At 59.7% G+C, this 57,671-nt stretch carries 46 protein-coding genes (1 of these 46 running past the window's edge); 23 read left to right on the top strand and 23 right to left on the bottom strand.

What is annotated here, in order from left to right; genetic code table 11:
- The 8 genes from EIY72_RS19600 to acnA form a co-directional block, all read right to left on the bottom strand.
- Positions 1-325 carry the beginning of a nitroreductase family protein gene (locus tag EIY72_RS19600; RefSeq protein ID WP_093217677.1) on the bottom strand. The gene continues 665 nt to the left of window position 1, outside the view, so the window shows 325 of its 990 coding nt (coding positions 1-325); the start codon lies at positions 323-325; its stop codon lies beyond the left edge, outside the window.
- Positions 326-379: 54 nt separating this feature from the next.
- Positions 380-1,918 (bottom strand): MATE family efflux transporter, encoded by a 1,539-nt coding sequence (locus EIY72_RS19595; RefSeq protein ID WP_093217680.1) that lies wholly within the window; start codon positions 1,916-1,918, stop codon positions 380-382.
- 167 nt (positions 1,919-2,085) lie between these two features.
- The gene (locus EIY72_RS19590; protein ID WP_093217683.1) at positions 2,086-3,477 is read right to left on the bottom strand and encodes an undecaprenyl-phosphate glucose phosphotransferase; all 1,392 of its coding nucleotides are present in this window, start codon (positions 3,475-3,477) and stop codon (positions 2,086-2,088) included.
- 631 nt (positions 3,478-4,108) lie between these two features.
- Entirely contained in the window at positions 4,109-4,615 is a 507-nt protein-coding gene (rfaH, locus tag EIY72_RS19585) for a transcription/translation regulatory transformer protein RfaH (protein ID WP_093217686.1), read from the bottom strand.
- Between the two features lie 53 nt (positions 4,616-4,668).
- A complete protein-coding gene (locus EIY72_RS19580; RefSeq protein WP_093217690.1) occupies positions 4,669-6,906 on the bottom strand; it encodes a polysaccharide biosynthesis tyrosine autokinase in 2,238 nt (745 codons plus the stop codon).
- A 24-nt stretch (positions 6,907-6,930) separates the two neighbouring features.
- Positions 6,931-7,365, bottom strand: a complete 435-nt coding sequence (locus EIY72_RS19575; protein ID WP_093217693.1) for a low molecular weight protein-tyrosine-phosphatase — start codon at positions 7,363-7,365, stop codon at positions 6,931-6,933.
- A gap of 216 nt (positions 7,366-7,581) precedes the next feature.
- On the bottom strand, positions 7,582-8,370 hold the full coding sequence (locus EIY72_RS19570) for a CPBP family intramembrane glutamic endopeptidase (protein WP_093217696.1): 789 nt from the start codon (positions 8,368-8,370) through the stop codon (positions 7,582-7,584).
- Positions 8,371-8,549: 179 nt separating this feature from the next.
- Positions 8,550-11,291, bottom strand: coding sequence for an aconitate hydratase AcnA (gene acnA / locus EIY72_RS19565; RefSeq protein ID WP_093217699.1), 2,742 nt, complete (start codon positions 11,289-11,291; stop codon positions 8,550-8,552).
- A gap of 364 nt (positions 11,292-11,655) precedes the next feature.
- Between acnA and rlmM the strand changes: the two genes are divergently transcribed.
- Positions 11,656-12,729 (top strand): 23S rRNA (cytidine(2498)-2'-O)-methyltransferase RlmM, encoded by a 1,074-nt coding sequence (gene rlmM / locus EIY72_RS19560; protein ID WP_093217702.1) that lies wholly within the window; start codon positions 11,656-11,658, stop codon positions 12,727-12,729.
- 202 nt (positions 12,730-12,931) lie between these two features.
- Positions 12,932-13,183 carry a sulfurtransferase TusA gene (gene tusA / locus EIY72_RS19555; protein WP_093230375.1) on the top strand — a complete coding sequence of 84 codons (252 nt, stop codon included), beginning with the start codon at positions 12,932-12,934 and terminating at the stop codon, positions 13,181-13,183.
- A gap of 41 nt (positions 13,184-13,224) precedes the next feature.
- On the opposite strand, the gene EIY72_RS19550 is transcribed toward tusA, so the two are convergent.
- Positions 13,225-14,634, bottom strand: a complete 1,410-nt coding sequence (locus EIY72_RS19550) for an MATE family efflux transporter (protein ID WP_093217705.1) — start codon at positions 14,632-14,634, stop codon at positions 13,225-13,227.
- Positions 14,635-14,813: 179 nt separating this feature from the next.
- Here EIY72_RS19550 and pdxB point away from each other — a divergent pair, with 179 nt between their 5' ends.
- Positions 14,814-15,956 carry a 4-phosphoerythronate dehydrogenase PdxB gene (gene pdxB, locus EIY72_RS19545; protein ID WP_093217708.1) on the top strand — a complete coding sequence of 381 codons (1,143 nt, stop codon included), beginning with the start codon at positions 14,814-14,816 and terminating at the stop codon, positions 15,954-15,956.
- Positions 15,957-16,129: 173 nt separating this feature from the next.
- Here the strand turns inward: pdxB and EIY72_RS19540 are convergent, their stop codons facing one another.
- Positions 16,130-16,309: a PA1571 family protein gene (locus EIY72_RS19540; RefSeq protein WP_093217711.1), complete on the bottom strand. Its 180-nt coding sequence runs from the start codon at positions 16,307-16,309 to the stop codon at positions 16,130-16,132.
- A gap of 250 nt (positions 16,310-16,559) precedes the next feature.
- On the opposite strand from EIY72_RS19540, the gene EIY72_RS19535 reads away from it, so the two are divergent.
- Positions 16,560-18,353, top strand: coding sequence for an ABC transporter transmembrane domain-containing protein (locus tag EIY72_RS19535; RefSeq protein ID WP_162276437.1), 1,794 nt, complete (start codon positions 16,560-16,562; stop codon positions 18,351-18,353).
- A 97-nt stretch (positions 18,354-18,450) separates the two neighbouring features.
- Here EIY72_RS19535 and EIY72_RS19530 read toward each other — a convergent pair whose 3' ends face one another.
- Positions 18,451-20,379 (bottom strand): transglycosylase SLT domain-containing protein, encoded by a 1,929-nt coding sequence (locus tag EIY72_RS19530; RefSeq protein WP_093217717.1) that lies wholly within the window; start codon positions 20,377-20,379, stop codon positions 18,451-18,453.
- A gap of 213 nt (positions 20,380-20,592) precedes the next feature.
- On the opposite strand from EIY72_RS19530, the gene EIY72_RS19525 reads away from it, so the two are divergent.
- Positions 20,593-22,509, top strand: coding sequence for an ATP-binding cassette domain-containing protein (locus tag EIY72_RS19525; RefSeq protein WP_093217720.1), 1,917 nt, complete (start codon positions 20,593-20,595; stop codon positions 22,507-22,509).
- 190 nt (positions 22,510-22,699) lie between these two features.
- Here EIY72_RS19525 and EIY72_RS19520 read toward each other — a convergent pair whose 3' ends face one another.
- A complete protein-coding gene (locus EIY72_RS19520; RefSeq protein WP_093217723.1) occupies positions 22,700-23,140 on the bottom strand; it encodes a universal stress protein in 441 nt (146 codons plus the stop codon).
- A gap of 104 nt (positions 23,141-23,244) precedes the next feature.
- Between EIY72_RS19520 and EIY72_RS19515 the strand changes: the two genes are divergently transcribed.
- The 7 genes from EIY72_RS19515 to EIY72_RS19485 all read left to right on the top strand — a co-directional run bounded on the left by EIY72_RS19515 (position 23,245) and on the right by EIY72_RS19485 (position 31,763).
- Positions 23,245-23,682: a hypothetical protein gene (locus EIY72_RS19515; RefSeq protein ID WP_093217725.1), complete on the top strand. Its 438-nt coding sequence runs from the start codon at positions 23,245-23,247 to the stop codon at positions 23,680-23,682.
- A gap of 644 nt (positions 23,683-24,326) precedes the next feature.
- Positions 24,327-26,474: a fatty acid oxidation complex subunit alpha FadB gene (fadB, locus tag EIY72_RS19510; protein ID WP_093217728.1), complete on the top strand. Its 2,148-nt coding sequence runs from the start codon at positions 24,327-24,329 to the stop codon at positions 26,472-26,474.
- 29 nt (positions 26,475-26,503) lie between these two features.
- Entirely contained in the window at positions 26,504-27,679 is a 1,176-nt protein-coding gene (gene fadA / locus EIY72_RS19505; RefSeq protein WP_093217731.1) for an acetyl-CoA C-acyltransferase FadA, read from the top strand.
- A 99-nt stretch (positions 27,680-27,778) separates the two neighbouring features.
- Complete coding sequence (locus EIY72_RS19500; RefSeq protein WP_093217734.1) at positions 27,779-28,015, top strand: DUF1653 domain-containing protein; 237 nt, start codon at positions 27,779-27,781, stop codon at positions 28,013-28,015.
- Positions 28,016-28,129: 114 nt separating this feature from the next.
- On the top strand, positions 28,130-30,757 hold the full coding sequence (gene topA, locus EIY72_RS19495) for a type I DNA topoisomerase (RefSeq protein WP_093217737.1): 2,628 nt from the start codon (positions 28,130-28,132) through the stop codon (positions 30,755-30,757).
- A gap of 153 nt (positions 30,758-30,910) precedes the next feature.
- Positions 30,911-31,435 (top strand): DUF6586 family protein, encoded by a 525-nt coding sequence (locus tag EIY72_RS19490; RefSeq protein WP_093217740.1) that lies wholly within the window; start codon positions 30,911-30,913, stop codon positions 31,433-31,435.
- A gap of 94 nt (positions 31,436-31,529) precedes the next feature.
- Positions 31,530-31,763 (top strand): hypothetical protein, encoded by a 234-nt coding sequence (locus tag EIY72_RS19485; RefSeq protein WP_093217743.1) that lies wholly within the window; start codon positions 31,530-31,532, stop codon positions 31,761-31,763.
- Positions 31,764-31,856: 93 nt separating this feature from the next.
- Here EIY72_RS19485 and sulA read toward each other — a convergent pair whose 3' ends face one another.
- Positions 31,857-32,333: an SOS-induced cell division inhibitor SulA gene (sulA, locus tag EIY72_RS19480; RefSeq protein WP_093217746.1), complete on the bottom strand. Its 477-nt coding sequence runs from the start codon at positions 32,331-32,333 to the stop codon at positions 31,857-31,859.
- A 10-nt stretch (positions 32,334-32,343) separates the two neighbouring features.
- Complete coding sequence (gene lexA, locus EIY72_RS19475) at positions 32,344-32,952, bottom strand: transcriptional repressor LexA (protein WP_093217749.1); 609 nt, start codon at positions 32,950-32,952, stop codon at positions 32,344-32,346.
- Positions 32,953-33,182: 230 nt separating this feature from the next.
- Here lexA and EIY72_RS19470 point away from each other — a divergent pair, with 230 nt between their 5' ends.
- The 3 genes from EIY72_RS19470 to EIY72_RS19460 all read left to right on the top strand — a co-directional run bounded on the left by EIY72_RS19470 (position 33,183) and on the right by EIY72_RS19460 (position 35,809).
- The gene (locus EIY72_RS19470) at positions 33,183-33,890 is read left to right on the top strand and encodes a TetR/AcrR family transcriptional regulator (protein ID WP_093217752.1); all 708 of its coding nucleotides are present in this window, start codon (positions 33,183-33,185) and stop codon (positions 33,888-33,890) included.
- A gap of 170 nt (positions 33,891-34,060) precedes the next feature.
- Positions 34,061-35,059, top strand: a complete 999-nt coding sequence (gene nagZ / locus EIY72_RS19465) for a beta-N-acetylhexosaminidase (protein WP_197678852.1) — start codon at positions 34,061-34,063, stop codon at positions 35,057-35,059.
- Between the two features lie 12 nt (positions 35,060-35,071).
- Positions 35,072-35,809, top strand: a complete 738-nt coding sequence (locus EIY72_RS19460) for an S-methyl-5'-thioinosine phosphorylase (protein ID WP_093217758.1) — start codon at positions 35,072-35,074, stop codon at positions 35,807-35,809.
- Between the two features lie 126 nt (positions 35,810-35,935).
- Here EIY72_RS19460 and EIY72_RS19455 read toward each other — a convergent pair whose 3' ends face one another.
- The 3 genes from EIY72_RS19455 to mfd are packed head-to-tail and all read right to left on the bottom strand — an operon-like array spanning position 35,936 to position 42,673.
- Positions 35,936-38,629: a DEAD/DEAH box helicase gene (locus EIY72_RS19455; RefSeq protein WP_093217761.1), complete on the bottom strand. Its 2,694-nt coding sequence runs from the start codon at positions 38,627-38,629 to the stop codon at positions 35,936-35,938.
- A 5-nt stretch (positions 38,630-38,634) separates the two neighbouring features.
- On the bottom strand, positions 38,635-39,213 hold the full coding sequence (locus tag EIY72_RS19450) for a CsiV family protein (RefSeq protein ID WP_093217764.1): 579 nt from the start codon (positions 39,211-39,213) through the stop codon (positions 38,635-38,637).
- Positions 39,214-39,223: 10 nt separating this feature from the next.
- On the bottom strand, positions 39,224-42,673 hold the full coding sequence (mfd, locus tag EIY72_RS19445) for a transcription-repair coupling factor (RefSeq protein WP_093217767.1): 3,450 nt from the start codon (positions 42,671-42,673) through the stop codon (positions 39,224-39,226).
- A 363-nt stretch (positions 42,674-43,036) separates the two neighbouring features.
- Here mfd and EIY72_RS19440 point away from each other — a divergent pair, with 363 nt between their 5' ends.
- On the top strand, positions 43,037-44,500 hold the full coding sequence (locus EIY72_RS19440; protein WP_093217770.1) for a glyceraldehyde-3-phosphate dehydrogenase: 1,464 nt from the start codon (positions 43,037-43,039) through the stop codon (positions 44,498-44,500).
- Between the two features lie 76 nt (positions 44,501-44,576).
- On the opposite strand, the gene tcuC is transcribed toward EIY72_RS19440, so the two are convergent.
- Positions 44,577-45,875 carry an MFS transporter gene (gene tcuC, locus EIY72_RS19435; RefSeq protein WP_093217772.1) on the bottom strand — a complete coding sequence of 433 codons (1,299 nt, stop codon included), beginning with the start codon at positions 45,873-45,875 and terminating at the stop codon, positions 44,577-44,579.
- Positions 45,876-46,222: 347 nt separating this feature from the next.
- Between tcuC and EIY72_RS19430 the strand changes: the two genes are divergently transcribed.
- Positions 46,223-47,233, top strand: a complete 1,011-nt coding sequence (locus tag EIY72_RS19430) for an FAD:protein FMN transferase (protein ID WP_231985535.1) — start codon at positions 46,223-46,225, stop codon at positions 47,231-47,233.
- A 207-nt stretch (positions 47,234-47,440) separates the two neighbouring features.
- Complete coding sequence (sthA, locus tag EIY72_RS19425; RefSeq protein WP_007984277.1) at positions 47,441-48,835, top strand: Si-specific NAD(P)(+) transhydrogenase; 1,395 nt, start codon at positions 47,441-47,443, stop codon at positions 48,833-48,835.
- Positions 48,836-48,877: 42 nt separating this feature from the next.
- Here the strand turns inward: sthA and EIY72_RS19420 are convergent, their stop codons facing one another.
- Together EIY72_RS19420 and EIY72_RS19415 are read right to left on the bottom strand one after the other, a co-directional pair.
- Positions 48,878-49,600, bottom strand: a complete 723-nt coding sequence (locus tag EIY72_RS19420; RefSeq protein ID WP_093217777.1) for a glycerophosphodiester phosphodiesterase — start codon at positions 49,598-49,600, stop codon at positions 48,878-48,880.
- Positions 49,601-49,616: 16 nt separating this feature from the next.
- Complete coding sequence (locus tag EIY72_RS19415; protein ID WP_093217780.1) at positions 49,617-50,198, bottom strand: PilZ domain-containing protein; 582 nt, start codon at positions 50,196-50,198, stop codon at positions 49,617-49,619.
- Positions 50,199-50,292: 94 nt separating this feature from the next.
- On the opposite strand from EIY72_RS19415, the gene EIY72_RS19410 reads away from it, so the two are divergent.
- The 3 genes from EIY72_RS19410 (at position 50,293) to EIY72_RS19400 (ending at position 53,540) form a co-directional block, all read left to right on the top strand.
- Positions 50,293-51,543 (top strand): lipoprotein-releasing ABC transporter permease subunit, encoded by a 1,251-nt coding sequence (locus tag EIY72_RS19410; protein WP_093217783.1) that lies wholly within the window; start codon positions 50,293-50,295, stop codon positions 51,541-51,543.
- 7 nt (positions 51,544-51,550) lie between these two features.
- Positions 51,551-52,234: a lipoprotein-releasing ABC transporter ATP-binding protein LolD gene (gene lolD / locus EIY72_RS19405; RefSeq protein WP_165939612.1), complete on the top strand. Its 684-nt coding sequence runs from the start codon at positions 51,551-51,553 to the stop codon at positions 52,232-52,234.
- 61 nt (positions 52,235-52,295) lie between these two features.
- Positions 52,296-53,540 (top strand): lipoprotein-releasing ABC transporter permease subunit, encoded by a 1,245-nt coding sequence (locus EIY72_RS19400; protein ID WP_093217789.1) that lies wholly within the window; start codon positions 52,296-52,298, stop codon positions 53,538-53,540.
- A gap of 65 nt (positions 53,541-53,605) precedes the next feature.
- Here EIY72_RS19400 and EIY72_RS19395 read toward each other — a convergent pair whose 3' ends face one another.
- Complete coding sequence (locus tag EIY72_RS19395) at positions 53,606-54,955, bottom strand: heavy metal sensor histidine kinase (RefSeq protein WP_093217792.1); 1,350 nt, start codon at positions 54,953-54,955, stop codon at positions 53,606-53,608.
- Positions 54,955-55,635, bottom strand: coding sequence for a heavy metal response regulator transcription factor (locus tag EIY72_RS19390; RefSeq protein WP_093217796.1), 681 nt, complete (start codon positions 55,633-55,635; stop codon positions 54,955-54,957). Before EIY72_RS19390 ends, EIY72_RS19395 begins: the two co-directional genes overlap by 1 nt.
- 155 nt (positions 55,636-55,790) lie before the next feature.
- On the opposite strand from EIY72_RS19390, the gene copI reads away from it, so the two are divergent.
- Positions 55,791-56,327 (top strand): copper-resistant cuproprotein CopI, encoded by a 537-nt coding sequence (gene copI / locus EIY72_RS19385; protein ID WP_093217798.1) that lies wholly within the window; start codon positions 55,791-55,793, stop codon positions 56,325-56,327.
- 61 nt (positions 56,328-56,388) lie between these two features.
- Positions 56,389-57,219, top strand: a complete 831-nt coding sequence (queF, locus tag EIY72_RS19380) for an NADPH-dependent 7-cyano-7-deazaguanine reductase QueF (RefSeq protein WP_093217801.1) — start codon at positions 56,389-56,391, stop codon at positions 57,217-57,219.
- Positions 57,220-57,405: 186 nt separating this feature from the next.
- Here the strand turns inward: queF and EIY72_RS19375 are convergent, their stop codons facing one another.
- Positions 57,406-57,669 carry a DUF4404 family protein gene (locus EIY72_RS19375; protein ID WP_093217804.1) on the bottom strand — a complete coding sequence of 88 codons (264 nt, stop codon included), beginning with the start codon at positions 57,667-57,669 and terminating at the stop codon, positions 57,406-57,408.
- Between the last annotated feature and the right edge of the window lie 2 nt (positions 57,670-57,671).

The following is a 57,671-nucleotide window of genomic DNA, read 5'->3' as shown; positions in this document are numbered from 1 at the left end:
CTAAATATTCGATGATTGTCTTTTTTATCGAGTCTATTATTTTATCGTGGCCATATTTTTTTACGTATGATTCTGATTTTTCGATCAGGTTAATTATCTTCGGTTGCCCAAAACAAAGATTTGGCTTTGGAAGCGCTAAGCCTTTTTCTATGATGTGATGATACTTAAATAAATAAAACTTCAAGCGCTGCTTATCTTTCTCGGGGGTTCGTTCGCTAAATGAATAATAAAAGTGATGGCAGAAGTCGCCTATTTTGGAGGCGGCCTCTCCTAGGCGTGTTCTTGATATTGCATACCGCGTTGCCCTTGTTAAGAAAGCGCTCATGATCACCTGATGCGTAAATTAATCTTTGCGTATTACTGGGAGGTCGTTGAATACTTATGGATTTTTTATTTGCACGCGTAGGGTGTTGAGGCGTCGCGCGAGCTTGAATAGTTGATGTCGTTCTTCTTTGGCTAATCCGACGAAATAAATGCAGAGTGTCGTTGATATGATGGACAAGGATATTATGCAGAAATTGTTTGTGCTCTCTTGCAGCGTGTATTTAATTAGAAATGCTATTGTCGAAGCGCTCAAGCCAACACTGGCAGTGCGTACCAGTACAAACGATATAAAACGCTCCGTGGATAAATTTATGAGTGATTTTAGAATGATAAGCCTAGCAATGAGGCTGGCAATCGAAAGTGCGATGCTCACGAAAAATACAACGCGTGGAGAACTGCCTGCATCCAGTAGTATGTATGATGCTGGCAGATTTAAAAGCAGTATTCCGCCTACCACGGTTTGATATAATTTTATTTTTCCTGTCGCTTGAGCTGCGGTTATGAGAGGTGCGGAAATGCTATCGATCATAATTGCAGTCAATGCTAGCTGAACAAATATTCCAGTATGCTCAGGCACAGATGTTAGCCAGGTGTTTAAAAACAAATCTATTTCAATGATTACAGGTAGTGCGAAGAATAAGAGCAGGAAGAAGTTGTATTTTGATCCGTAGTAAATAAGCTTATGCATGTAATCAAAATCGCCGACCGCATAGGACTTTATGATTTGTGGGTTTGCGGCGATTTGAAGGTTTTGTACAAGACTATTCATGGCATTGCTGATTTGAAATGTTATTGCTCTTGCGGCGTTAACGGCGGGGCCAAAAAATATATTGAGGATAACGTTTACACCTTGATTTCCCAATACGGCAGCTGCATTGCCCCACATATTCCAGCCGGAGTAGGAGAGCATGGTTTTGAAAAGCGAGGGGTTCCAATATAATTGAAATCTAGAATCGGGAAATGCTTTGGTGCAGTATAGTTTGTATGCTGTTGTAGTCAAGCTGACTACTAATAGGGTCATCGCTGCATAAGTAATTAAATAATCAGAACCAAACCAGGCCAGCGTGAGGGCGATTAATAGTTTGAGCAGCGCGTCTACAATGCTGACCCATGCAAATGCGCTCATTCGCTCATGGGCAATGATGATTGCGTTATATGGCACGCTAATCACTGTTACTAGAAATGCGAGCAATGAAAGCTGATAAACCCATTGGGCAGCGTCCATGCGCTCAGCAGAGATTGTCAGTTGGGTGCTTACAAACCAAAGGCCTATTGTTTCGCCCGCTATGAAGATTGTTGCTGCTATGAGCAGATGAATATTCATGCTCATACTGAACACTTTTGAAGTGTCTAATGCACCTGGTTTTCCAACTTCAAATGATAGGAATCGTTGTGTTGCTGAGGACATTGCTCCATGTAGAAATCCCAGCATCGTAACGAAACCGCCTACCAAATGGTAAATTCCAAAATCCTCCACACCTAGCGTATTGAGTACTACACGTGAGGTGTATAGCGTGACCGCCATGGTCAGTAGCATTCTGAAGTATAGAAAGACGGCGTTCTTTAAAATTCGCTTATAGTTATTGGCTTGCATCTAACCTCTCAGAAAGCTGCCTGTGAGGTCGGCACGCATCTATTTTTTTTGAATACGTTGATATGTCCGGCATTCGAGGTGCTGGTTTCGCTTCCATGTTGTTGGATGTCTCTTTTTTATATCAACCGCGTTGCTAGGCATTGAGCTTCCACTGAGGCATTGTTGGCTCAGTAAATCTCTTTGGATAACAGCGTAAAAGGCGTCTTGATCAAAATCTTGATATCCAGCCACAGCGACCAGTTATTGATGTACGCAAGATCCAGCTCTACCCGCTTTTCCATCTTGTCGATCGTCTCCGTCTCCCCACGATAACCACTGATCTGAGCCAATCCAGTGATCCCCGGTTTGATCCGGTGTCGAGCCATATAGGCGTCGATCTTGCCGGTGTAGTAATCGTTATGCGCGAGAGCATGAGGGCGGGGCCCCACTAAGGACATGCGACCTTGCAAGGCGTTGAACAACTGAGGCAGTTCGTCCAGAGATGTGCGGCGAATGAACTGGCCGACCCGAGTAATGCGAGGGTCGTCGCGACTGGCTTGTTTGACTTCGGCGTCGTCGTGTACGCGCATGGAGCGGAACTTCCAGACCTTGATGATCTTGCCGTTCCAGCCATGGCGTTTCTGTTTGAACAGGATCGGGCCTGGGGATGAGCACTTCACGGCAATAGCGGTGGCCAGCAGCACGGGGCAGAGCAGGATGATTGCCAGCAGCGCAACAGTTCGATCCAGTACGGCTTTGGAAAAAGCCGCGGTTGGGTAGGAGGTCAGCGGGCTTTCATTCAAGTGAATAGCCGGCAGGCCTTCGATATCGGAGACCGAGTGGTTGAGCAGGATCAGGCTTTGCAGGTCGGGGGTCCAGATGACATCGACACTGGAGTCCAGCAGGTCGATATAGAGGCCTTCGATCTGTTCGGCTTCGGTCAGCGGCAGGGCGATGTAGAGCCGCCGGATCTTATGAGTGGCGATCAGGTCGCGCAAGTGGGCGAGGTTGCCGATGACCGGGTAGAGACCATTGCTGGGGGCAGGGTGGTCGTTTGCAGCGACCAGGCCCAGTAACGGCTCGTTGCGTTTGCGCACCAGTTTGTCGGCGAGTTCGAGAGCGAAGTCGCCGGTGCCGATAATCAGGGAGGTGCGAGCAGCTTGCAGCTTCTGCTGATAGCGACGGGAAAGGTTGTGCAGCGGCACGTAGAGACAGGCTTGAAGCGCGAAACCGGCGAAGGCAAGGGTGATGATGACTTCCCGGGAAAACAGCTCGCTGGTCTTGGTGACGAAGGCGACGACGGTCAGGCCGCAGAGCAGCGCGAGCCAGCCGGCCAAAAGGCGGCCGAGTCCTACCAGGTAACCGTGTTGCTTGTGGTAAACCTTCATCATCGAGTAGGAGGGCACCGAACCCAGCAGCATGAACGCGGCCAGTATTCGGTAGTGGGCCTCGACTTCCCCGGTTTTCATTGTTGCCAGTGCGCAGAGGAGAAGGATGAGCACTGAGATCGCTGCCAGCCATTGGGCCCAGAACGTCAGGCCGCGAGCTGCTGGTAGCGTGTTGTTGCGCTTGCGAATCACAATAATGTCCCTTGCATCGATTTGGACATGGCCTTCCTGGCCATGCCCGCTGCCCGAAGCGTTTGCCCCGGGCCGCTTAAGTTACTGTTTGAGCCTCAGGCACAAACCGGTCTGTGTCGTGGCGTTCCCCATGTCCGTGGTGGGGAAGCACTCGCCTTGGCCAATATCAAGGTTTTGGGCACGCTACCGCCCCAGGATTGACAGTCAATTTCCTGAGAACGTGCGCCGTGGGTGCGACGTATGAGCCGTATGCGCGAGCGATGGCTATTTGCTAGTTTGGGGGATGAGGGTCAATCAGGCAGGCCGAGCAATAGCTCGGTAAGGGCAAGCAGAGGGCTAGGCGTCTGTTCCTTGACTGCTGCACAGCGGGGGCTGGGCAAGGCATCCTGCCGGAATGAGGGTGTGAGCCTCAGCCGAGGGCGCATTCTACTGAGTTTGTGGGAAAAGATGAAGGTAGATTTGTAGGATGGATCCAATTTTTGATGCTCTGCGACCGGCCGGTCACAGCTGTTTGCCGTTGGATTGGAAGTGATTCGGGCACAGCTGAACTTTGCAAGTGGTATTACCGCTTGCGGGCCAAAAAAGGGGTGTTTGTTTTTATTATTTTAGGTGAGCAAAACTGGGCGCGAAGTCAGGTTTTTTCTATCGCGTCGATGGGGACGCTGAGGGTGTGTTCCCGGTGCAGCAACTGGAGCAGGATGAGTATGCGTTCGGTGCCGTCTCGGGCGAGGAAAATGGCCTCCAGTTCCTTGTAGCTGCCGCTGTTGATGCGCACCCGGTCGCCAGGTTCGAAGGCGGTTGACTCGACAGGGTTTTCGCAAAGCTGCTGTTGCAATTGTTCGATCAGGTCATCGGCTACGGCGATCGGTTGTTTGCCGAAAGTCACCAGTTGGTTGACGCCGCGGGTGGAGCGGATCGGCAGCCAGTTGTCGTTGAGCTGGTCGAGTTGGATGAACAGGTAGCCGGGGAACAGTGATTCTATCGTGACGCTGCGGCGACCGCGTTGCAGGCGTTCGACTTGCTGGGTGGGGCGGTAGCAGGTGAATCCCTGGCGCATCAGGTTTTCTTCGGCGCGAGCATCCTGCCGGGGTTTGCACTGGATCAGGTACCAGCGTGGGGGCGGGTGTGGACGAGGCATGTCGAGGGCTCTCATGGGTGATCAGGGCAGCGGCGCTGCCCTGATGTCCGGTGTCACTTTTTGTCTGAAGCGTATTCGTACTGGTAGTAGCTGTAGCTGCCGTATCCGTAGGCCGATGCCTTGCGCTCAACGGCGTTGAAGATCGCACCTTTGACCATGATGCCATTCTGTTCGAAACGGCGTTTGGTCACGGCGATTTCCTTGGCGGCGTTGACGCCAAAGCGGGTCACGATCAGGCTGGTGCCGGCTTGACGGCCAACCAGTGCGGCGTCGGTTACTGCCAGGATCGGTGGGGTGTCGATGATCACCACGTCGTACTGGCTGCTGGTTTGTTCCAGGAACTGGGTGAAGTTGCTGTGCATCAGCAGCTCCGACGGGTTCGGTGGAATCTGTCCGCGGGTGATGACGTGCAGGTTGTCCACTTCGGTGGTGCGGGTGGCCTTGTTCAGGTCAATCTTGCCCGCCAGCAGATCGGACAAACCGTTGTTGACGTCCATGCGGAACATCTTGTTCAGGTAGCCTTTGCGCATGTCGGCGTCGACCAGCAGGACCTTCTGCCCGGTCTGGGCAATGATGGCGGCCAGGTTGCTCGAAACGAAGGATTTACCTACGGCCGGGCTTGGGCCGGAGATCATCAGGATGTTGTTTTTCGCTTCCAAGGTGGCGAAGTGCAGGCTGGTACGCAGGCTGCGCAACGATTCCACGGCGAGGTCGGCGGGGTTGTTGACGGCCAGGAGCAGGGAGCCGCTCACTTCACGTCCCTTGCCTTTCAGCGTGCCTTCAATCAGGGATTGGCCCTTGCTGAGAGGGATCGAGGCGTATACCGGAATACCGAGCTGTTCGATGACTTCAGGGTCTTCGACGCCGCGATTCATCGCCTTGCGGACCAGTACGAAAGCCACGGCAAGCAGCCCGCCGAGCAGGGTGGCGATCAGTACGATCAGCGCTTTTTTCGGTTTGACCGGTTTCTCGATGTTGGCGTCCGAGGAATCGATGATGCGTACGTTGCCGACGGTGCCGGCACGGACGATGTCCAGTTCCTGGGTCTTGTTCAGCAATTGCGTGTAGATGTCGGTGGTGACTTGCATGTCGCGAGTCAGACGCAACAGTTCCTGCTGGGTTTCCGGCAGGTTCTTGACCTTTTTCTCCAGACCGCGTTTTTGCGCATCCAGTTGACCCATCTGGGTCATCAGCGCCTGGTAGGACGGGTGTTCACGAGTGAAGCGATGCTCCATTTCGGCTTGTTTGAGCTTTAGTTCCGAAATGGCAGTTTCCAGGGCTACGATCTGATCGAGCACGGCTTTGGTTTCGATGGTGATGTCCACCGATCGAGCGCTGCTCTGATACTGGTTGAACTGACCCTCGGCTTTCTCCAGCTGCTTGCGTACATCCGGGAGCTGGGTGCGCAGGAATTCAAGGCTCTGTGCGGCTTCGGCAGAGTTGCGCTGTACGTTCTGCAGGACATACAAGCGGTTGATCTCGTCCAGCACTTTGTTTGCCAGATCGGGATCTTCGTTTTCCAGCGAAAGGGCAATGATGCCGGACTCTTTGCCGCGTTCTGCTGCGGTTACGTCATCCTGATACTGCAAAATAGTATTCAGGCGACGTTGCTTGGTTACATTGAACAGTGCGCCTGCATTGGCATTGAGCGTGGATACTTGCAGCTTGAACCCATTCTGCTCGAGTTTCTCACCCGCCTGGCCATGCAGCAGCACTTCATCTTCATCATTGAGCAGGGTGAAAGCGTTATTGCCTTCGGCACGTAGCGTCAGTTTTTTACCCAGGTAGGCATCCGGCACTTCCAGCTGGAAAATATCCAGTTTTTCCCCGCCCCAGGTGAAGCTGTTCATGCCGAGCATTGGCGAGGCCACTTCGTTCTCGCTGACAGGTTCAAAGCGTCGGCTCAGAAAGTGACCAATCACTGGGAAGTAATTCGGCTCGATAATAATGTCGAGCTTGAGATTCTCCACAGCCTTGCCCAGCACCGCCCGGGATTTCAGCAGCTCGATCTCGGTCACCGCCGGAGAAGTGCCCCCGAACATCTCGCTCATCTCGGCCATACCGCCAAGCGCCGCCATCCCACCCTTCTTCTGCTCCACCTGCACCAACGCATTCGCCTGGTAAACCGGCGTCGACAACACGGCATACGCAACACCCACCGCGCAAAAGAACGCGGTGATGCCGACGATGATCCACTTGCTATCGATCAAGGTGCCGAAAAGAGCGAGCAGATCGATGTCGTCATCGTCGTCGCGGTGTTCCTGGATGGGGAGGCTGTTTGGGCTTTGCATGCGGGGTACTTTTACAAGGGGTGATTATAGTTTTTGCGACCAGCTGTCGACGCCTTGCGTCATCAGTTGGTAGACGTGTTCGAAGGCGACCTTCTGTTGGCGATACGGGTCGGGAATTTCCTGATTGTTCTGCCATTTGCCCAGCAGGAACGTCTTGCCGCGCACTTCCGGGGCCATGCGCGCGATAGCGTCGATGTGGCGCTGTTCCATGGTCAGGACTACATCGGCCTGTTGCAGCATTTCTCGAGTCAATTGTCGGGCTTTGTGGTCCGGATGGTCGCCGCCATGCTCGCGCAGTACTTCCAGCGCGGTGCTGTCCATGGGTTTGTCGACCAGGGCGCCGAGGCCCGCGGAACTCACGTCGATGCCACGCGCGGCCACTTTGCTTTTGAGCAAGGCTTCAACGGTGGGGCTGCGGCAGATGTTGCCGATGCATACGACCAGGATTTTATTGAACATAGGGGGCTGCGCTGGTTGCGATATCTGTGATGACCGCACAGGCAGCAGGAAGGGAGGGGGGTGTGGATTCCGTTCCAGCGCAACAGTACGGCACTCTCCGGAGCATCATTGCCGCCGGGGCCATTTTTAAAAGCGTGCACTCTAGTGGCGTAGGGGGGGAGGGTCAAGGCTCGGTCGTCACTTTCTGTCATACGCCTGTTTACCTTGACCCGCTGGTCAGGCGGCCATGGGATAAGTGAATAGCCCGAAGTGCAGCAGGTTCAAACCGAAGTGCGTCGCCACCGCCGCAGCCAGCCCGCCGTAGCGGTAGGCCAGGCCGTAACCGATGCCGGCGAGCGTGGCCAGCAGCACCCACTGCCCGCCGGCGCCGACATGCGCCAGGCCGAAAATCAGTGATGCCAGCAACAGGGCGAGGTTCTCGCTGTGGGGCAGGTTTTTCAGCAGTCGGGCCAGGCCACCCTGGATGTAACCGCGAAACAGTGCTTCTTCGACCAGGGTCACCAGCAGCAGATTGTTCAGCAACCACAACCAGGCTTGATCCGGCCATTTCGGTGCCCAGGCGATCACGCCCAGGATCAGCGCACCACCCAGCGCGAGCACGGCGCTTAGGGGCAACGCTAAAGCAGTTGCGGACAAGGACTGGCGAAGTGAGCGGCGGCCAACGATCCACGGGCAAACCAGCAATAGCCAAAAGCCGATCAGCGGCTTGTCCAGGTTCAGGTGCATGGAATACGCCAGGGCGTTGGCGCTGAAACGTTGCATTTCGATGCCGCGACCGTTGTAGAAGCCGGGTAACCAATGCAAGGCCAGGGACAAGGCAAGGAAGATGAACAAGGCGTGCCCGAGATAGCGCACGACAGGGATGCAGGTTTGCCGGACTGCGACCCCGGCAACAGCTAGTAACAAAATAGACAGCGCGGCGAGCCAGCCGAGATGGCCGTGCGTCAGTGCCAAACCGTAGCCGAGAGAGAGCAGCGCCAGAAACGTCCATGGCAGGGCGAACATTGCAAATCCTTGAGTTTGAAAGGTGCGGGCAGGAAGGACTCCTGCCGACAATAGCTTACCGACTACCGGTCACAATATTGAAACTTATGTCTTTATTGCGAACAAGGTAGCGCGTTGCGGGGGATTGGCAAGCCAGACAAAAACACCGCCCGAAGGCGGTGTCTCTGTGTCCTTTTCTGTCAGGACGCAATCAATTGTCGCAACACGTAATGCAGGATCCCTCCGGATTTGAAGTACTCGACTTCATTGAGTGTATCGATCCGGCACAGCACTTCGATTTTCTCGCGGCTGCCGTCCTCGCGGGTAATGACCAGTGTCAGGTTCATTCGCGGTGTCAGCTCGACGCCACTCAGGCCGAGGATGTCGATACTTTCCGTGCCCTTGAGGTTGAGGCTCTTGCGGTTCTGGTCCAGCTTGAACTGCAACGGCAAAACACCCATGCCGACGAGGTTGGAGCGGTGAATCCGCTCGAAACTCTCGGCGATCACCGCTTTGACGCCGAGCAGGTTGGTGCCCTTGGCGGCCCAGTCGCGGCTGGAGCCGGTGCCGTATTCCTGGCCGGCAATCACCACCAGCGGCGTCCCCGATGCCTGGTAGCGCATGGCCGCGTCGTAGATCGGCATTTTTTCCATGGTCGGGATGTAGTAAGTGTTGCCGCCTTCTTCGCCGCCAAGCATTTCGTTGCGAATGCGGATGTTGGCGAAGGTGCCACGCATCATCACTTCATGGTTGCCGCGCCGCGAGCCGTAGGAGTTGAAGTCTTTTGGTTCCACGCCTTTGTCGCGCAGGTACTGGCCTGCCGGGCTGTCGGCCTTGATGTTGCCGGCCGGGGAGATGTGGTCGGTGGTCACCGAGTCGCCGAGCAGTGCGAGGACCCGCGCGCCGGCAACGTCCTTGACCACCGGTGGTGGCCCGTCGATGTCGTCGAAGAACGGTGGGTGCTGGATGTAAGTCGAGTCATCCTGCCAGACATAAGTCGCCGCTTGCGGCACCTCGATGGCTTGCCATTGTTCGTCACCGGCAAAGACTTCGGCGTATTCCTTGTGGAACATAGACGTGTTGACCTGATTCACCGCATCGGCGATTTCCTGGCTGCTGGGCCAGATGTCCCGCAGGTAGACCGGTTTGCCGTGTGGGTCCTCGCCCAGCGGTTCGCGGCTGAGGTCGGTGCGTACCGTGCCGGCCAGCGCATAGGCGACCACCAGCGGCGGCGAGGCCAGCCAGTTGGTTTTCACCAGCGGGTGCACCCGGCCTTCGAAGTTGCGGTTGCCCGACAGCACCGAGGCGACAGTGAGGTCGGCGGCCTGGATGGCTTTTTCGATCGGTTCCGGCAGCGGACCCGAGTTGCCGATGCAGGTGGTGCAGCCATACCCGACCAGGGCGAAGCCCAATTCATCGAGGTACTTCGTCAGGCCGGCCGCCTTGTAGTAGTCGGTGACCACTTTCGAACCGGGCGCCAGTGAACTCTTCACCCAGGGCTTGCGCTTGAGGCCTTTTTCCACGGCTTTTTTCGCCACCAGCCCGGCGGCCATCATCACGCTGGGGTTGGAGGTGTTGGTGCAGGAGGTGATCGCGGCGATGACCACCGCACCATGTTTCAAAGGATGAGACTGACCTTCATGCTCGTAGCTGGCTTCACCGGCGAGGTCGGCATTGCCGACCGCGACACCGCCGCCGCCTTCACTTTCCAGACGACCTTCTTCCTTGCTGGTCGGTTTGAATTGCAGATCGATGAAATCGCTGAAGGCCTGGGCGACGCTGGGCAATGCCACCCGGTCTTGCGGGCGTTTAGGTCCGGCAAGGCTGGCTTCGACGCTGCCCATGTCCAGCGCGAGGCTGTCGGTGAACACCGGCTCCTGGCCGGGCAGGCGCCACAGGCCTTGGGCCTTGCTGTAGGCCTCGACCAGTTTTACGGTGTCGCTGGGGCGGCCGGACAGGCGCAGGTATTCCAGGGTCACCTCGTCCACCGGGAAAAAGCCGCAGGTTGCGCCGTATTCCGGGGCCATGTTGGCAATGGTCGCGCGGTCGGCCAGTGGCAGGTCGGCGAGGCCGTCGCCATAGAACTCGACGAATTTGCCCACCACGCCTTTCTTGCGCAGCATTTGAGTGACCGTCAACACCAGGTCGGTGGCGGTGATACCTTCCTTGAGCTTGCCGGTGAGTTTGAAGCCGATCACTTCCGGAATCAGCATCGACACCGGTTGCCCGAGCATGGCCGCTTCCGCCTCGATACCGCCAACGCCCCAGCCGAGTACGCCGAGGCCGTTGATCATGGTGGTGTGGGAATCGGTGCCGACCAGTGTGTCGGGGAAGGCGTAGGTGCGGCCATCCTCATCCTTGGTCCAAACGGTACGACCGAGGTATTCCAGGTTTACCTGGTGGCAGATGCCGGTCCCCGGTGGCACCACGCTGAAGTTGTCGAAAGCACTCTGGCCCCAGCGCAGGAACGCATAGCGCTCACCGTTGCGCTGCATTTCGATGTCGACGTTCTGTTCGAAGGCGCTGCTGCTGGCGAACTTGTCGACCATCACCGAGTGGTCGATCACCAGGTCCACTGGAGACAGCGGATTGATCCGCTGCGGATCGCCACCGGCCTTGGCCATCGCCGCACGCATGGCGGCCAGGTCGACCACCGCCGGCACGCCGGTGAAATCCTGCATCAGCACCCGCGCCGGGCGGTACTGGATTTCGCGGTCGGAGCGACGCTCCTTGAGCCACGCGGCCAGCGCCTTGAGGTCGGCGCCGGTGACGGTTTTTTCATCTTCCCAGCGCAGCAGGTTTTCCAGCAGGACTTTCAGCGACATCGGCAGCTTGTCCAGCTCGCCAAGACTCTTGGCGGCATCGGGCAGACTGAAGTAGTGATAGGTCTTGTCGCCGACTTGCAGAGTTTTAAGGGTATTCAGACTATTGACGGATGGCATTACGATCACTCCTTGCAGGCTGTTTGAAAACTACTGCGCTCAGCAATCCTTCGTTAAAAACAGGCTCGGAATGCTCATTTACAACCCGTAAACTCCGCTTCCTCGCCTGTTTTTGCCTTGTCTTGCTTTCGCTCGCTACGTTTTCAAACAGCCTGGTCAAGTCCGCACGGCTACGGACTGAGGGGACAGGCAGAGCATTTAAACTAGCCCTGTTTTAGGTAGCTGGCTAATAACTGGACTCTATCGGCAAGTCCAAGGTTCCGAAGTCGGCTATCATGCGCGGGTTTTCGTGACAGGCTTTGCTTCAGCGCAAGCCTTCGCATCGCGCAATGGCTGAATTCCTCGCCCTTGCCCAGGAGTAAGAATGAACACCCTTTTTATGCATTGCCGGCCGGGCTTCGAAGGCGAAGTCTGTTCCGAGATTTCCGACCTGGCGGCGCAGTTGAACGTGGCTGGTTATGCCAAGGCCAAGGCCGCGACTGCCTGCGCCGAATTTGTCTGCACCGAAGAAGACGGCGCCGAGCGCCTGATGCGTGGGCAGCGTTTTGCCGAACTGATTTTTCCGCGCCAGTGGGCTCGGGGCTTTTTCATCGATCTGCCTGAGACCGATCGCATCAGCGTGATCCTCGCCAACATGGCGGACTTCCCGCTGTGTGGCAGCCTGTGGCTGGAAATGGTCGACACCAACGATGGCAAGGAACTGTCGAACTTCTGCAAGAAATTCGAAGTGCACCTGCGCAAGGCGCTGATGGCTGCCGGCAAGCTGGTGGACGACGCCAGCAAGCCACGCTTGCTGCTGACCTTCAAAAGCGGTCGCGAAGTGTTCCTCGGGCTGGCGGAGTCGAACAACTCGGCAATGTGGCCAATGGGCATCCCGCGCCTGAAGTTTCCCCGCGAGGCGCCGAGCCGCTCGACCCTCAAGCTCGAAGAGGCCTGGCACCACTTTATCCCGCGTGATCAGTGGGACGAGCGTTTGCACAGCGACATGACCGGTGTCGATCTGGGCGCTGCGCCCGGCGGTTGGACCTGGCAACTGGTCAACCGCGGCATGCTGGTCACCGCCATCGACAACGGCCCGATGGCCGAAAGCCTGATGGACACCGGTCTGGTCCAGCACTTGATGGCTGACGGCTTTACCTTCAAGCCCAAGCAGCCGGTGGACTGGATGGTCTGCGACATCGTCGAGAAACCGGCACGCAACGCGGCAATGCTCGAGGAGTGGATCGGCGAGGGGCATTGCCGCGAGGCGGTGGTCAATCTGAAGTTGCCGATGAAGCAGCGTTATGCCGAAGTGAAACGCCTGCTGGAACGCATCGCCGACGGCTTCAAGGCGCGGGGTATTCGGGTCGAGATCGGTTGCAAGCAGCTGTATCACGACCGCGAGGAAGTGACCTGCCATCTGCGTCGCCTGGACGTGAAGAAGCCCAAGTCCCGCTGATACCCATCCATGGCTTTTTGTGGCGAGGGAGCTTGCTCCCGCTGGGCTGCGAAGCGGCCCTAACGTCAGCGTATAGCTATGGCTTGTGTCTGACACACCCGATACACAGGTTTTGCGACGGCTTCGCCGCCGAGCGGGAGCAAGCTCCCTCGCCACAAACCCGGCAATGCGCGACAATGCCGGTCAGTTTCAGGAGTCCATCATGAGTGAAATGCTAGATACGCCGGTAGACGGCACCCTCGACGCCACCGGCCTCAACTGCCCGGAGCCGGTGATGATGTTGCACCAGCACATCCGTGACCTGGTGCCCGGCGGCTTGCTCAAGGTGATCGCCACCGACCCGTCGACCCGTCGCGACATCCCCAAGTTCTGTGTATTCCTTGATCATGAACTGGTCGGGCAGCACGAAGAGGCGGGCACCTACCTCTACTGGATTCGCAAGAAGTCCGGTTAAACAAAAAGACCTGCACATGGCAGGTCTTTTTGTTTGTCTCATCAACCCGCCGTGTGACTCAGCCGAATCCGTTTGCGCGCACTGCGCGTCAGGCGAATCGACAGCATCAGCGCCGCGCAACTCAAACCGGCAATCAAGCCTTCCCACAGTCCGCTCGGACCGCTGGCCGGGCCGAACCAGTCGGTCAGGCCCAGTACATAACCGACCGGCAGGCCGATACCCCAATAGGCGAACAAGGTCAGGATCATCGTCACCCGCGTGTCCTGGTAACCGCGCAACGCGCCTGCACAAATCACCTGGATGGCATCGGAGAACTGGTACAGCGCCGCGTAGACGATCAGCATCGAGGCAATCTGGATCACGTTTTTGTCTGGCGTGTAGATCGAGGCGATGGGTTCACGCAGGCACAGGATCAGGGTCGCCGAGAACGCCGCGAACAGCAGCGCCGCGCCCAGCCCGACCTTCGCCGCAAAACGTGCCTGATAAGGATTGCCGGCCCCCAATGCCTGGCCAACCCGTACGGTTACGGCCATGCCCAGGGAGTAGGGGATCATGAACAGCAGCGAGCTGATGTTCAGGGCGATCTGATGCCCGGCGACCACGGTCGAGCCGAGGCTGCCGATCAACAGGGCGATGACGGCGAAGATGCTCGACTCGGCGAACACCGCGATGCCGATCGGCAGGCCAATGCTGACAATACGCTTGATCTCGGCCCACTTCGGACGGTCGAAGCGCACCAGCACACGGGTGCGCGCATAGAAGGGCGCCCAGAATGTCCAGGCCGCCATGCTCAGCGCCATGAACCACATCACGATGCCGCTGGCCCAGCCGCAGCCGACTCCGCCCAGGGCTGGCGCGCCGAAATGGCCGTAGATCAACGCGTAGTTCAACGGGATGTTCAGCAGCAGGCCGAGCAGGCCGATCACCATGCTCGGGCGCGTGCGGCCCATGCCATCGCTGTAGCAACGCAGGACGTAATAGAACGCCATGCCCGGGAAGCCGAAGGCGATGCCGTGCAGGTAGCCCATGCTCGGCTCGATCAACAGCGGATCGACTTTCATCCAGTGCAGGATCGGCTCGGCGCCGAGCAGCAGGCCGCTGCCGATCAGGCCGACACACAGGGCGAGCCACAGGGCTTGACGCACCAATGGGCCGATCTGCTCGAACAATCCGGCGCCAAAACGTTGCGCAACCTTGGGCGTGGTGGCCAGCAACACGCCAGTCATCAACAGGTAGACCGGAATCCAGATCGAGTTGCCCAAGGCCACCGACGCCAGGTCCCGAGGGCTGACGCGGCCAGCCATCACCGCATCGACGAAGCCCATGGCGGTGGTGGCCAGTTGCGCGACCATGATCGGCAGCGCCAGGCCGAGCAGGCCTTTTAGCTCCACGCGTACCGGCGTGGTGCGCGCAGGGGCGCTGGCGAGAGTGTTTTCAGTTGCAGAATTCAAGGGCGGAACGTCCAGAGTGTGATGTTGCACAGGCGCGCATTCTACGCGTTGACGCGCCAGTCAGGAAAAGACCCGTGTTGCGGATTTGTAATCGTCTCGCCCCAAGGCGCTAGCGCATTGCCTGCTGGCTCCCGATGCACATCTGCGCCTACACTGCCGATCCGCCAAAGGAGCCTGCCATGCTGATTGTTGCCGATGAAAACATCCCTCTGCTCGACGCCTTCTTCGAAGGTTTCGGTGAAATCCGCCGGGTGCCGGGGCGTTCCATCGACCGCGCGACCGTCGAACAGGCCGACGTGCTGCTGGTGCGCTCGGTGACCAACGTGAATCGCGGCTTGCTCGAAGGCAGCAAGGTGCGCTTTGTCGGCACCTGCACCATCGGCACTGATCACCTGGATCTGGATTACTTTCAACAGGCCGGGATCACCTGGTCCAGTGCGCCGGGCTGTAACGCCCGTGGCGTCGTCGACTATGTGCTCGGCAGCCTGCTGACCCTGGCGGAAATCGAAGGTGTCGATCTGACGCAGCGCACTTACGGGGTCGTCGGTGCCGGTCAGGTCGGTGGTCGCCTGGTCAAGGTTCTGCAAGGCCTGGGATGGAAGGTGCTGGTCTGCGATCCGCCACGCCAGGCCGCCGAGGGTGGCGACTACGTCAGCCTGGAGCAGATCGTCGAGCAATGCGATGTCATCAGCCTGCACACGCCCTTGACCAAGCGCGGCGAGCAGTCGACCTGGCACTTGTTTGACGAGAAGCGCCTCAAGCAACTGCGCATTGGCGCCTGGCTGATCAACGCCAGTCGTGGGCCGGTGGTCAACAATGCCGCGCTGCGTGAGGTGTTGCTCGAGCGCGAAGACTTGCAAGCAGTGCTGGATGTCTGGGAAGGCGAGCCGGAAGTCGACGTGGCGCTGGCGGAGTTGTGCGTGCTGGCGACGCCGCACATCGCCGGTTACAGCCTCGACGGCAAGCAGCGCGGCACGGCGCAGATCTATCAGGCTTATTGCGAGTTTCTCGGGCAACCGGCCCAGGTCCAGTTGAGCGATCTGTTGCCGGCGCCCTGGTTGTCCCTGGTGACCTTGAATGCAGCCAGCGATCCCGCCTGGTCACTGGCGATGTTGTGCCGGGGCGTGTACGACCCTCGTCGCGATGACGCGGACTTTCGGCGCAGCCTGGTCGGCAGCGTCAGCGAGCAGCGCGCGGCCTTTGATGTGCTGCGCAAGAACTACCCTGCGCGTCGGGAGATTGATGGTTTGCAGGTGCGGATTGACGGGGATTCGCCGGTACTGCAGAAGATTGTCGCGGCGCTGGGGGCGACGGTTGTCTGATGTACCGAAGCGACACCATCGCGAGCAAGCTCGCTCCCACAGGGATCTTCGGTTCAGCATAGGTCCGGTGTGGGAGCGAGCTTGCTCGCGATGGCCGCGACGCGGTCCGGACCGGATCAGCAGGCAGAAAAAACCCGGCTCACCAGGGCCGGGTCAGGAAGACGTTGGCTATATCACTTTTGTTCGGCAGGCTTGACCAATCGCTTTTCCAGTTCGCTACACGCTTTCTGGATCATCTCTTCAGTGATCGGTACTTCGCGGCCCTGTTCATCGATAATCGAGCAACCCAGAGACTGGTTTGGCTGCGTGCGGATCACTTGAATCTTGTCATTGCTGCGGTGTTGCAAGGACATGGCCTGTCTCCTCATCAGGTTGTGTGCTTACTGTAGAACCACCAGGTGACCAGGCTGTGACATCTCCCTGCGATCTTTCCGGATGGGCAGTACCAGTCCACCAGAAATGCCATCACGTGGCTACCTGAACGTTAGACCAATACTCTCTAGGCACTAGTCTTGGTGGTCATAATTAACCTGACTCATTGTGATTCACAGGGTTCCACCCCATTGATCATGTAGCTGATCTCACTGACCGCTTCTGTCCTGGATGATAACGATGCTCTCTGCCCGTCACCGCCGTGCGATTCGCCTGGCCAGTCAATTCATCGCACCCTATCGCTGGCAAGCCTTCGGCGCCTTGCTCGCGCTGATCGTCACTGCGGGCATCACCTTGTCCATGGGGCAGGGCATTCGCCTGCTGGTGGACCGCGGTTTCATGACCCAGTCACCGCACCTGCTCAATCAGTCCATCGGTTTGTTCATGCTGCTGGTCATGGGGCTGGCCATCGGGACATTTGCGCGCTTTTACCTGGTGTCGTGGATTGGCGAGCGCTGTGTCGCCGACATCCGCCGCCAGGTGTTCAATCACCTGATTTACCTGCATCCCGGCTTCTACGAGGACAACCGCAGTTCCGAAATTCAGTCGCGACTGACGGCGGACACCACCTTGTTGCAGTCGGTGATCGGCTCGTCGCTGTCACTGTTCCTGCGCAATCTGTTGATGGTGATCGGCGGGATCGTCCTGCTGTTCGTCACCAATCCCAAGCTCACCAGCATAGTGGTAGTGGCTTTGCCGCTGGTCATCGCGCCGATCCTGATTTTCGGTCGTCGGGTGCGCAATCTGTCACGGCTGAGCCAGGACCGGATTGCCGACATTGGCAGTTATGTTTCCGAAACACTGGGCCAGATCAAAACCGTGCAGGCCTATAACCATCAGACCCAGGATGTGCGGCGGTTTGCCCTGACTGTAGAAGAGGCATTCGACACGGCGCGCAAGCGTATTTTCCAGCGCGCCTGGCTGATTACCCTGGTGATCGTGCTGGTGCTGGGAGCTGTCGGCGTGATGCTGTGGGTCGGAGGCATGGATGTCATTGCCGGGCGAATTTCCGCGGGGGAGTTGGCGGCGTTTGTGTTCTATAGCCTGATCGTCGGCAGTGCGTTCGGCACCTTGAGCGAAGTCATTGGCGAACTGCAGCGTGCGGCCGGTGCGGCTGAACGGATTGCCGAATTGCTGCGTTCAGAGAACATCATCCTGCCACCACCGTCAGGCGGTGTGACCTTGCCTGAACGGGTCAAAGGCAATCTGCAACTCCAGGATGTGCGCTTTTCCTATCCGTCGCGTCCCGAAAGCTTTGCCGTTGACGGTCTGACGTTGAACATCGAGGCCGGGGAGACCCTGGCACTGGTCGGGCCGTCAGGCGCAGGCAAGTCGACCGTGTATGACCTGTTGCTGCGATTCTACGATCCGGCAGAGGGGTGCATTCTGCTCGACGGCGTGCCACTGACTCAACTCGATCCGCAGGACCTGCGTCGCTGCTTTGCCTTGGTGTCGCAAACCCCGGCGCTGTTTTTCGGCAGTGTCGAAGACAACATCCGCTACGGCAACCCGCAGGCGACGCTGGCGCAAGTTCAGGAAGCCGCAAAAATTGCCTACGCCCATGACTTCATCGAGGCGATGCCCAAGGGGTATCAGACCCATCTGGGTGATGGTGGCCTGGGCCTGTCGGGCGGTCAGCGTCAGCGTCTGGCGATCGCCCGGGCGCTGCTGGTCGATGCGCCGATCCTGCTGCTCGATGAAGCCACCAGCGCCCTTGATGCCCAGAGCGAGCATCTGATTCAGCAGGCGCTGCCCAGCCTGATGGAAAACCGCACCACGCTGGTGATTGCCCATCGTCTGGCGACCGTGAAAAACGCCGACCGGATCGCCGTGATGGATCAGGGCAAGCTGGTGGCGGTGGGTACCCATCAGGAGCTGATCGCCAACAATGCGTTGTATGCGCGGTTGGCGGCGTTGCAGTTCAGTGATGGGCAGCATGCGCTTGCCGGACAGGCAATCGATTAAGCCGACCTCAATAAAAATGCCCGCATCTTTCGATGCGGGCATTTTTATTGGCAGCCACTAATGCGTGCAGCCTGTGGCTTAACGCTTACACCTGCACTTATTGATCATCGAAGTAGCGCTCATGCCAATCCACGATCGGTTGCGGCGCGTTGAGTTTCTGGCCGTAGATCACCGAGTACGACAGCACGTTCTGCACGTACTGACGGGTTTCGTCGAACGGGATGCTTTCCACCCACACATCGAAGCTCAGGTGGTTGGCGCCACGCAGCCACTGCCGCACGCGGCCGGGGCCGGCGTTGTAGGCGGCGGAGGCCAGTACGCGGTTGCCATTGAACTGGCTGTGCACCTGGCTCAGGTAGGCTGCGCCGAGCTGGATGTTCTTGTCCGGGTCGAGCAGCTGCTGCGGCGATGCATACGGAATGCTGAACTTGCGCGCTGTTTCCTTGGCAGTGGCGGGCATCAATTGCATCAGGCCCGAAGCGCCGACACCGGAGCGGGCGTCGTCCATGAAGGCACTTTCCTGACGGGTAATCGCAAACACCCAGCTTGAATGCAGGCCACGGTTTCGTGCCTCACGCACCAGGGTTTCGCGGTGAGCCATCGGGAAGCGGATGTCCAGGTCGTCCCAGTACTGCGCCTGGCTGATGGTGCGGATCGCCGGGAAATACCATTTCAAGTCGTAAGCCAGTTTTGCCTGGGCGACCATCTCGTCACGGTTGAAGTGACGGCTGACGTAGTACCACTCGCGGCGACCGTCGACGACCTGTCCGCGCGCATGGAACTCCAGGGCGCGACGCACACCGGGGGTATTGCGCACTTTATTGATGGTGGCCTGGCTGAGCACCAGCGGCCTGTTGACCAGGGAGTAGGGCGACTGCGAACGGTCGGCGGCCATGAATCCATAGAAATCACGTTCGCGAGCCAGGTTGCGGTAGAGGGTCTGCGCTTCCGGGTTCTGCGGTTGCGCCAGTTCCAGGCTGCGGGCCTGCCAGTAGCGCCAGCGGCTGGTGGTGGCGAGGTCTTGCGGCAGGCGTCGGCTCAACTGATAGGCGTCGTCCCAGCGCGCCAGACGCAGCAGCAGACGCATGCGCCATTCGGATACGGTGTTGTCGCGCAATTCCGGGTCGTACTGGGTCATGACGTCGAGCGCCCGGCTGTCGTAGCGCCGGGCCAGTGTCAGGCCGATTTCACGGGCAATGGCGACCTTTTCATCCCGGGAGAAATGCATGCTGCTGGCATAACCATCGAGCAGGTCCATGGCCTTGTCCGGGTCCTGGCGCGCGAGGCGCCGCAGGCCGAGGCTGACAATGTCAGACATGGCCTCATCGGCCGGGGTGAAGCGCGAAGGCTGGTTAAGCAGTTCCGGTTTCTGCGCGACATCCACCAGCAAGCGACCGCGAGGGGCGAGGGTGGTCATGCCATTGGCGAGGCTGTTGGCCAGCGGATAGTTGCGCGCCTGGGCGGCGAGTTTTGCGCGTTCCCAGCGCTTCTGCTCGGTCAACTGACCGTCGGCGGCCCACATGCCGAACAGGGCGTCGCAGGCATCGGGTTGTGATTTGCCGGTCAGCCAGAGTTTGTCGGCGTTGGCATAGCCTTCGGACTTCTGGTTATGGCTGATCTGGTACTGCGCGTTCAGGCAGTCCAGTTCGGTGAAGTTCATCTTCGGGTCGTAGTATTTGACGAAGGTCGCCCAGTCACCGCGATCGGCCAGCCAGCGCAACCAGCGCAACTTCATCCAGTTGGCCTGGGGCAGGTCGCCGTGTTCGGCGAGGAACTTCTCGATTTCTTCGTTGCTTGCTGTTTTCAGGCGCGCGGTCAGTTCGTCGTAGGCCAGGTACGGTTCCAGCGGATAGTCGGCGAGCGCCTGGCTGTAACGGAAGTACGGGCCGGTATCGCCCTTGGCCAGAGCGCGCTTGGCCTCATCGTAATATTGGCGCTGGGTGGAAAGGTCGACCGCCTGGACGGATTGAACGGCAGCGGCAGACAATAAAAAGCATGACAAAAGATTGAAAAGGCGACTGCGCATGAGACATCCGGGCAGAGAAATCATGACAAGTACGGGCCAGAGCCCCACTGAATTGTCTGTAGCTTAGCCTTTTGCCAGCAACGGGCGAAAGCTTTGCGGGTCTTACTGCATCAGTTCGCAACATTTGTCCTGCAGAGTGCAGCGAGAATGAAATTGCCGGCCTTCTGCAGCCTCAAGTCAGGTAGAATGCGCGCCCGGTTTTTGGAGAAGCTCATGACCCTGCTCAAATTCAGCGATGTGTCCCTTGCTTTCGGCGCCATGCCGTTGTTGGACAAGGTGTCCTGGCAGATCGCCCGTGGTGAGCGGGTGTGCATCATCGGTCGCAACGGCACTGGCAAGTCCAGCATGATGAAACTCGTCAAGGGCGATCAGAAGCCCGATGACGGCTCCGTTTGGCGTGCACCCGGTCTGAAGATCGGCGAATTGCCGCAAGAATTGCCGGTGGCCGACGAGCGGACCGTGTTCGACGTGGTGGCCGAAGGCCTCGATGGCGTCGGCGCCTTGCTCGCCGAGTACCACCACCTGAGTCAGAACTGTGTTACCGACGCCGATCTGGACAAGCTGATGCACGTCCAGCACGACCTCGAAGCCCGCGATGGCTGGCGCTTGCAGACCCTGGTCGACAGCACCCTCAGCCGCCTGCAACTGCCGGCCGACAAGACTCTCGCCGAACTGTCCGGTGGCTGGCGTCGCCGCGTCCTGCTGGCTCAGGCCCTAGTCTCCGAGCCGGACCTGCTGCTGCTCGACGAACCGACCAACCACCTGGACATCGGTGCCATTGCCTGGCTTGAAGAGGCACTGCGCGATTTCCAGGGCGCCGTGCTGTTCATCACGCACGACCGTTCTTTCCTGCAGAACCTGGCAACGCGCATCCTCGAACTGGATCGCGGTGGCCTGATCGACTGGAACGGCGACTACGCCAGTTTCCTCGTGCACAAGGAAGCGGCACTGGCTGCCGAAGAAACCGCCAACGCGCTGTTCGACAAGCGTCTGGCCCAGGAAGAAGTGTGGATTCGCCAGGGCATCAAGGCCCGGCGTACCCGTAATGAAGGCCGCGTGCGCGCACTCAAGGCCCTGCGTGTCGAGCGCAGCGAGCGTCGTGAGCGCACCGGCAAGGCCAACATTCAGCTGGAAACCGCTGACAAGTCCGGCAAGCAGGTGATGGTGCTCGAGAACGTGAGCTTCGCTCACCCGGGCGGTCCGTTCCTGATCAAGGACTTCTCGATGGTGTTGCAGCGCGGCGACCGTATCGGTCTGCTCGGCGCCAACGGTACCGGCAAGACCACTTTGCTCAAGCTGATGCTCAGCGGCCTGCAGCCTACCAGCGGCAAGGTGGAGGAGGGCACGAAGATCGATGTGGCCTACTTCGACCAGTTGCGCCATCAGCTGGACCTGGAAAAGACCGTGATCGATAACGTCGCTGAAGGTCGCGACTTCATCGACATCGACGGCCAGAGCCGCCACGTACTGAGCTACCTCGGCGACTTCCTGTTCAGCCCGCAGCGTGCCCGCACGCCGGTCAAGGCGTTGTCCGGTGGTGAGCGTGCGCGCCTGTTGCTGGCCAAACTGTTCAGCAAACCCGCGAACTTGCTGGTGCTCGACGAACCGACCAACGACCTCGACGTTGAAACCCTCGAACTGCTCGAAGAGGTCCTGCTGACCTTCAACGGTACCGTGCTGATGGTCAGCCACGACCGGGCATTCCTCGACAACGTGGTCACCAGCACCCTGGTCTTCGAAGGTGAAGGCAAGGTTCGCGAGTACGTCGGTGGCTACCAGGACTGGCTGCGTCAAGGTGGTTCGCCACGCCTGCTGGGCGTGACCGAGAGCAAGTCCGGCAAGGCCGACTTGAACTCTGCGGTGGTCAAGGCTGAGCCGGCGCCCGTCGCGGCTGTTGCCGAAGCACCGGCGAAGAAGAAGCTCAGCTACAAGTTGCAGCGTGAGCTGGAAGCCTTGCCGGGGCAGATCGAAGCCATGGAACAGCAGATCGCTGGCGTTGAGGCACAGATGGCGGATGCCGGTTTCTACCTGCGCCCGGCCGCTGAAACCGCAGCGGTGATCGCGCAATTGGCGCAACTGCAGGCTGAACTCGACGTCATGGTCGAGCGTTGGGCCGAGCTGGATGCCTGATTGACCCTGCTATGAAAAAGCCCGGCGTTCAGCGATGAGCGCCGGGCTTTTCATATGTAATGTAGGTTTGAATAGGCTGTCCCGCCCTTGTGGGAGCGAGCTTGCTCGCGATTACGGATTGGCAATCGACAACGATGTTGAATGTTGATCCGCCATCGCGAGCAAGCTCGCTCCTACAGGAACAGTGTTGTCAGGACTTGGTTTGCAGGCGCACCGCCAGCACGTCGCAAGGCGCGCCGTGCAGCACGTCGTTGGCCGTGGAGCCGAGCAGCAGTGCCAGGCCATGGCGGCCATGGCTGCCGACCACGATCAGGTCGCAGGTCTGTTCCTTGGCCAGGTGGTGGATTTCCTGGCGTGGCTGGCCGTAGGTCAGGTGGCTGTATTCCCGGGAGAGTTCCGGGTATTTCAGGATCAGTCGGTCAAGGCGCTCCTTGGCCTGGTCGAACTGTTGTTGTTGCAGTTGTGACAGGTCCATCGGCACGTCGCCGCCGAAGGCCATCGCCATCGGTTCGACAATGTGCACCAACGACAATTTTGCGCCACTGCTCACGGACAGCTCGCGAGCGCGGTGAATCACAGGGTCGCACTCTTCGGTCAGATCTACAGCGACCAGAATATGGTTGTAGGGCATGAGGTGCTCCTCCTGAGGATTGCAATATTGGTAAGTATGGCTGGTTTCAAGCGCATTGGTTCCAAAGTGACACAATGGGCTCATTCAAATTCGGGAGTACACATATGACGGTCTGGATAGTGCTGTCAATCCTGCTGGTGGTGCTCAGCCCCCTGGCCTGGCTTCGGCCATCCCGTGCGCAAAGCGGTCGTATCGCCCTGCGCACGGAGGCCCGACGCATCGGCCTGGCCATGCAACTGGCGCCCCAGGAGTGGCCGCATTGGCTCAGCCAGGAGCCGCCCAATCCCTGTGCGCAGTACCATCGACCGCGCCGGAGCAGTCAGCCGCAGTGCTGGGCTTACTGGCAAAAGTCACCGGGTCTCTGGGTCAATCAGTGGCAGGAGCCTTGCGAAGATCCGCTGTTGCTCAATCATTTCGAAAAATTGCCGGCCAACCTGTACAAGGTCGAGGCTGACAAGCAAATGATCGCCGCGTACTGGGGTGAGAAGGGCGAGGCCGAAGTTCTGCAGCATATCGACGCTACCCTCAAAGCCCTCGCCTGAGTCTCGATTCTTTGTAGGAGCGAGCTTGCTCGCGATGAGCCTGAGAGCGCCGCAGGGTGTCAGGCTTCAAGCGTTATCGTTGACGACCATCGTCGGAACGCCGCCCGGAGCAAGCTCGCTCCCACAGGGTAGGGACATTTGTCACTTTCTTGCGGCCATAAAAAAGCCCGACAACATCATCGGGCGGGTTGGCCAGGCAGGCCGGTCAATCGGTATTGGCTGAAACTACGCCGGGCATTCGCCGAAAGCGTTTAAAAATTTCCCTTCAGGTCCTGCCAGCGTAGCTCGTTAAACGCGGGCTGCAGCGAATTAGGGCGACTTTTCTAACTATTGATCCTATGAATGGCTTCACATGCCTCGGCATGTTGATGGGCTTCGCAGTACGGAAATGACCGCAAAGTCGCATTTCAACCCTTGTTTCAGGCGATTGACAATTGCCGGAAATTCCGTGAAGGTGACGTACCCAAATCAAACGGGCGTATGAATTGAGCGTTTGTATTTCAGACCGCTCCTACAGAATCCCGACTATCGCGTTGGCGGGTGTGCCGGGCAGATTGGCGTAGCATCGACGATTGACGTCCTGCCAAGCCGGTCGCCTGCTTCCGACGTGTACTGTTCAGCTTCCATATCGTGGAGATCAGTTGATGATTTACGAAGGTAAAGCCATCACGGTTAAGGCTCTTGAAAGTGGCATCGTCGAACTGAAGTTCGACCTCAAGGGTGAGTCCGTCAACAAGTTCAACCGTCTAACCCTGAACGAACTGCGTCAGGCCGTAGACACCATCAAGGCAGATGCTTCGATCAAGGGCGTGATCGTCAGCAGTGGCAAGGACGTGTTCATCGTCGGCGCCGACATCACCGAATTTGTCGACAACTTCAAGCTGCCGGATGCAGAGCTTGTTGCTGGCAACCTCGAAGCCAACAAGATTTTCAGCGATTTCGAAGACCTCAACGTCCCGACTGTTGCGGCCATCAATGGCATCGCACTGGGTGGCGGTCTGGAAATGTGCCTGGCCGCGGATTACCGCGTCATGTCGACCAAGGCCAAGATCGGTCTGCCGGAAGTCAAGCTGGGCATCTACCCGGGCTTCGGCGGTACCGTGCGTCTGCCGCGCCTGATCGGCGCCGACAATGCCATCGAGTGGATTGCCGCCGGCAAGGAAAACCGTCCGGAAGACGCGCTGAAAGTCGGCGCCGTCGATGCCGTGGTAGCACCAGAGAAGCTGCAGCAAGCCGCCCTTGAAATGATCAAGCGCGCCATCTCCGGCGAGTTCGACTACAAGGCCAAGCGTCAACCGAAGCTGGAAAAGCTGAAGCTGAACGCCATCGAGCAGATGATGGCTTTCGAAACCGCCAAAGGTTTCGTTGCCGGTCAAGCTGGCCCGAACTACCCGGCGCCGGTTGAAGCGATCAAGACCATCCAGAAAGCCGCGAACTTCGGTCGCGACAAGGCGCTGGAAGTGGAAGCTGCCGGTTTCGTCAAACTGGCCAAGACCTCCGCTGCGCAGAGCCTGGTTGGTCTGTTCCTGAACGATCAGGAATTGAAGAAAAAGGCCAAGGCCTACGACGAAATCGCCAAGGACGTGAAGCAGGCCGCCGTACTCGGCGCCGGCATCATGGGTGGCGGTATCGCGTATCAGTCGGCGTCCAAAGGCACGCCGATCCTGATGAAGGACATCAACGAGCACGGTATCGAGCAGGGTCTGGCCGAAGCCGCCAAACTGCTGGTTGGTCGCGTTGATAAAGGTCGCATGACCGCGGCGAAAATGGCTGAAGTGCTCAACGGCATTCGTCCGACCCTGTCCTACGGCGACTTCGGTCACGTAGACCTGGTGGTTGAAGCCGTTGTCGAGAACCCGAAGGTCAAGCAAGCCGTTCTGGCTGAAGTTGAAGACAAGGTCAAAGAGGACACCATCCTCGCCTCGAACACCTCGACCATTTCCATCAGCCTGCTGGCCAAGGCCCTCAAGCGTCCGGAAAACTTCGTCGGCATGCACTTCTTCAACCCGGTGCACATGATGCCGCTGGTGGAAGTCATCCGTGGCGAGAAGTCCAGCGAGCTGGCGATTGCCACCACCGTTGCCTACGCCAAGAAAATGGGCAAGAACCCGATCGTCGTCAACGACTGCCCGGGCTTCCTGGTCAACCGCGTGCTGTTCCCGTACTTCGGCGGTTTCGCCAAGCTGGTCAGCGCCGGTGTGGACTTCGTCCGTATCGACAAGATCATGGAAAAATTCGGCTGGCCGATGGGCCCGGCCTACCTGATGGACGTGGTCGGCATCGACACCGGTCACCACGGTCGTGACGTGATGGCTGAAGGCTTCCCGGATCGCATGAAAGACGATCGCCGCAGCGCCGTCGACGTGCTCTACGAAGCCAAGCGCCTGGGCCAGAAGAACGGCAAGGGCTTCTACGCCTACGAGACCGACAAGAAAGGCAAGCAGAAGAAAGTCGCCGATCCTTCGGTGCTGGAAGTGCTCAAGCCGATCGTTTACGAGCAGCGCGAAGTCACTGACGAAGACATCATCAACTGGATGATGATCCCGCTGTGCCTGGAAACCGTGCGTTGCCTGGAAGACGGCATTGTCGAAACCGCTGCCGAAGCCGACATGGGTCTGGTCTACGGTATTGGTTTCCCTCCATTCCGTGGCGGCGCACTGCGCTACATCGACTCGATCGGTGTTGCAGCATTCGTTGCCCTGGCTGACCAGTACGCTGATTTGGGCGCGCTGTACCACCCGACCGCGAAGCTGCGCGAAATGGCCAAGAACGGCCAGAGCTTCTTCGGTTAAGCGCCCCCAACTAGAGTGAGAGTGAACTTATGAGCTTGAATCCTAGAGACGTCGTGATTGTCGACTTCGGTCGTACTCCGATGGGCCGCTCCAAGGGCGGCATGCACCGCAACACCCGCGCCGAAGACATGTCGGCGCACCTGATCAGCAAATTGCTGGAACGCAACGTCAAGGTCGACCCGAACGAAGTCGAAGACGTGATCTGGGGCTGTGTGAACCAGACCTTGGAGCAGGGCTGGAACATCGCGCGCATGGCGTCGCTGATGACCCAGATCCCGCACACCTCGGCCGGCCAGACCGTCAGCCGTCTGTGTGGTTCGTCGATGAGCGCCCTGCACACGGCTGCGCAAGCGATCATGACCGGCAACGGTGACGTATTCGTCGTTGGTGGCGTCGAGCACATGGGCCACGTGAGCATGATGCACGGTGTCGACCCGAACCCGCACATGTCGCTGTACGCGGCAAAAGCTTCGGGCATGATGGGCCTGACCGCGGAAATGCTCGGCAAGATGCACGGCATTACCCGCGAGCAACAGGACGCTTTCGGCGTGCGCTCCCACCAGCTCGCCCACAAGGCGACCGTGGAAGGCAAGTTCAAAGACGAAATCATCCCGATGCAGGGCTATGACGAGAACGGTTTCCTGAAAACCTTCGACTACGACGAAACCATTCGTCCGGAAACCACCCTGGAAAGCCTGGCGGCCCTCAAGCCTGCCTTCAATCCAAAGGGCGGCACCGTGACAGCCGGTACTTCGTCGCAGATCACCGACGGTGCCTCGTGCATGATCGTGATGTCGGCGCAGCGTGCACAGGACCTGGGCATCCAGCCTCTGGCGGTGATCCGTTCGATGGCAGTGGCAGGTGTGGATCCGGCAATCATGGGCTATGGTCCAGTACCGGCCACACAAAAAGCACTGAAGCGCGCGGGTCTCGGCATCGCCGATATCGACTTCTTCGAGCTCAACGAAGCTTTCGCCGCACAGGCCCTGCCAGTGCTGAAAGATCTGAAAGTACTCGACAAGATGAACGAGAAGGTTAACCTGCACGGCGGCGCGATCGCCCTGGGCCACCCATTCGGTTGCTCCGGCGCACGTATCTCCGGCACGTTGCTTAACGTGATGAAGCAAAATGGCGGCACCTTCGGGGTGGCCACCATGTGCATTGGTCTCGGCCAAGGCATCTCCACCGTCTTCGAACGCGTTTAAGCGTCTCGTTGATGGAAGCCGGGGCCAAGTGCCCCGGTTTTTGTTTTTCTGAATTTATTTTTGTTTTTATTTTGAAAAGATTTGAGTGAGGGCCACAGCATGCCGATACAACCAGGGCTCTACCAACATTACAAAGGTCCGCAGTACCGTGTTTTCAGTGTTGCGCGGCATTCGGAAACCGAAGAAGAAGTGGTCTTCTACCAAGCCCTGTATGGCGATTACGGCTTTTGGGTGCGTCCCTTGAGCATGTTCCTGGAGTCCGTCGAAGTTGACGGCGAACAGGTGCCACGCTTTGCTTTGGTGCAGGCCGAAGAAAGCCTTTTTAACCAGCCATAAGCTGAGTGCGCGCAAAACCCTGCGCTTGACCTCACCTTGTTGCCACTATATATAGCGGTGCCGCGTCAGGCGCCAACCGCCTTTCACTTCTCGAATTCAGGAATTTTCTGATCCATGGGCAAATCGCTGGTCATTGTGGAATCCCCGGCTAAGGCCAAGACCATCAACAAGTATTTGGGCAACGAATACGTGGTGAAGTCGAGTATCGGCCATATCCGAGACCTGCCCACCAGCGGTTCGGCTAGCGCCAGCAAAGAACCAGCCGCCAAGCGCGGCAAGGCTGCTGCGGGTGAAGCGCCGGCACTGTCGCCGAAAGAAAAAGCGCGCAAGCAACTTGTTGCGCGCATGGGTGTCGATCCGGACCACGGCTGGAAAGCCAAGTACGAGATCCTCCCGGGCAAGGAAAAAGTCATCGAAGAGCTGCGCCGGCTCGCCAAGGATGCTGACACCATCTATCTCGCAACCGACTTGGACCGCGAGGGGGAAGCCATTGCCTGGCACCTGCGCGAAGCCATCGGTGGTGACGACAGCCGCTACAAGCGCGTGGTGTTCAACGAAATCACCAAGAAGGCGATTCAGGAAGCCTTCTCCAAGCCGGGCGAACTGGATATCGATCGTGTGAATGCCCAGCAGGCGCGTCGTTTCCTCGATCGCGTGGTGGGTTACATGGTTTCGCCACTGCTGTGGGCCAAGATCGCCCGTGGCCTGTCCGCTGGTCGCGTGCAATCGGTTGCCGTGAAGCTGGTGGTTGAGCGTGAGCGTGAGATCCGCGCGTTCATCCCGGAAGAATACTGGGAAGTACACGCTGACCTCGGTACCGCCAAGGGCGCGACCGTGCGTTTCGATGTGGCGCGGGAGAAGGGCGAAGCCTTCAAGCCGCTCAACGAAGCCCAGGCCATGGCCGCGCTGGAAAAGCTCAAGGCTTCCAGCTACAGCATCGTCAAACGCGAAGACAAGCCGACCAGCAGCAAGCCGTCGGCGCCGTTCATCACCTCCACCCTGCAACAGGCCGCGAGCAACCGCCTGGGCTTCGGTGTGAAGAAAACCATGATGATGGCCCAGCGTCTGTACGAAGCTGGCTACATCACTTATATGCGTACCGACTCCACCAACCTCTCGGCCGATGCCGTGGCGATGGCGCGTACCTATATTGAAGGTGAGTTCGGCAAGAAGTACCTGCCGGAAACCCCGAACGTCTACAGCAGCAAGGAAGGCGCACAAGAGGCTCACGAAGCGATTCGTCCCTCCGATGCCAACACCGAGCCAAGCAAGCTGTCGGGCATGGAACGCGACGCTGAGCGCCTCTACGAGCTGATCTGGCGCCAGTTCCTCGCTTGCCAGATGCTGCCGGCGCAATACCTGTCGACCACCGTCACCGTGGGTGCTGGCGACTTCGAGTTGCGTGCCAAGGGCCGTATCCTCAAGTTCGACGGTTACACCCGCGTCATGCCGCAAATCGCCAAGCCGGGCGACGATGATGTCCTGCCGGACATGGCCCAGGGCGACGTGATGAAGCTGATCAAGCTTGATCCGACCCAGCACTTCACCAAGCCGCCGGCGCGTTACTCCGAAGCCAGCCTGGTCAAGGAAATGGAAAAACGCGGCATCGGTCGTCCTTCGACCTACGCGGCGATCATTTCGACCATCCAGGATCGTGGCTACGTCGCGCTGCACAACCGTCGTTTCTACTCGGAAAAGATGGGCGACATCGTCACCGAGCGTCTGTCTGAAAGCTTCTCGAACCTGATGGACTACGGCTTTACCGCCGGGATGGAAGAGCATCTCGATGACGTGGCCCAGGGCGAACGCGACTGGAAAAACGTGCTCGACGAGTTCTACGGCGACTTCAAGAAGAAGCTCGAAGTGGCCGAGAGCCCGGACAGTGGCATGCGTGCCAACCAGCCGGTGATGACCGACATTCCGTGCACCACCTGTGGTCGTCCGATGCAGATCCGAACCGCGTCGACCGGCGTGTTCCTCGGTTGCTCGGGTTACAGCCTGCCGCCGAAAGAACGCTGCAAGGCCACCGTCAACCTGGTGCCGGGCGATGAAATCGCCGCCGACGACGAGGGTGAATCCGAGTCGCTGGTCCTGCGCGGCAAGCATCGCTGCCCGATCTGCAGCACGGCGATGGACGCCTACCTGCTCGACGAGAAGCGCAAGTTGCACATCTGTGGTAACAACCCGGATTGCGACGGCTACGAAATCGAAGAAGGCAGCTATCGCATCAAGGGCTACGAAGGTCCGAGCCTGGAATGCGACAAGTGCGGCAGCGAGATGCAGCTCAAGACCGGCCGTTTCGGCAAGTTCTTCGGTTGCACCAACCCGACCTGCAAGAACACCCGCAAACTGCTGAAGAGCGGTGATGCGGCGCCACCGAAGATGGACCCGGTGAAGATGCCTGAGCTGAAATGCGAAAAGGTCAACGACACCTACATCTTGCGTGACGGTGCGTCCGGTCTGTTCCTCGCCGCCAGCCAGTTCCCGAAAAACCGTGAGACTCGCGCGCCGCTGGTGCTGGAGATCATTCCGCACAAGGATGAGATCGATCCGAAGTACCACTTCCTCTGTGAGGCACCGAAGAAGGACCCGGATGGCCTGCCGGCTGTGATTCGCTACAGCCGCAAGACCAAGGAGCAGTACGTGCAGTCCGAAGTCGACGGTAAGCCGACAGGCTGGAAGGCGTTCTACGACGGCGGCAAGTGGGTCGTTGAAGACAAGCGTCCGGCCGCGAAGGCGTAATATCGCAATACGTGTAGGAGCGAGCTCGCTCGCGATGAACGAGAGAGCGATGGGGGCATTCTGAAAGCCCGCGTTATCGTTAACGACCATCGCGAGCATGCTCGCTCCTACAGCCCTGCATGAAGCAATTATTTCGTTGTGGAGGCTGCCGTCATGGCCCACGAACTCTATACCCGTACCAATCAGAAAATTTACTTCGCCGGCCTGTCGCTCGAGGCCCTGGCCCGTGCGGAAGAGGGGCGGGCGATGAACTCCCTGGCGTTGATCCAGGCCGGTCGGGAGTCGACGCTGTTTCACCTGTACGGTGCGTTGCTGGGGTTGTGCCACGAAATCGCCGGGTTCTACCGCTTGCCCCAAGCCAATGCGCCACGGGCTGAGCTGATACTGACGCAAGAAGTGCTGGAAGCCATCGCCATTCCGGAAATGGCCGAGATGGTTGAATTGGCCGGCAACCCGCAAACCTGGCTGGCCAAACTGCTGGCCGCCCATGCGGCGTTGTTTCAGCCACCACGGGCGCCGCACAAGCCGAAGGGTGATGTGACCCAGCCTTTGATCCTGGCGGTTAACCTCGATGAGGAAGAGGCGCCGGAAGAGCTCAGCCGTGAGGAGCTGGAGAGCTGGCGTCAGAATCTGAAAGGCCTGGCGATTCGCTTTCGCGAAGGGTTGAACGAGTGCTGACAGAAACATCTTCACGATGTCATCTGGTCAAGATCCCAAGCGAAGCCTGAGCGATGCCTATATAATCCCCGCCTTTCGTGGAGAACAGTCCTTTATGCCAACGTCCTTTCTAGAAATTGTCGAGTTACCAGACGGCCGAATCGAGCTGCGCAGGGCCGAGGACGAGGGTTCTCTGGTTACTTTGGATTTCTCAGAGGACGCCAAAGCGTTCCTGCAAGGGCAGCACGTAGAGGTCGCCAAGGCGATGCTGAGCGTGGGTGTTCAGATGGCAGGTCGCCTGGTTGAAGGCGAATTCGACAAGGATGACGGTCCGCGCGTCCTTCATTGATCCCCGTTTGTCGTTTTTCCTGATACTGTCGCACATCGGCTTCTCTGCACTCGGAGAAGCCTGGCGCGACTAAATGCGTATCAGGCTCTTGTATCAACCCAGTCGAATATTCAGGCTCTGAGCGTCCCCGGTACGGGCGGCGCTGATCAGCTGTTGCCGGGATTGCGGGCTCAATGGGTTGAGCCAACTGACCACGGTATGACTTCGCCCCAGGCGCAGCGCCTCGCAGGTCAGTTGCTGGGCACTTTGACTGCCGCGCGGTTGCAGCAGCAGGATGCGCTCGCGGTTGAGGCCTGCGTCCCGTAGCCAGGCCTGTGTCACGCTCGCGGGCGGAGCAATCAGGGTCAGCCAGCGTGCATCCTGATCCTGGCTCAGTTCGCGCAGGATCGGTGCCAGGAGGTTCAGGCAATTTCCAGCTGCACCACGTAGCGACAGCTCGCTGAAGGCCTCGGGTTCGGCGCTCCAGGGTAACTCGACCACGTCTTTCAGTGCCGGCGCCAATGGCTGGGCCATGAACGCTTCGAACAACGACAGTTGGGCTTGCTGTGGTGGTAGCTGCGGGAAATGCATGGTGCCTCCTTTAGCGGCGAATGACGCCGACACTCAAGCCTTCGATCACCAGTTCCTGATCCTGAAGGTTCACTTCGATAGGGGCGAACTCGGGGTTCTCGGCGATCAGCCAGACTTTGCTGCCGTCACGCTTGAAGCGCTTGACGGTGACCTCGTCGCCGATGCGGGCTACCACGATCTGGCCGTTACGGGCTTCACGGGTGGTGTGAACGGCCAGCAGGTCGCCGTCGAAAATGCCCACGTCCTTCATGCTCATGCCATGCACACGCAACAGGTAGTCGGCGCGAGGATGGAAGAAGGCCGGGTTGATGTTGCAGGACTCTTCGATATGTTGCTGGGCGAGGATCGGCGCGCCGGCGGCGACCCGGCCAATGATCGGCAGGGTGGAGTCGTCGGCCTTGGCTTCCAGGCCCGGGATACGAATGCCGCGGGATGCGCCCGGCGTCATTTCGATTGCACCTTTGCGGGCCAGGGCCTTGAGGTGTTCTTCGGCCGCATTGGGCGACTTGAAACCCAGCTCTTGAGCGATTTCCGCACGGGTCGGCGGGTAACCGTTGTCTTCGAGGCAGCGTTTGATGAAGGCCAGAATCTCGGCTTGGCGTGGCGTCAGCTTTAGCATATTGATCCGCTCTGTCTTTTTATACAGTGACTGGGATTATATACAGTGGAGCGAGCTTGGCAATGGCCCATTTTTCAAAGGCCGCCAGACGGTCTTCAGGCTTATGGATTGAAGCTTTTTGCATGTGTGGTTAAATGTCTGACCGACCATTCCCAAAATGAACTGCCAAGCTTGACAAGGCACAGGCTGAAACGTATGTTTCAAACAAGTGTTTGTCAGGCGGAGTAGCCATGGCCCAGTCGGAAACCGTTGAACGCATTCTTGATGCCGCCGAACAGCTGTTCGCGGAGAAGGGTTTTGCCGAAACCTCGTTGCGTTTGATTACCAGCAAGGCCGGCGTCAACCTGGCCGCAGTGAACTATCACTTCGGTTCCAAAAAGGCGTTGATCCAGGCGGTTTTCTCACGTTTCCTCGGGCCGTTCTGCATCAGTCTCGATAAAGAGCTTGAGCGCCGCCAGGCCAAGCCCGAAATCAAACCCACTCTGGAAGAACTGCTGGAAATCCTCGTCGAGCAGGCGCTGGTGGTGCAGCCCCGCAGCGGCAACGATCTGTCGATTTTCATGCGCTTGCTGGGTCTGGCCTTCAGTCAGAGCCAAGGGCACTTGCGGCGTTATCTGGAAGACATGTACGGCAAGGTGTTTCGTCGCTACATGATGCTGGTCAATGAGGCGGCTCCGCGCATTCCCCCCATCGAACTGTTCTGGCGCGTGCATTTCATGCTCGGTGCCGCGGCGTTCAGCATGTCCGGCATCAAGGCCTTGCGCGCGATTGCCGAAACCGATTTCGGTGTGAACACTTCCATTGAGCAGGTCATGCGCCTGATGGTGCCGTTCCTCGCGGCCGGCATGCGTGCTGAAACCGGCGTCACCGACACCGCCATGGCCGCCGCGCAATTGCGCCCGCGTAGCAAATCGACACCGGTTGCCGCCAAGGTATAGCCGCTGATGGGTGGGCGCGGCAGCGGACATCCGCTAAGCTAGCCGCCCATGCCGACTCTCGTTCTGAACCCGTTCCCTATTGATAACGCCAATCTGCCGGGCTTTACCCCTGGCGGCGTTTCTCTGTGGGCCGGGTTTTCTGTTATCAAGGAATTTTTATGACTGCTGGCTTGCAAGGCTCGTTGATGGTGGACGTCGCCGGTACCTGGCTGACGGCTGAAGATCGCCAATTGTTGCGCCAGCCCGAAGTGGGTGGCCTGATCATCTTTGCCCGCAACATCGAAAGCCCTCGTCAGGTGCGCGAGTTGAGCGCGGCGATTCGTGCCATTCGCCCGGATCTGTTGCTGGCGGTGGATCAGGAAGGTGGCCGGGTACAGCGCCTGCGCCAGGGCTTCGTTCGATTGCCGGCGATGCGCGCCATTGCCGACAACTCGAATGCCGAATACCTGGCCGAGCAGTGCGGCTGGATCATGGCCACCGAAGTCTTGGCCGTGGGCCTGGACCTGAGTTTCGCCCCGGTACTGGACCTGGATTACCAGCGCAGTGCCGTGGTCGGTACCCGTTCATTCGAAGGCAATCCCGAGCGCGCGGCACAATTGGCCGGTGCCTTCATTCGCGGTATGAACAGCGCCGGCATGGCCGCCACCGGTAAACACTTCCCGGGTCATGGTTGGGCCGAAGCCGACTCTCACGTCGCCATCCCGAACGATGAGCGCAGCCTCGATGAGATTCGCACCAACGATCTCGTACCTTTCGCCCGCTTGAGCAAGCAACTGGCGGCGGTGATGCCGGCGCACGTGATTTATCCGCAGGTCGATAGCCAGCCCGCCGGTTTCTCCCGTCGCTGGCTGCAGGACATCTTGCGCGGCGAGCTGCAATTCGACGGCGTGATCTTCAGTGACGACTTGTCCATGGCCGGCGCGCATGTGGTGGGCGACGCTGCCAGCCGTATTGAAGCGGCGTTGACCGCAGGTTGTGACATGGGCCTGGTGTGCAACGACCGTGCGGCCGCAGAACTCGCACTGAGCGCGGCCCAGCGCCTGAAGGTCACGCCGTCCGCACGCATTGCGCGGATGCGTGGCCAGGCGTTCGCCCGCACTGATTATCGTCAGGACCCGCGCTGGCTGACCGCCGTGGGTGCGCTCAAAGACGCTCAATTGATTGATTAAGGACGTTTCGTAATGACCGTATACGCGATTATCGGTGGCACCGGCCTGACCCAGCTCGAAGGCTTGAGCATTCGTCAGTCGCTGGCAGTGGACACGCCTTACGGCGCACCTTCGGCCGAGGTGCAGATCGGCGAGTATGCCGGCAAGGAAGTGCTGTTCCTGGCGCGTCACGGCCACCCGCACCGTTTTCCACCGCATCAAGTGAACTACCGGGCGAACCTCTGGGCGTTGAAGCAGGCGGGGGCTGAAGCGATCCTCGCGGTCAACGCCGTCGGCGGCATTCACTCGGCCATGGGCACCGGGCATTTCTGCGTGCCGCACCAATTGATCGACTACACCAGCGGGCGTGAGCACACCTATTTCGCCGATGATCTGGAGCAGGTCACCCATATCGACTTCAGCTATCCCTACAGCGAATCCCTGCGCCAACAGTTGATCGCAGCGCTGGCGGCGGAAGGTGTCGGCTACAGCAGCCATGGCGTGTATGCCTGCACCCAGGGCCCGCGCCTGGAAACCGTTGCCGAGATCGCCCGACTGGAGCGTGACGGCTGCGACATCGTCGGCATGACCGGCATGCCGGAAGCGGCGCTGGCGCGCGAGCTGGAGCTGGATTACGCCTGTCTGGCGCTGGTGGTGAACCCGGCGGCGGGCAAGTCGACGGCAGTGATCACCATGGCCGAGATCGAGCAGGCATTGCATGACGGCATGGGCAAGGTGAAGTCGACGCTGGCGCGGGTGCTCAAGGGCTGAGCCAACCTTGCTACCGACTTGACTGCATCGCCAGCAGACTGGGTCCCAGGCTGAAGTTGTGGTGTTCACAACACCTGTGTGGGGGCTGGCCTGCTAGCGATTGCGTCCTGATGGGCGCTAAAGATCTCAGCGCTTTTCCAGGGTTTCCGGCAGTGGCGCAAACAGCGCCTCGATGTCATCGCTCTGCAGCTTCCAGTCACCCGCCTTGCGCCCATCGAGCACACCGGCCGCGAGGTCGGACTTTTCCTTTTGCAGGTGCTGGATCTTCTCTTCCACTGTGCCGCGCGCTATCAGCTTGTAGACGAACACCGGTTTCTCCTGGCCGATACGGTAGGCGCGGTCGGTCGCCTGGTTTTCCGTCGCCGGATTCCACCATGGGTCGTAGTGAATCACCGTGTCCGCTTCGGTCAGGTTCAGGCCAACGCCGCCGGCCTTCAGGCTGATAAGAAAAATCTGACGCTTGCCGCTCTGGAAGTCTTTCACCGGTGTGCGTCGATCACGGGTCTGCCCGGTCAGCAGGGCATAAGCAATCCCCCGTTTGTTCAGCTCATCCTCGATCAGCGAGAGCATCGAGGTGAACTGCGAGAACAACAGAATCCGCCGGCCTTCCTCGAACAGCTCCTCAAGCATTTCCATCAGGCTGTCGAGCTTGCCCGAGGTACTGCCGCGTGCAGGCAGGGTCGCCTCGTTGACCAGGCGCAAGTCGCAACACACCTGACGCAACTTGAGCAGTGCCTCAAGGATGATGATCTGGCTGCGGGCCACGCCTTTGCGGGTGATCTCGTCGCGGACTTTCTTGTCCATGGCCAGGCGCATGGTTTCGTACACGTCACGCTGGGCGTCGTTGAGTTCGACCCAGTGGATGATCTCGGTTTTCGGTGGCAGCTCGGTCGCCACCTGCTCCTTGGTGCGACGCAGCAGGAAGGGTTTGATCCGACCGTTGAGGTGCTGAAGTCTGACCTCGCTGGTGCGCTTTTCAATCGGCACGCGGTAATCGCGATTGAAGCTTTTGACGTCGCCCAGCCAACCCGGCAACAGGAAGTGAAACAGCGACCAGAGTTCGCCGAGGTGGTTTTCCAGTGGCGTACCGCTCAGGCACAGGCGCTGCCGGGCGTTCAGTTCGCGGGCAGCCTGGGCGGCTTTGCTGCCCGGGTTCTTGATGTACTGCGCTTCGTCCAGCACCAGTACGTGAAACGGCTGGGCTGCCAGGCGTTCGAGGTCCTTGGGCAGCAGTGCGTAGGTGGTCAGGATCAGGTCGTAATCGGCCAGTTTGTCGAAGTGTTTCTTGCGCGCGGCACCGTACAGCGCCAGCACTTTGAGCTGCGGGGTGAAGTGTGCAGCCTCGTCCAGCCAATTCGGGATCAGGCTGGTGGGCATCACCACCATGCACGGCCGGTCGAGGCGGCCAGCGTTCTTCTCGGTCAGCACGTGCGCCAGCGTCTGCAGGGTTTTGCCCAGGCCCATGTCATCGGCGAGAATTCCGCCCACTTCCAGTTGCCGCAGCGACTGCATCCAGCTCAGGCCTTCCAGCTGATACGGACGCAATGTCGCATTCAGGCCTTGCGGAGCGGCGGCGGTGTAATCCTTGATGTCACGCAAGCGTTGGGCAAAGCTGCGGATCTGCTCACCGCCCTCCCACAGCAGTGGTATGCCCTCAAGTGAGTTGAGGCGCGTGGCGTCGGCCTTGCTCAGGCGCAGGGTGGTCTCGCCTGGCTCTTGCAGATAGAACTCGCCGAGGGTGGCCAACACCGGTTTCAGCCGGCCGAAGGGCAGGGCGACTTGCAGTGGGCCGTGCTCGGAGTTCGGGCGATGGGGAATGTTCACCAGAATCAACTCGTCATCCCGACGCCGTGCCAGGCGTTCCGGGTTGAGGATTTCGGTGTGCGAGCGCATGAGGTTGAGCAGGATCGGCAGCAGGCTCAGGCGTTCGCCGTTGACGATGATCCCCAGTTCCAGATCAAACCAGTCACGCTCCGGTGCCTGCTCGACCGTGGCGTACCAATCGTCTACCGCCGTCAGGTCAAACCCGAAGTCTTCGTCGATTTGCAGCTCCCAACCCTGGGTGCGCAATTTCGGCAGCTCGTTGAGGGTAAAGGTCAGCCACGCGCTGTCATTGACCATCTCGTACAGTTCGCCGGCGCTTTCCGGCAGTGCCTTGCTTTGCCGGGTGGCGATCCTGAAGCCGAGGATGCGAAGCTGTTCCCGGTAGGATTGCTCGACGTCCGGATGACGCTTGATCCGCAGTGTCTGGGTTTCCTGGCGAATCAGGATGTCGGTGTTTTTTTGCCCCGAGACGTACTCGTCCAGGTAGCTGAACGACAGCGCTGCACGGTGCTGGATGTAGCGCTGCATGCGCCCGTTGCGCGGTTCGAAGGCGCTGAACTCGATGCTCGCCAGCCACAGGCGCGGCACCGGTTGCACGTTGTCCACCAGCACTTGCGGTGGCGCCTTGGGGCCACGGTTTTCCAGGACGGCCTGGAGTTTTTCCAGCAGCTCCGCGTCTTTGGCGGCGGCCGGGTAGTCGAGGGTTTCCTGCACTTGCAACAGGACCGCTGCGCAATGTTTGCAATTGATGTGGACCGGGCAGGAACACAGCGCGTCGACCATCAGCAGGGTGCCCTTGGCCGACTCGCGCAGGCGAATGGTCTGGCGGTAGACGTTGCCGCCCGAACCTTCACAGGCGGCCGTGATGGTCGCATCGCCGACCTCGACTATGCGCACGCGGTTCTCCAGCGCATAACGACGGCCGCGCTCCAGGCTTTGTTCCTTGAATCGGCTGACCCATGAAGATGCCAGGGGTTTGCTCAGGGTCGCGGACATGGGAATCAGTCCGGTATTTCTTCGGGGGCTGGCCGAGGGGCTGGGGCGGTCATTGAGGTGATCTTGATCAGCAGGCCGAGGTGGCCGTTATCGAGAAAATTCAGCTGGCCGTTCTTGGTGTGGCTTTCCTGCTTCAGGCGCTCGCTGGCGGTCACCATGCCGTTGGCGTCGAACTGATTGACCCAGAAATCGGCGTCGACGTCGGTGAAGCGGCCGAGCTTCAGATCCAGGGTGCCTTCGATCGGAAACTGACCGTACTGTTCCTTGCCATCACTGACGGCGATCTTGTTCGCCGATTCACCGAGGGTCTGCTGCCAGGCCTTGTGCAGCAACACCGTGTAATCGGCGCTGGCTTTGAGTTTTTCCACTTCGCTGTTCAGGCTGGGCGTGCGCAGGCTGTCAGGGTTGAGGTGCTGTGCGCCCGCGGCCCAGTCTTCCGGTGCGGCGCGGCTGACAATCGCCGGCACGGCGTTCTGGCGGACCAGAATCATTTCGACCTGATAGAGGTCATCGGCAAATGCCGTGGGGGCGACCAGTGCGGTAACAAGCGTGGTCAGCAAGCTCAGTGAGCGAAACAGGCGCATGCGGCGTCCTTCAAGCAGTTTTCGGAACGAGACGCTCGAACAGCGCCTCTACAGTATTAAAGCGCTCTTCCGGGCGCTCCATCGGAACCATGAACTTGAATATCGTGGCACCTTCGAATTTGTAACGTTTTGGCTGACTCTGAATCAGTTTGATCAGGGTCAGCGGATCGACCGGCGTCTGCGCCGCGAACTCGACGCGCCCCCCCTGCGGGCCACCGTCGACTTTCTTGATGCCGAGCTGTTCGGCCTGCAGCTTCAGCGCCGTGATGCGGATCAGGTTCTTGGTTGGCTCCGGCAGCAGGCCGAAGCGGTCGATCATCTCGACCTGCAAATCCTTGAGACCGTCTTCGTCGGTGGCCGAGGCGATGCGCTTGTACAGGATCAGGCGCGCGTGGACATCCGGCAGGTAGTCCTCGGGAATCAGCGCCGGTACCCGCAGATTGACTTCCGGCCCGCCGCCGAGCGGCTGGTCGAGGTTGGGTTGTTCGCCCTTGCGAATCGACTTCACCGCGCGTTCGAGCATTTCCATGTACAGGGTGAAACCCACGGCCTGGATCTGTCCGCTCTGACCGTCGCCGAGCAGTTCGCCGGCGCCACGGATCTCCAGGTCGTTGGTGGCGAGCACGAAGCCCGCGCCGAGGTCCTGGGTGTTGGCGATGGCTTCCAGACGCTTTTCCGCGTCGGGGGTAATTTGCTGGCGTGGCGGTGTCAGCAGGTAGGCGTAGGCCTGGTGGTGGCTGCGTCCGACCCGGCCGCGCAGCTGGTGCAACTGCGCCAGGCCGAACTTGTCGGCACGCTCGATGATGATGGTGTTGGCGCTCGGTACGTCGATGCCGGTCTCGATGATGGTCGAGGCGATCAGCACGTTGAAGCGCTTGTGGTAGAAATCGCTCATCACCTGTTCGAGTTCGCGCTCGCGCATCTGCCCGTGACCGATGCCGATCCGTGCTTCAGGCACCAGTTCGGCGAGGTCTGCGGCGCATTTCTCGATGGTCTTCACATCGTTGTGCAGGTAGTAGACCTGGCCGCCACGGAGCAGCTCACGCAGCAGGGCTTCTTTCACCGTGCTCTTGTTCTGTTCCATGACGAAGGTACGCACCGACAGGCGACGGGCCGGCGGCGTGGCGATGATCGACAGGTCGCGCATGCCCGAGACCGCCATGTTCAGCGTGCGCGGAATCGGCGTGGCGGTCAGGGTGAGGATGTCGACTTCACTGCGCAGGGCCTTGAGCTGTTCTTTCTGACGGACACCGAAACGGTGTTCTTCGTCGATGATCACCAGCCCGAGGTTTTTGATTTTGACGTCGTCCTGCAGCAGCTTGTGGGTGCCGATGACGATATCGATCTTGCCTTCGGCGAGGTCCGCCACTGCAGCATTGACTTCCTTGGCCGACTTGAAGCGGCTCATCACTTCCACGGTCACCGGCCAGTCGGCAAAACGGTCGCGGAAACTGTTGTAGTGCTGCTGGGCGAGGAGGGTGGTCGGCACCAGGATCGCTACCTGCTTGCCGCCGTGCACCGCGATGAACGCCGCACGCATTGCCACTTCGGTCTTGCCGAAGCCGACGTCGCCGCAGACCAGGCGATCCATCGGCTTGGGCGCGAGCATGTCTTCGCGCACTGCCTCGATGGTGGTTTGCTGGTCGGGGGTTTCTTCGAACGGGAAGCCGGCGCTGAACGTGGCGTAGTCGGCTTTCGGGTCGGCGAAGGCATAACCTTCGCGGGCCGCACGACGGGCATAGATGTCGAGCAGTTCGGCGGCGACATCGCGCACCTGTTCGGCGGCCTTGCGCTTGGCTTTCTGCCAGGTCTCGGAGCCGAGGCGGTGCAGCGGGGCCAGGGCGTCGTCGCTACCGGTGTAGCGGGCGATCAGGTGCAGGTTGGCCACCGGCACATAGAGCTTGGCGCCTTCGGCGTACTCAAGGGCGAGGAATTCGGCGGCCTGGTTGTCGATTTCCAGGGTGGCCAGGCCGAGGTAGCGGCCGACACCGTGGTCGATGTGCACCACCGGCGCGCCTTCGCGCAGCTCGGTGAGGTTCTTGATCACTGCGTCGTTGTTGGCGTCGGCGCGCTTTTCGCGACGGCGACGCTGCATCACCCGCTGGCCGAACAACGGGCTTTCGGCAACCAGCGCCAGCGCCGGATCGTCCAGCAGCAAGCCTTCGTCGAGCGGTGCGATGGTGATCGCCAGGCGTTCCTTGCTGGCGACAAAGTCCGGCCAGCTGTCGACGGTTTTCGGCCGCAGCTTCAAGCGTTCCAGCAGCTCCAGCAGCACTTCGCGGCGCCCGGCGGATTCTGCGGTAAACAACACGCGGCCGGGGAACTGGTCCAGGAAGCCGGCCAGCGCCGCCATCGGTTGCGTGGCCTTGGCTTCGATCGCCAGGTCTGGCAATGGCTGCGCCGGAAAGCGCTCGCGACCGACACCGGCCTCGACATCCTGCTGGCTGGCCACCACCCGCGGCCAGTTTTTCAGGCGGGCGAAGCAGTCTTCCACCGGCAGGAACAGCTCCGCAGGCGGTAATAAAGGACGGGAAGGGTCAACGCGGCGTTCTTCATAACGATTGCGCACGTCGTTCCAGAAGTTCTCCGCTGCTTGCTCGATGCCTGGCAGGGAGAACACCTGGGTGTCCTGGGGCAGGTAATCGAACAATGTGGACGTTTCTTCGAAGAACAGTGGCAGGTAGTACTCGATGCCGGCGGGGGTAATCCCGCTGTTCAGGTCCTGGAAGATCGGGCAGCGACGGAAGTCGACATCGAAGCGTTCGCGAAAACGTGCCTTGAAGCGGGTGACCGCTTCTTTCTCCAGCGGGAACTCCTTGGCCGGCAGCAGCTTGACCGAATCGACCTTGTCGATGGAGCGCTGGTTCTCCGGGTCGAAGGTGCGCAGGGTTTCGATTTCGTCGTCGAACAGGTCGATGCGATAGGGCAGTTTGCTGCCCATCGGGAACAAGTCGATCAGCGAGCCGCGTACGGTGAATTCGCCGTGCTCGTACACGGTATCGACATAGCGATAGCCGGTGGCCTCAAGCCGCGTGCGCATCTGCTCGACGTCGAGCTTCTGGCCGACATCCAGCACCAGGCTGCTGCCGAGCAGGAATTTGGTCGGCGCCAGGCGGTGCAGGGCGGTGGTGATCGGCACGACCAGCACGCCGTGTTCCAGCTCCGGCAACCGGTAAAGGCTGGCGATGCGCTGGGAGATGATGTCCTGGTGCGGCGAGAACAGGTCGTACGGCAGGGTTTCCCAGTCGGGAAAATGCAGCACGGGCAAATCCGGGGCGAAGAACCCCAGTTCCTGTTCCAGCCGTTCGGCACTTTGGCTGTCGGCGGTCAGCAGCAGGGTAAAGCGCTTGGCAGCGCTGGCAGCCTCGGCGATGGCCAGGCTCAGGGCGGCACCGGGCAGGTTGCCCCAGTGCTGTTTACCTGCCGCGGCAGGGAGATGCGGTAGACGCAGAACAGGCACGGAAGGTTGAGCTCCAAGCGTTGCGACAAAGTCGGTAATTGTAGCGGTCAACGGTGCCGCCTGTCAGTTGCTGACTGCGTCTATTGGGCGGGTTTGGCGAAATGTAGTGGTAAAGACAAAATCCGCCGTTTTTTTGCCGTGATTTGCTGAATATGTAGTGGCAAAACCAACCAGTGTTACGGAGGGTTACGCACAAGGTGCCTGCGCCTCCAAAAAATTGACTCTGCTGCAAGCCCCGGTTTTATTGGGCTGGCGCGGGGCGTAATTTTTTTGAACGACGATTTGTTACGTAAAGCACGACAGGCGCGCATTGCTACGGCCTTCACTCGGCGGCATAATGTAGCCCCTTTTTTCTGCCCCTACATGTGGAAGGTTCCCGTGACTCAGAAGCCCGACCAGTGTCTTGGTGAATGGATCGACCGTGAAGCACTCGCGGAAGCGATGATTCCGCTTATCGGTCAGCTCTACCGCAATAACAACGTGGTGAGCTCGATCTATGGCCGCAGCCTGATCAATCGTTCAGTCATTGCGATTCTCAAAGCGCACCGCTTTGCTCGTCATCGTCAATCCGACGACTCCGAACTGTCCGTCCACGAAACATTCCCGCTGCTCAAGGCGATGAGCGAGCTCAAGCTCGGCGCCGCCTCGGTAGACCTGGGCAAGCTGGCAGCCAAGTTCAAGGCTGAAGGCAAAGGCCGCACTGCCGAGCAGTTCGTCCGCGAAGAACTGGCTGACGTGGTTGGCCAGCAGAACGCTTCCGCCCGCAAAGGCACCGACGTTGTTCTTTACGGCTTTGGTCGTATCGGCCGTCTGCTGGCGCGCATCCTGATCGAGAAAACCGGTGGTGGCGACGGCCTGCGCCTGCGTGCCATCGTTGTCCGCAAGGGCGCCGAGAATGACCTGGTCAAGCGTGCCAGCCTGCTGCGTCGCGATTCGGTGCACGGTCCGTTCGACGGCACCATCACCATCGATGAAGCCAACAACACCATCACCGCCAACGGCAACCTGATCCAGGTGATCTACGCCAAGAGCCCGACCGAAGTCGACTACACCCAGTACGGCATCGAAAACGCTCTGATCGTCGACAACACCGGTGTATGGCGTGACGCCGACGGTCTCGGCCAGCACCTGGCCTGCCCGGGCGCTGCCCGCGTGATCCTCACCGCACCTGGCAAGGGCGCGCTGAAGAACATCGTGCACGGCATCAACCACGGCGACATCAGCCCGGACGACAAGATCATCTCGGCGGCTTCCTGCACCACCAACGCCATCGTGCCGGTGCTCAAGGCAGTCAACGACAAGTTCGGCATCGTCAACGGCCACGTCGAAACCGTTCACTCGTTCACCAACGACCAGAACCTGATCGACAACTTCCACAAGGGCAGCCGTCGCGGCCGCGCCGCGCCGCTGAACATGGTGATCACCGAGACCGGTGCCGCCACCGCAGCCGCCAAGGCACTGCCAGTGCTCAAGGGCAAGCTGACCGGTAATGCGATCCGTGTTCCGACGCCGAACGTGTCGATGGCCATCCTGAACCTGAACCTGGAAAAGGCCACCACTCGCGAAGAGATCAACGAGTACCTGCGCCAGATGGCCATGCACTCGGACCTGCACAAGCAGATCGACTACGTGAGCTCCCAGGAAGTGGTTTCCACCGACTTCGTCGGCTCGCGCCACGCCGGTGTGGTGGACGCTGAAGCGACCATTACCCAGGACAACCGCGTAGTACTGTACGTCTGGTACGACAACGAGTTCGGTTACAGCTGCCAGGTGGTTCGCGTGATGGAAGACATGGCCGGTGTAAACCCGCCAGCATTCCCGCGCTAAGCCTTAGCGGTAAATGAAAACGCCCCGATCAGTGATCGGGGCGTTTTTGTTTGTGCGGTCTGGCGATAGCGCTGTGTCAGGCCCCGCGAACTACTGCAGCTTCTGCCGTGCGCAATGCATGCCGGTTACCGCGGAACAGCACCAGCGTCGCGATCAACCCCAGCACCGCCGCACCACTGAGCCAGATCCCCGGTGCGGCCTTGTTGTCCAGCACATGAATCAGGTAAGTACAGGCCGCCGGTGTAAAGCCACCGAAGGTCGCAGTGGCCAGGCTGTAAGCCAGGGAGAAGCCGGTGGTACGCACTTCTACCGGCATGATTTCGGTCAGAGCCACCACCATGGCGCCGTTATAGGAGCCATAGAGGAACGACAGCCACAACTCGACGATCAGCAGATGGCTGAAACTCGGGTTGGCCACCAGCCACGACAGGGCAGGGTACGCGGTGAGAATGGCCAGGGAAGTCGCGGCCACCAGCAGCGGCTTGCGCCCGATCTTGTCGGACACCGAGCCCATGACCGGCAGCCAGAAGAAGTTCGACAGGCCGATGCACACCGTCACCAACAACGCATCGAAGTCCGACAGGTGCAATTCGGCCTTGCCGAAGGTCGGGGTGTAGGCGGTGATCAGGTAGAACGACACCGTGGTCATCACCACCAATGCCATGCCGGCCAGGACGATGCCGAAGTTCTGGCCGATCGAGCGGACGATTTCCTTCAGGGTAGGGCGGTGTTTACGCGCCTGGAATTCCGGTGTTTCTTCCAGCGAGCGACGGATCACGAAGATCACCGGCACGATCATGCAGCCGATCAGGAAGGGTACGCGCCAGCCCCAGTCACCCATTTGTTCAGGGCTGAGCCAGTGGTTCAGGCCTACGCCCAACAGGCCGGCGAACACCACCGCGGCCTGCTGGCTGGCCGATTGCCAACTGACAAAAAAGCCCTTGCGGCCCGGTGTCGAGATTTCCGCGAGGTACACCGACACGCCGCCCAGTTCCACGCCGGCCGAAAAGCCTTGCAGCAAGCGGCCAAACAGCACAATCAGCGGCGCTGCGACGCCCAGGGTTGCGTAACCCGGCACGCAGGCAATCAACACCGTACCGGCCGCCATCATCGCCAGGGTGATGATCAGGCCTTGGCGACGGCCGTGACGGTCGATGTAGGCGCCGAGGAAAATCGCACCCAATGGGCGCATCAGGAAGCCGGCACCAAAGGTGGCCAGGGACAACATCAGCGACGCGAAAGCGCTGTCGGTGGGGAAGAAGGTCTTGGCAATGGCCGTGGCGTAGAAGCCATAGACCATGAAGTCGAACATCTCGAGAAAGTTACCGCTGACAACGCGAAAGATCGCCTTGCCTTTGCCCGTATTCGAGGACATTTGAACGCACTCACTATTAGCTGTCTTGTAGGAAATCCATGAACGAAACACATCCTCGCCGTCGCGTATGAGGGCATGCTCCTCGACGGGTACAGATGTAACAATATGTGTATGAAGATCGTTAGGCAACAATTGGTTAGGTGGCTGCTTAAACGATATAGCCATTACATGGCCTGGCTTTCCTTCGGCAAACGAATGAGAAACCTGTGGGAGCGAGCTTGCTCGCGATGGCATCCGACAGGCGATATCAATGTTGAATAGGCTGGCCCTATCGCGAGCAAGCTCGCTCCCACGGGTTCTGCCGCATAATGGCGGGTCGGTGGGGGCTATGAAGGATGTCGGATTTGATGAACTGGCGGGTGTGTGTGGTTGTGTTGTTCGGGCTTTTGGCGGGTTGTGGCAAGGGCGACCCTCTGGAAACCTTCGGCGGCCCGACTATGGGCAGCACCTATTCGATCAAGTATGTGCGCCATGCCGGACTACCAGCGCCAGACGACGTCCGCACCGAGGTCGAAAAAATCCTCGCCGACGTCGATCGTGAAATGTCCACCTACCGCAGCGACTCGGACATCGAGGTTTTCAACGCCTTGCCCGCCAATCGCTGTCAGAGCATGCCCGCATCTGTCCTCGAACTGGTCCGTGTGGGCGAACAGCTGTCAATCGAAAGCGAAGGCTCCTACGACCTGACGGTAGAACCCTTGATGAATCTCTGGGGTTTCGGCCCGCAGGGCAGGGAAGAGAAAGTCCCGGATCCCAAAGCGCTCGCCGAAGTACGCCAGCGCGTCGGGCACGCACACTTGCACATCGACGGTGACCAGCTGTGCAAGGACGCCGCGGTTGAAGTGGATTTCAACAGCATCGCCGCCGGCTACGCGGTCGACACCATTGCCGCAAGGCTCGAGGCCATGGGCATCCACGACTACCTCGCCGAAGCCACGGGCGAACTCAAGGCCGCTGGCAAGAAGCCCGACGGCTCACCATGGCGCATTGCACTGGAAGAACCACGGGATGACCGGCAAGTGGCCGAGCGCATCCTGGCGGTCGACGGCTATGGCGTGTCCACCTCCGGCGATTACCGCAATTACTTCGAACAGGGTGGTCAGCGCTTTTCCCACACCTTCGATGCGCGGACCGGCGAACCGGTCTCGCACAACCTGGCGTCTGTCACCGTGATTCATCCTTCGACCTTGATGGCCGATGGCCTGTCGACGCTGTTGTTGATCCTCGGCCCGGAGCGCGGATGGGACTACGCGGAAAAACACGATATCGGCGCATTTTTTGTGATTCGTGCCGATACAGGTTTCGTCACACGCACCAGTCACGCTTTTCAACGCCTCAGTGGCGAAAAAACCGAATAATCATGGCAATTCGGGCATTGAAAACTGGCGTTGTAGTGCAGGCAAAAGTAGCCTACGACGCGACCAAGGGTTAATGTGCGCGGCGTTGACGCTTATATAGACTGTGTCCGGGTTCTGCACTGGCCCCAAATTGTTCCTTCGCGCCACAGATTGGCGTGATTTAGCCGCAGGTGCCGAGGGTGCCGCGGCCTGTTCTGAGGAGTACGCATGGCTGTCTACAACTACGACGTGGTGGTGTTGGGTTCCGGCCCGGCAGGGGAAGGCGCGGCAATGAACGCCGCCAAGGCAGGACGCAAGGTGGCGATGGTCGACAGCCGTCGCCAGGTCGGCGGCAACTGCACTCACTTGGGCACCATCCCGTCCAAGGCACTGCGTCACTCGGTCCGGCAGATCATGCAGTTCAACACCAACCCGATGTTCCGGGCCATTGGTGAGCCGCGCTGGTTCTCGTTCCCGGACGTGTTGAAAAGCGCCGAGAAAGTCATCTCCAAGCAAGTCGCTTCGCGTACCGGTTACTACGCCCGTAACCGCGTCGATGTGTTCTTCGGCACCGGCAGCTTCGCCGACGAGCAAACCATCGAAGTGGTCTGCGCCAACGGCGTGGTCGAGAAGCTGGTGGCCAAGCACATCATCATCGCCACCGGTTCGCGCCCGTACCGCCCGGCGGACATCGATTTCCACCACCCGCGTATCTACGATAGCGACACCATCCTCAGCCTCGGCCACACCCCGCGCAAACTCATCGTTTACGGTGCTGGCGTGATCGGCTGCGAATACGCCTCGATCTTCAGCGGTCTGGGCGTACTGGTCGAGCTGGTGGATAACCGCGGTCAGTTGCTGAGCTTCCTCGACTCGGAAATTTCCCAGGCGTTGAGCTACCACTTCAGCAACAACAACATCACCGTACGCCACAACGAAGACTATGACCGCGTCGAAGGCGTGGACAACGGTGTGATCCTGCACCTCAAGTCGGGCAAGAAGATCAAGGCCGACGCCTTGCTCTGGTGCAATGGCCGTACCGGCAACACCGACCAATTGGGTCTGGAAAACATCGGCGTCAAGGTCAACAGCCGTGGCCAGATCGAAGTCGACGAGGCCTACCGCACCTGCGTGCCGAACATCTACGGCGCCGGCGACGTGATCGGTTGGCCGAGCCTGGCCAGTGCCGCCCACGACCAGGGTCGTTCGGCCGCCGGCAGCATTGTCGATAACGGCAGCTGGCGTTTTGTGAATGACGTGCCGACCGGCATCTACACCATCCCGGAGATCAGCTCGATCGGCAAGAACGAGCAGGAGCTGACCCAGGCCAAGGTGCCGTACGAAGTGGGCAAGGCGTTCTTCAAGAGCATGGCCCGTGCGCAGATCGCCGGCGAGCCGCAAGGCATGCTGAAGATCCTGTTCCACCGTGAAACCCTGGAAGTGCTGGGCGTTCACTGCTTCGGTTATCAGGCGTCGGAGATCGTGCACATCGGTCAGGCGATCATGAACCAGCCGGGCGAACTGAACACGCTGAAGTACTTCGTCAACACCACGTTCAACTACCCGACCATGGCCGAAGCCTATCGGGTAGCCGCGTACGACGGCCTCAACCGGCTTTTTTGACGGGCTCCGGCCGGTGGCCTGAGCCGGCCGGGGAGACCGATTTCAGCAATTCTCGAGCGTGGCAGTGGCCAAACCGGGAAAGTCTGTAATCAGGCTGTCAACGCCGAAGTCGGCGAGTCTGCGCATCAGCGCAGGCTCGTTGACGGTCCATACCGACACATGCAGCCCCTGACGCTGCGCCCTTTGCAGGCGTTCCGGCGTGCACAGGGTCCAGTTCAGCGCGAGAATCTCGCAGCCGTAGCTGGCGGCGACCTTCAATGGGTCGAGCCAGGCATATTCGGCCACCAGTCCGCGGGACACGTCCGGCACCAGCTCCAGCGCCGCTTTCAAGACTTCACGGGAACTCGAGGTGATGGTCACCTTGTCCATCAGGCCGTGACGCTGCACCATCTCGCGAATCGCCAGCACCGTGGTCGCGGCGCGGGTGCGCGAAGCGCTTTTGACTTCCAGCTGCCAGTGATCGAAATCACACTTCTCGAACAGTTCTTCCAGCGTCGGAATCGGGCACGGCTTGATCCAGCCCGGGCCGCCCTTGCGTGCGTCGTAGGTCACCAGTTCCGCGGCGGTGTGCTCGACAACCTTGCCGCGTCGGTCGGTGGTGCGCTTGAGGGTCGGATCGTGAATGACCATCAGCTCGCCGTCCTTGGACAGGTGCAGGTCCAGTTCGCAACGACGCACGCCGTGCTTGAGGCATTCCTGAAAGCTGGTCAGGGTGTTTTCCGGTGCTTCGCCCTTGGCGCCGCGATGGCCGTAGATGAGGGTCACGGTTCTTCCTTAAAAATTAATTGCCGGATTCGAGTTGTTCGCGGGCCAGACGTCGTTCCTGGGCCTGCCTCTGCAAAATGTAGCGCGCCAGCAGCTGGCGTTGGGCGTCGGTCAGGTGCTCGAATTCGGTGCCGACGTCGAAACCGTCACCCTTGCGGTCGCAATGGGTCACCCGGGCGCGCACCAGCAGGCCCAGGGCTTGAGGCATCAGCACCAGTTTGATCGACAGGCGCGAGCCGGCGTCGATGGGTGTAGGGTGCTGGAAGTCGATACCGCCTTCGGAAATGATCACCGGTTGCGGCTCGCCGATCTGCCCGAGCACGGTGATGGCAATCACCTGGCTGAGCAAATCGATGCGTTTGTTCTGGGATTTCAAGAATGCCGCGATGTTGCGGTCGCGTTCATTGATCTGGCGCAACAGGTGCTGCGACTCGAATTCGCTAAGGTGCAACTCGCTGAGCAGGTTGAAGAGTGGTGACGCATCCTGCAACACTTCATGGCCTAAGGCTTCGGTAGCGGACAGGGGCCGAATTTCCAGTGCGATCGAATCCTCGATACGGTAGTATTCGCGGCGATCTTCTTCATCTAATGTCGACATGGCGAACCCATGGTAGCGGCGGTGGTCTGAGTGTAAAGCTGGTTATCGACCCCCGCCACAAGGACGTTCCTTTTCCCTCCGAACAAGCCCCGACATGTTCAGACCTCTCTTCGTATTTATCGGCACGCGTTATACCCGTGCAAAGCGTCGCAATCATTTTGTGTCCTTCATTTCCCTGACTTCGATGATCGGGCTCGCCCTTGGCGTGGTCGTGATGATCGTGGTGCTGTCGGTGATGAACGGCTTCGATCATGAGATGCGCACCCGCGTGCTGGGCATGGTGCCCCACGCGACCATCGAGTCCGGCGAGCCGATCAGCGACTGGCAAAGCCTGGCCGCCAAGGTCAAGCAGAACCCGCAGGTGACGGCGGTGGCGCCGTTTACGCAAATGCAGGGTTTGCTGACCAACAACGGCAAGGTCTCCAAAGTCCTGCTCAATGCCATTGACCCGGCGCTGGAGCGTCAGGTGTCGATCATCGACCACTTCATGCAGCAGGGTAAGCTCGACGACCTGGTGCCGGGTGAGTTCGGCATCGTCATCGGCGACAAGGCCGCGGCCAAGCTCGGCGCAAGCATTGGCGACAAGCTGACGTTCGTCGCGCCGGAAGTCACCGTGACCCCGGCCGGGATGTTCCCGCGAATGAAGCGTTTTACCGTGGTCGGCATCTTCCATGTCGGCGCTGGCGAGCTGGACGGCTATCTGGGGGTGACCAACCTTCAGGACCTGGCGCGACTGCACCGCTGGAAGCCGGATCAGGTCCAGGGCCTGCGCCTGAAGTTCGACGACCTGTTCCAGGCGCCGCGCACCGCGTGGACCATTGCCCGTGACCTGGGTGAAGACCATTACTACGCCCGCGACTGGACCCGCACCCACGGCAACCTGTATCAGGCGATCCGCATGGAAAAAGCCATGATCGGCCTGCTGTTGCTGCTGATCGTCGCCGTGGCGGCGTTCAACATCATTTCGACGCTGGTGATGGTGGTCAACGACAAGAAGGGCGACATCGCCATCCTGAGGACCCTCGGCGCCACGCCGGGCACCATCATGCGCACGTTCATGGTGCAGGGTACGGTGATTGGCGTTGTCGGCACGGCCATCGGTGCCGTGGTGGGTATATTCGCCGCGTTGAACGTCAGTTCGGCGATTTCCGCCCTCGAAGGCTTGATCGGCCATAAATTCCTCAACGCCGACGTGTACTTCATCGATTACCTACCGTCGCAGGTGCAGAGCCAGGACGTCGTGATGGTCTGCTCCGCTGCGTTGGTCCTGAGTTTCCTCGCCACCCTGTATCCAGCCTGGCGTGCTGCGCGCACCCAGCCTGCGGAGGCGCTACGTTATGAGTGAGTCGGGCATGAGTGATAAAGCAATCTTGAGCTGCCGCAACCTGGGTAAATCCTACGAGGAAGGCCCGGAGTCGGTGGAAGTGTTGGCCGGCCTGCAACTGGAGTTGCACCCGGGCGAGCGTGTGGCGATCGTCGGTACCTCGGGTTCGGGCAAAAGTACCTTGCTCAACCTGCTGGGCGGTCTCGACACGCCAACCAAGGGCAGCGTCTGGCTCGACGGCGAAGAACTGTCGGCGCTCAGCGAGAAAAAGCGTGGCCTGCTGCGTAACCGCTCCCTCGGCTTCGTTTACCAGTTCCACCACCTGCTGCCGGAATTCACCGCGCTGGAAAACGTCTGCATGCCGCTGCTGATCGGCAAGACCGCCATCCCGGAAGCGCGCCAACGTGCCACGGCCTTGCTGGAGCGGGTAGGGCTGGGCCATCGTCTTGAGCACAAGCCGGCGGAACTGTCCGGTGGTGAACGCCAGCGTGTGGCCATCGCCCGCGCCCTGGTGAACAAGCCCGGGCTGGTGATGCTCGATGAGCCGACCGGCAACCTCGACTCGCACACCGCCCAGGGCATTCAGGATTTGATGCTGGAACTGAGCACCTCGATGCGCACGGCGTTCCTGGTGGTGACCCACGACATGAACCTGGCCCGTCAGATGGACCGCGTCCTGCATTTGCAGGAAGGTACGCTGAACCCCATCTGACGCTGAAACCCGCTGCCTGCAAGGGCAGCGGGTCTTTTATTCTTATACGGTGCCCCAGCGAATGTTCAGACCGTTATCGATCTTTATCGGCGCACGCTACACCCGAGCCAAGCGGCGCAACCGCTTTGTCTCCTTCATCTCGATGACCTCGATGATCGGCCTCGCCCTCGGCGTGCTGGCGATGATCGTGGTGTTGTCGGTGATGAACGGCTTTCAGCGCGAGATGAGCTCGCGCATCCTTGGCATGGTGCCCCACGCCACCATCGTCGGCGTCAACCCGATTGACGACTGGCAACCGGTGGCCGCGGCCGCGATGAAAAACCCGGAAGTGACGGCGGCGGTGCCGTTCACCGAGATGGAAGGCATGCTGTCCTACAAGGGCTCGATGCAGCCGATCCAGGTCAGCGGCGTTGATCCGGCGCTGGAAGGTCAGGTGTCGATCGTCGCCAAGCACATCGTCCAGGGCAGCCTGGAAGACTTGAAGCCGGGTGAGTTCGGCGTGGTGATCGGCGAGATCACGGCGCGGCGCTTCCGTTTGAACGTAGGCGACAAGATCACCCTGATCGTGCCGGAAGTCAGCACCGCTCCGGGTGGCATCACCCCGCGCATGCAACGTTTGAATGTGGTGGGTGTGTTCAAGGTCGGTGCCGAGCTGGACGGTTCGATGGCACTGATCAATATGGCCGACGCTGCGCAGATGCAGCACTGGCAGCCGAATCAGGTGCAGAGTGTGCGTCTGGCGGTGAAGGACCTGTATGCCGCACCGAAAGTCTCGAGCGATATCGCCGCAAGCCTCGGCACGGCCTACAAGGCGGACGACTGGACCCATACCCAGGGCAGCCTGTTCAGCGCGATGAAGATGGAAAAGACCATGATCGGCCTGCTGTTGCTGATGATCGTCGCCGTGGCGGCGTTCAACATCATCGCGACCCTGATAATGGTCGTAAACGACAAGGGCGCGGACATCGCGATCCTGCGCACCATCGGCGCCACACCACGGCAGATCATGGCGATCTTCATGGTGCAGGGCACGGTGATCGGCATTGTCGGCACGTTGATCGGCGGCGTTTTGGGGGTGATTGCTGCGCTCAACGTCAGTGAAATGGTCGGCTGGATCGAGCGGGTCACCGGGCAGCACATCTTCAGTTCCGATGTGTATTTCGTCAGCAACCTGCCATCGCAGTTGCAGGCAGGAGATGTGGTGCTGATCTGTTCGGCGGGCTTTGTCCTGAGTTTCCTGGCCACCGTCTACCCGGCCTGGCGCGCGGCGAAGATCGAGCCGGCTCACGCGCTGCGGTATTCATAAGCCGTTACATCGCCTTCGTCGGATCGCCGCCCGGAGATCCGACGAAGAGGCCGGAACAGCCGGCCTCAATCTCTCTTCGGTAACTCAATCACAAACCGCGTCCACCCGCATTCCGATTCGCAACGAATCTGTCCGCCGTGGGCGCGGATGATCGACTGGGTAATCGCCAACCCCAACCCTGCGTGCTCACTGCTGCCCTCACGTCGCGCCGGGTCGGCACGGTAGAAACGATCGAACAGGCGCGGCAACAGCTGCGGATCGATGCCGTGTCCCGAGTTCTCGACGCTCAGGCTCAGGCCGTCCGCTCGTTCCTGCATCCTGACCCGAACCTCACCTTCAGCCGGTGTAAAGCGCAGGGCATTGTCCAGCAGGTTGGACAGCGCTCGCCGCAACATGCTGCGGTCGCCCTCAATGCGCGCATTGCCCTCGCGGTTCAGTGTCACCTGCGCGTCTTCCGCCAGGGGCGCAAAAAACTCCAGCAACAGGTCCGCTTCCGCCGCCAGTTCCAGCGATTCGCGCTTGGGCATCAACAAGCCGTGATCGGATTTGGCCAGGTACAGCATGTCGTTGACCAGTTGCGCCATCCATTGCAGTTCTTCGAGGTTGCTGTGCAACGCTTCGCGGTAGTCCTCGAGGGGGCGAGGGCGGGTCAGGGTGACCTGAGTGTGGGTCAGCAGGTTTGACAGCGGCGTGCGCAGTTCATGGGCAATGTCGGCGGAGAAGGCCGATAGCCGTTGAAAAGAATCGTCGAGGCGGCCGAGCATGGCATTGAAGTTGTGAGCCATCTCCGCCAGTTCCGGCGGCATGTTTTCTTCGGGCAGTCGTGAGTTCAGCGATTGTGCGGAGACACCGCTGGCCAGCGCACTGATCCGCCGTAAAGGGCGCAACCCGCTGCGTGCCGACCAGGCGCCGAGCAGAGCGGTGGCCAGTGCCGACAGGCCCACGGTCAGCCAGATCAGATGCTGCATACGCTGCAGGAAGTGTTGGTGGTGGGTGATATCCAGCAGCAGGGTCAGCTGCGGTGAGTCGGCTTTTTCCGGGTACAACGGCGCACGCAAGACGCGGTAGTCGGTGCCGTCGTGGCTCAGTGTCGACAGGCCGGGTTGTTGTGGCAGTTGCTCTGGCAGCTGCGCCGAGCTGTCGAACCAGCGCTGCCCATCGCTGCCGCTGATGCGCAAGGACAGATCGGCCTGGCGAATGAGTTCATCGGGCAGTTTCACTTCGCGCTCATTCGACTGAAGCTCAGGCAGTGCCCGGCGCAAGGTCATCAACTTGCCGTCGAGCAATTGCTGATCAAGCTCAATGAAGTGCGCCTCGCTGGCGCGGCTGAACAACACCCCGGCAAACAGCGAAACCACCGCGGTGCAGGCGGCAAACAGCAGTGCCAGGCGACTGCTCAGGGATAACCGGTGCATCAGGCGGGGCGCTCTTCAAGCACGTAACCCATGCCGCGCACGGTGTGGATCAGTTTGTTGGGGAAATCATCATCGATTTTCAGGCGCAGACGGCGGATCGCCACTTCTATGACATTGGTGTCGCTGTCGAAATTCATGTCCCAGACCTGCGAGGCGATCAACGATTTGGGCAGCACTTCACCCTGGCGCCGCAGGAGCATTTCCAGCAGGGCGAACTCCTTGGCGGTCAGGTCGATGCGCTGGCCGCTGCGCTCGACGCGCCGGCGAATCAGGTCCAGACGCAGGTCGGCCAGTTGCAGGCTGGTTTCCTGGGGCGTACCACTGCCCCGGCGCAACAGGCTGCGCACCCGAGCGAGCAACTCGGAGAAGGCAAAGGGTTTGACCAGATAGTCGTCGGCACCCAGCTCAAGGCCGTGAACCCGGTCTTCCACGGCATCCCGCGCCGTGAGAAATAACACCGGCGTATCGAGACCGGCACTGCGCACCGCTTGCAGGATCTGCCAGCCACTGCGACCGGGCAGCATCACATCGAGGATCAGTAGGGCGTAATCGCCGCTGAGCGCCAGTTGCTGGCCGCTGCTGCCATCCGCCACCAGTTCCGTGTTGAACCCGGCCTCGGCCAGGCCCTGGCGCAGGTAATGGCCGGTTTTCGCTTGGTCTTCGACGATCAGCAGTTTCATGGGCGACTCTGGGTAAATGGAACGAACGCTTTATACCGTGGGCGGCCTTGATAGAGGCCAAGCTGACAAAGTTGTAATCTGGCTGTCAGGTTGCGGGCAGTGGCGACAGTTTAGAGTTTTTCCCACGCTGAGCCTTATCTTGTTGGAGTACGACAATGTTTTTACGCAAATCCCTGGTGCAGATCGCTTGTTTGCTGACGCTGAGCTCGCCGGTGTGGGCCGATGCCGGGCACACCTACGATTTCGGCCAACCCGCACCGGCCGCCAAGGCGACCCGCAGTGTGGAAGTGGTCATGGGCGACATGTCCTTCACGCCAAAGGCCATCGACGTCAAGGCCGGGGAGACCGTGCGTTTTGTGCTGGTGAACAAGGGCCAGTTGCTGCATGAGTTCAACCTGGGTGACGCGGCGATGCATGCCCGGCACCAGCAGGAAATGTTGCAGATGCAGCAGAGCGGCATGCTCACGCCTACCGGCATGAAATCCATGGATCATGGCGCCATGGCGGGCATGGACCACAGCAAGATGGATCACGGCATGAAGCATGACGACCCGAACAGCGTGCTGGTCGAACCGGGCAAAACCGCCGAGTTGACCTGGACCTTCAGCAAGGCGACCAACCTCGAATTCGCCTGCAACATCCCGGGGCACTATCAGGCTGGTATGGTCGGCAAACTGACGGTCAGTCAGTAAGCACTCAAAGACGCGAGCAAAGGCTGATAGAATCGGCTGATTCTTCAGTCAGGTTTCCGCCATGCATCCCGCAGCCGAACATTCGCCGCTGGGCAAGTCCAGCGAATACATTGCTACTTACACGCCATCGTTGCTGTTCCCGATTCCACGCACTGCCAAATGGGCCGAGTTGGGCCTGACGGCGGAAACCCTGCCTTACAAGGGTGTGGATTTCTGGAACTGCTTCGAGCTGTCCTGGTTGTTGCCGTCGGGCAAGCCAGTGGTGGCGATCGGCGAGTTCAGTATCCCGGCAGATTCGCCGAACATCATCGAATCGAAGTCGTTCAAGCTGTACCTCAACTCCCTGAACCAGACGCCGTTTGCCGACACCGCAAGCCTGGAGGCGACGCTGGTCAAGGACCTGTCGGCCGCCGCCGGCAAGCCGGTGGGCGTGCGTGTTCGCAGCCTCAAGGACGTCGAGGCCGAGGGTGTCGTGGCCTTGCCGGGCGTGTGCATCGATGATCTGGATATCAGCGTCAGCAACTACGAGCATCCGCGCCCGGAACTGCTGCGTTGCGATCCATCGCGCATCGTTGAGGAGAGCGTGCACAGCCACCTGCTCAAATCCAACTGCCCGGTGACCAGCCAGCCGGACTGGGGCAGCGTGACAGTGGAATACCGTGGCGCGGCGTTGGATCATGCAAGCCTGCTGGAGTACATCGTCAGCTTCCGCCAGCACTCGGACTTCCATGAGCAGTGTGTGGAGCGGATCTTCCTCGACCTGCAGCGCTTGCTGAAGCCGGAGAAACTGACGGTGTATGCGCGTTACGTGCGCCGTGGCGGGCTGGACATCAACCCGTATCGCAGCACCGAAGAAGCGCAATTGCCGAACCATCGCCTGGTCCGTCAATAAGCCGATCTTGTAGGAGCGAGCATGCTCGCGATGGCGGAGTGTCAGTCAACATTAATGTTGGATGTGCCGACCTCATCGTCGGATCGCCGCCCGGAGCAAGCTCGCTCCCACAAGGGGTTGCATGGCCCGATGTGCCAATGAAAAAGCCCTGCCATCGCTGGCAGGGCTTTTTCGTTTCAGGTGCTATCAGATGCCCATGCTGTGCAGGGCTTGGCCGATTTGGCGCAAGGTGCCGGCGAGGGTTGGGTGTTCGAGTTCGAAGCGTTCGACGGCCAGATTGACGTTATCGGCCAGGTTGACGTCCTTGGTTTTGGTTTCTAACTCAAGCTCGAGTTCGATTTGTTGCATAAGCGCATGCAGGTCTTCGCGCTCTGCTTCGGAGAGCGGAGGATTCTGTTCCAATTGCTCGCGCAGGGCATTGAGCTGTTCTTGCAGTTCGCGGGCAGGCATGG

Origin of the sequence: Pseudomonas vancouverensis (genome assembly GCF_004348895.1) — a bacterium.
GTDB classification, from domain to species: Bacteria; Pseudomonadota; Gammaproteobacteria; order Pseudomonadales; family Pseudomonadaceae; genus Aquipseudomonas; species Aquipseudomonas vancouverensis.
This window is presented reverse-complemented; position numbering and strand designations above follow the sequence as displayed.

Bases quoted from the DNA above. Each gene is read 5' to 3' on its own strand.
- fadA (WP_093217731.1), top strand. From the start codon at position 26,504: ATGAGCTTGAATCCTAGAGACGTCGTGATTGTCGACTTCGGTCGTACT.
- EIY72_RS19450 (WP_093217764.1), bottom strand. From the start codon at position 39,213: ATGCGCCTGTTTCGCTCACTGAGCTTGCTGACCACGCTTGTTACCGCA.
- EIY72_RS19515 (WP_093217725.1), top strand. From the start codon at position 23,245: ATGACGGTCTGGATAGTGCTGTCAATCCTGCTGGTGGTGCTCAGCCCC.
- EIY72_RS19575 (WP_093217693.1), bottom strand. From the start codon at position 7,365: ATGTTCAATAAAATCCTGGTCGTATGCATCGGCAACATCTGCCGCAGC.
- EIY72_RS19570 (WP_093217696.1), bottom strand. From the start codon at position 8,370: ATGTTCGCCCTGCCATGGACGTTTCTGGCGCTGCTCTCTCTCGGCTAC.
- EIY72_RS19490 (WP_093217740.1), top strand. From the start codon at position 30,911: ATGGCCCACGAACTCTATACCCGTACCAATCAGAAAATTTACTTCGCC.
- acnA (WP_093217699.1), bottom strand. From the start codon at position 11,291: ATGCCATCCGTCAATAGTCTGAATACCCTTAAAACTCTGCAAGTCGGC.
- EIY72_RS19540 (WP_093217711.1), bottom strand. From the start codon at position 16,309: ATGTCCTTGCAACACCGCAGCAATGACAAGATTCAAGTGATCCGCACG.
- EIY72_RS19440 (WP_093217770.1), top strand. From the start codon at position 43,037: ATGTGGAAGGTTCCCGTGACTCAGAAGCCCGACCAGTGTCTTGGTGAA.
- queF (WP_093217801.1), top strand. From the start codon at position 56,389: ATGCATCCCGCAGCCGAACATTCGCCGCTGGGCAAGTCCAGCGAATAC.
- EIY72_RS19375 (WP_093217804.1), bottom strand. From the start codon at position 57,669: ATGCCTGCCCGCGAACTGCAAGAACAGCTCAATGCCCTGCGCGAGCAA.
- tusA (WP_093230375.1), top strand. From the start codon at position 12,932: ATGAGTGAAATGCTAGATACGCCGGTAGACGGCACCCTCGACGCCACC.
- EIY72_RS19430 (WP_231985535.1), top strand. From the start codon at position 46,223: ATGAACTGGCGGGTGTGTGTGGTTGTGTTGTTCGGGCTTTTGGCGGGT.
- EIY72_RS19455 (WP_093217761.1), bottom strand. From the start codon at position 38,629: ATGTCCGCGACCCTGAGCAAACCCCTGGCATCTTCATGGGTCAGCCGA.
- EIY72_RS19400 (WP_093217789.1), top strand. From the start codon at position 52,296: ATGTTCAGACCGTTATCGATCTTTATCGGCGCACGCTACACCCGAGCC.
- EIY72_RS19500 (WP_093217734.1), top strand. From the start codon at position 27,779: ATGCCGATACAACCAGGGCTCTACCAACATTACAAAGGTCCGCAGTAC.
- EIY72_RS19460 (WP_093217758.1), top strand. From the start codon at position 35,072: ATGACCGTATACGCGATTATCGGTGGCACCGGCCTGACCCAGCTCGAA.
- tcuC (WP_093217772.1), bottom strand. From the start codon at position 45,875: ATGTCCTCGAATACGGGCAAAGGCAAGGCGATCTTTCGCGTTGTCAGC.
- EIY72_RS19535 (WP_162276437.1), top strand. From the start codon at position 16,560: ATGATAACGATGCTCTCTGCCCGTCACCGCCGTGCGATTCGCCTGGCC.
- EIY72_RS19410 (WP_093217783.1), top strand. From the start codon at position 50,293: ATGTTCAGACCTCTCTTCGTATTTATCGGCACGCGTTATACCCGTGCA.
- EIY72_RS19415 (WP_093217780.1), bottom strand. From the start codon at position 50,198: ATGTCGACATTAGATGAAGAAGATCGCCGCGAATACTACCGTATCGAG.
- pdxB (WP_093217708.1), top strand. From the start codon at position 14,814: ATGCTGATTGTTGCCGATGAAAACATCCCTCTGCTCGACGCCTTCTTC.
- lolD (WP_165939612.1), top strand. From the start codon at position 51,551: ATGAGTGATAAAGCAATCTTGAGCTGCCGCAACCTGGGTAAATCCTAC.
- EIY72_RS19470 (WP_093217752.1), top strand. From the start codon at position 33,183: ATGGCCCAGTCGGAAACCGTTGAACGCATTCTTGATGCCGCCGAACAG.
- EIY72_RS19520 (WP_093217723.1), bottom strand. From the start codon at position 23,140: ATGCCCTACAACCATATTCTGGTCGCTGTAGATCTGACCGAAGAGTGC.
- EIY72_RS19595 (WP_093217680.1), bottom strand. From the start codon at position 1,918: ATGCAAGCCAATAACTATAAGCGAATTTTAAAGAACGCCGTCTTTCTA.
- EIY72_RS19485 (WP_093217743.1), top strand. From the start codon at position 31,530: ATGCCAACGTCCTTTCTAGAAATTGTCGAGTTACCAGACGGCCGAATC.
- lexA (WP_093217749.1), bottom strand. From the start codon at position 32,952: ATGCTAAAGCTGACGCCACGCCAAGCCGAGATTCTGGCCTTCATCAAA.
- EIY72_RS19525 (WP_093217720.1), top strand. From the start codon at position 20,593: ATGACCCTGCTCAAATTCAGCGATGTGTCCCTTGCTTTCGGCGCCATG.
- EIY72_RS19390 (WP_093217796.1), bottom strand. From the start codon at position 55,635: ATGAAACTGCTGATCGTCGAAGACCAAGCGAAAACCGGCCATTACCTG.
- copI (WP_093217798.1), top strand. From the start codon at position 55,791: ATGTTTTTACGCAAATCCCTGGTGCAGATCGCTTGTTTGCTGACGCTG.
- fadB (WP_093217728.1), top strand. From the start codon at position 24,327: ATGATTTACGAAGGTAAAGCCATCACGGTTAAGGCTCTTGAAAGTGGC.
- EIY72_RS19530 (WP_093217717.1), bottom strand. From the start codon at position 20,379: ATGCGCAGTCGCCTTTTCAATCTTTTGTCATGCTTTTTATTGTCTGCC.
- rfaH (WP_093217686.1), bottom strand. From the start codon at position 4,615: ATGCCTCGTCCACACCCGCCCCCACGCTGGTACCTGATCCAGTGCAAA.
- EIY72_RS19580 (WP_093217690.1), bottom strand. From the start codon at position 6,906: ATGCAAAGCCCAAACAGCCTCCCCATCCAGGAACACCGCGACGACGAT.
- sthA (WP_007984277.1), top strand. From the start codon at position 47,441: ATGGCTGTCTACAACTACGACGTGGTGGTGTTGGGTTCCGGCCCGGCA.
- EIY72_RS19395 (WP_093217792.1), bottom strand. From the start codon at position 54,955: ATGCACCGGTTATCCCTGAGCAGTCGCCTGGCACTGCTGTTTGCCGCC.
- sulA (WP_093217746.1), bottom strand. From the start codon at position 32,333: ATGCATTTCCCGCAGCTACCACCACAGCAAGCCCAACTGTCGTTGTTC.
- rlmM (WP_093217702.1), top strand. From the start codon at position 11,656: ATGAACACCCTTTTTATGCATTGCCGGCCGGGCTTCGAAGGCGAAGTC.
- topA (WP_093217737.1), top strand. From the start codon at position 28,130: ATGGGCAAATCGCTGGTCATTGTGGAATCCCCGGCTAAGGCCAAGACC.